The sequence below is a fragment of the Methylorubrum salsuginis genome (assembly GCF_900114375.1).
Classification (GTDB): domain Bacteria; phylum Pseudomonadota; class Alphaproteobacteria; order Rhizobiales; family Beijerinckiaceae; genus Methylobacterium; species Methylobacterium salsuginis.
In genome coordinates, this window is record NZ_FOSV01000021.1 from 1 (window position 1) to 57114 (window position 57114).

General features: G+C 70.0%; 49 protein-coding genes and 2 tRNA genes (1 of these 51 only partly in view). 20 read left to right on the plus strand and 31 right to left on the minus strand.

Translation table 11 applies throughout. The features are described from left to right. Positions 1-319 (plus strand): transposase (locus tag BM140_RS19790; RefSeq protein ID WP_165616504.1); only part of this gene is annotated, 319 nt, incomplete at its 5' end. Here BM140_RS19790 and BM140_RS19795 read toward each other — a convergent pair. Both BM140_RS19795 and BM140_RS19800 read right to left on the minus strand, forming a co-directional pair. Next, complete coding sequence (locus BM140_RS19795; protein WP_091950309.1) at positions 316-1203, minus strand: hypothetical protein; 888 nt, start codon at positions 1201-1203, stop codon at positions 316-318. The two genes, BM140_RS19790 and BM140_RS19795, sit on opposite strands and share 4 nt — an antisense overlap. A gap of 180 nt (positions 1204-1383) precedes the next feature. Then, positions 1384-1461, minus strand: a tRNA-Pro gene (locus tag BM140_RS19800). Positions 1462-1876: 415 nt separating this feature from the next. On the opposite strand from BM140_RS19800, the gene BM140_RS19805 reads away from it, so the two are divergent. The 3 genes from BM140_RS19805 (at position 1877) to BM140_RS19815 (ending at position 4892) form a co-directional block, all read left to right on the plus strand. Further along, positions 1877-2191 carry a hypothetical protein gene (locus tag BM140_RS19805; protein WP_091950311.1) on the plus strand — a complete coding sequence of 105 codons (315 nt, stop codon included), beginning with the start codon at positions 1877-1879 and terminating at the stop codon, positions 2189-2191. Between the two features lie 408 nt (positions 2192-2599). Then, a complete protein-coding gene (locus tag BM140_RS19810) occupies positions 2600-3319 on the plus strand; it encodes a carbonic anhydrase (protein WP_091950313.1) in 720 nt (239 codons plus the stop codon). 10 nt (positions 3320-3329) lie between these two features. Continuing rightward, positions 3330-4892, plus strand: coding sequence for a SulP family inorganic anion transporter (locus BM140_RS19815; RefSeq protein ID WP_091950315.1), 1563 nt, complete (start codon positions 3330-3332; stop codon positions 4890-4892). 206 nt (positions 4893-5098) lie between these two features. Here the strand turns inward: BM140_RS19815 and hflX are convergent, their stop codons facing one another. From hflX to BM140_RS25970, 10 genes are all read right to left on the minus strand, one after another. Beyond that, a complete protein-coding gene (gene hflX, locus BM140_RS19820; protein WP_091950317.1) occupies positions 5099-6496 on the minus strand; it encodes a GTPase HflX in 1398 nt (465 codons plus the stop codon). Between the two features lie 252 nt (positions 6497-6748). Continuing rightward, on the minus strand, positions 6749-7003 hold the full coding sequence (gene hfq, locus BM140_RS19825) for an RNA chaperone Hfq (protein ID WP_003600267.1): 255 nt from the start codon (positions 7001-7003) through the stop codon (positions 6749-6751). A gap of 197 nt (positions 7004-7200) precedes the next feature. Then, positions 7201-8571 carry a nitrogen assimilation response regulator NtrX gene (ntrX, locus tag BM140_RS19830; RefSeq protein ID WP_056238111.1) on the minus strand — a complete coding sequence of 457 codons (1371 nt, stop codon included), beginning with the start codon at positions 8569-8571 and terminating at the stop codon, positions 7201-7203. Continuing rightward, positions 8568-10937, minus strand: coding sequence for a sensor histidine kinase NtrY-like (locus tag BM140_RS19835; RefSeq protein WP_091950319.1), 2370 nt, complete (start codon positions 10935-10937; stop codon positions 8568-8570). The genes ntrX and BM140_RS19835 overlap by 4 nt, the downstream gene beginning before the upstream one ends. Before the next feature lie 175 nt (positions 10938-11112). Further along, positions 11113-12612, minus strand: coding sequence for a glucose-6-phosphate dehydrogenase (zwf, locus tag BM140_RS19840; RefSeq protein ID WP_091950321.1), 1500 nt, complete (start codon positions 12610-12612; stop codon positions 11113-11115). 78 nt (positions 12613-12690) lie between these two features. Beyond that, positions 12691-14181 (minus strand): efflux transporter outer membrane subunit, encoded by a 1491-nt coding sequence (locus tag BM140_RS19845; protein WP_091950423.1) that lies wholly within the window; start codon positions 14179-14181, stop codon positions 12691-12693. A gap of 200 nt (positions 14182-14381) precedes the next feature. Continuing rightward, the gene (locus BM140_RS19850) at positions 14382-17702 is read right to left on the minus strand and encodes an efflux RND transporter permease subunit (protein ID WP_091950323.1); all 3321 of its coding nucleotides are present in this window, start codon (positions 17700-17702) and stop codon (positions 14382-14384) included. A gap of 265 nt (positions 17703-17967) precedes the next feature. After that, on the minus strand, positions 17968-21108 hold the full coding sequence (locus tag BM140_RS19860) for an MdtB/MuxB family multidrug efflux RND transporter permease subunit (protein ID WP_091950326.1): 3141 nt from the start codon (positions 21106-21108) through the stop codon (positions 17968-17970). 277 nt (positions 21109-21385) lie between these two features. Continuing rightward, positions 21386-22801 carry an MdtA/MuxA family multidrug efflux RND transporter periplasmic adaptor subunit gene (locus BM140_RS19865; RefSeq protein WP_091950328.1) on the minus strand — a complete coding sequence of 472 codons (1416 nt, stop codon included), beginning with the start codon at positions 22799-22801 and terminating at the stop codon, positions 21386-21388. Between the two features lie 164 nt (positions 22802-22965). Then, positions 22966-23139 (minus strand): hypothetical protein, encoded by a 174-nt coding sequence (locus tag BM140_RS25970; RefSeq protein WP_165616505.1) that lies wholly within the window; start codon positions 23137-23139, stop codon positions 22966-22968. Positions 23140-23718: 579 nt separating this feature from the next. Between BM140_RS25970 and BM140_RS19870 the strand changes: the two genes are divergently transcribed. The 3 genes from BM140_RS19870 (at position 23719) to BM140_RS19880 (ending at position 26782) form a co-directional block, all read left to right on the plus strand. Beyond that, entirely contained in the window at positions 23719-24879 is a 1161-nt protein-coding gene (locus BM140_RS19870; protein ID WP_091950330.1) for an aminotransferase, read from the plus strand. Between the two features lie 159 nt (positions 24880-25038). Further along, positions 25039-25443: a DUF4112 domain-containing protein gene (locus BM140_RS19875; RefSeq protein WP_244535524.1), complete on the plus strand. Its 405-nt coding sequence runs from the start codon at positions 25039-25041 to the stop codon at positions 25441-25443. 136 nt (positions 25444-25579) lie between these two features. Next, positions 25580-26782 (plus strand): ABC transporter permease, encoded by a 1203-nt coding sequence (locus BM140_RS19880; RefSeq protein WP_091950332.1) that lies wholly within the window; start codon positions 25580-25582, stop codon positions 26780-26782. 4 nt (positions 26783-26786) lie between these two features. Here BM140_RS19880 and BM140_RS19885 read toward each other — a convergent pair whose 3' ends face one another. From BM140_RS19885 to gloB, 5 genes are all read right to left on the minus strand, one after another. Then, positions 26787-29024, minus strand: coding sequence for a glycoside hydrolase family 3 N-terminal domain-containing protein (locus BM140_RS19885; RefSeq protein WP_091950334.1), 2238 nt, complete (start codon positions 29022-29024; stop codon positions 26787-26789). Positions 29025-29143: 119 nt separating this feature from the next. Continuing rightward, the gene (locus BM140_RS19890) at positions 29144-30310 is read right to left on the minus strand and encodes a GGDEF domain-containing protein (protein WP_091950336.1); all 1167 of its coding nucleotides are present in this window, start codon (positions 30308-30310) and stop codon (positions 29144-29146) included. Positions 30311-30413: 103 nt separating this feature from the next. After that, positions 30414-31391, minus strand: coding sequence for a site-specific tyrosine recombinase XerD (locus tag BM140_RS19895; RefSeq protein WP_091950338.1), 978 nt, complete (start codon positions 31389-31391; stop codon positions 30414-30416). Further along, positions 31388-31540, minus strand: a complete 153-nt coding sequence (locus tag BM140_RS19900; RefSeq protein WP_091950340.1) for a histidine kinase — start codon at positions 31538-31540, stop codon at positions 31388-31390. The genes BM140_RS19895 and BM140_RS19900 overlap by 4 nt, the downstream gene beginning before the upstream one ends. Before the next feature lie 236 nt (positions 31541-31776). Next, complete coding sequence (gloB, locus tag BM140_RS19905) at positions 31777-32556, minus strand: hydroxyacylglutathione hydrolase (protein ID WP_091950343.1); 780 nt, start codon at positions 32554-32556, stop codon at positions 31777-31779. Between the two features lie 247 nt (positions 32557-32803). On the opposite strand from gloB, the gene BM140_RS19910 reads away from it, so the two are divergent. The 4 genes from BM140_RS19910 to BM140_RS19925 all read left to right on the plus strand — a co-directional run bounded on the left by BM140_RS19910 (position 32804) and on the right by BM140_RS19925 (position 35968). Continuing rightward, positions 32804-33538 (plus strand): class I SAM-dependent methyltransferase, encoded by a 735-nt coding sequence (locus BM140_RS19910; protein WP_091950346.1) that lies wholly within the window; start codon positions 32804-32806, stop codon positions 33536-33538. Positions 33539-33548: 10 nt separating this feature from the next. After that, entirely contained in the window at positions 33549-34256 is a 708-nt protein-coding gene (locus tag BM140_RS19915; protein ID WP_091950348.1) for a MarC family protein, read from the plus strand. Between the two features lie 61 nt (positions 34257-34317). Then, positions 34318-35115, plus strand: a complete 798-nt coding sequence (gene dapB, locus BM140_RS19920) for a 4-hydroxy-tetrahydrodipicolinate reductase (RefSeq protein WP_091950350.1) — start codon at positions 34318-34320, stop codon at positions 35113-35115. A gap of 214 nt (positions 35116-35329) precedes the next feature. Beyond that, positions 35330-35968 (plus strand): 2,3-bisphosphoglycerate-dependent phosphoglycerate mutase, encoded by a 639-nt coding sequence (locus BM140_RS19925; protein ID WP_091950352.1) that lies wholly within the window; start codon positions 35330-35332, stop codon positions 35966-35968. Positions 35969-36089: 121 nt separating this feature from the next. Here BM140_RS19925 and bchI read toward each other — a convergent pair whose 3' ends face one another. The 10 genes from bchI to BM140_RS19975 form a co-directional block, all read right to left on the minus strand. Beyond that, on the minus strand, positions 36090-37100 hold the full coding sequence (gene bchI / locus BM140_RS19930) for a magnesium chelatase ATPase subunit I (RefSeq protein WP_091950354.1): 1011 nt from the start codon (positions 37098-37100) through the stop codon (positions 36090-36092). Between the two features lie 147 nt (positions 37101-37247). Then, positions 37248-37574, minus strand: coding sequence for a hypothetical protein (locus BM140_RS19935; protein ID WP_091950356.1), 327 nt, complete (start codon positions 37572-37574; stop codon positions 37248-37250). Between the two features lie 15 nt (positions 37575-37589). Then, positions 37590-38057 (minus strand): PTS IIA-like nitrogen regulatory protein PtsN, encoded by a 468-nt coding sequence (gene ptsN / locus BM140_RS19940; RefSeq protein ID WP_091950358.1) that lies wholly within the window; start codon positions 38055-38057, stop codon positions 37590-37592. A gap of 117 nt (positions 38058-38174) precedes the next feature. Further along, complete coding sequence (hpf, locus tag BM140_RS19945) at positions 38175-38783, minus strand: ribosome hibernation-promoting factor, HPF/YfiA family (RefSeq protein WP_091950361.1); 609 nt, start codon at positions 38781-38783, stop codon at positions 38175-38177. A gap of 301 nt (positions 38784-39084) precedes the next feature. Then, a complete protein-coding gene (rpoN, locus tag BM140_RS19950) occupies positions 39085-40626 on the minus strand; it encodes an RNA polymerase factor sigma-54 (RefSeq protein ID WP_091950363.1) in 1542 nt (513 codons plus the stop codon). A gap of 375 nt (positions 40627-41001) precedes the next feature. Further along, on the minus strand, positions 41002-41868 hold the full coding sequence (lptB, locus tag BM140_RS19955; protein ID WP_091950425.1) for an LPS export ABC transporter ATP-binding protein: 867 nt from the start codon (positions 41866-41868) through the stop codon (positions 41002-41004). Between the two features lie 16 nt (positions 41869-41884). Beyond that, positions 41885-42622: an LptA/OstA family protein gene (locus BM140_RS19960; RefSeq protein WP_091950365.1), complete on the minus strand. Its 738-nt coding sequence runs from the start codon at positions 42620-42622 to the stop codon at positions 41885-41887. Continuing rightward, the gene (locus tag BM140_RS19965) at positions 42619-43356 is read right to left on the minus strand and encodes an LPS export ABC transporter periplasmic protein LptC (RefSeq protein WP_244535520.1); all 738 of its coding nucleotides are present in this window, start codon (positions 43354-43356) and stop codon (positions 42619-42621) included. The genes BM140_RS19960 and BM140_RS19965 overlap by 4 nt, the downstream gene beginning before the upstream one ends. Positions 43357-43574: 218 nt before the next feature. Further along, on the minus strand, positions 43575-44201 hold the full coding sequence (locus tag BM140_RS19970) for a ribonuclease D (RefSeq protein ID WP_091950367.1): 627 nt from the start codon (positions 44199-44201) through the stop codon (positions 43575-43577). Positions 44202-44287: 86 nt separating this feature from the next. After that, positions 44288-44662 carry a ComEA family DNA-binding protein gene (locus BM140_RS19975; protein WP_091950369.1) on the minus strand — a complete coding sequence of 125 codons (375 nt, stop codon included), beginning with the start codon at positions 44660-44662 and terminating at the stop codon, positions 44288-44290. 246 nt (positions 44663-44908) lie between these two features. Between BM140_RS19975 and BM140_RS19980 the strand changes: the two genes are divergently transcribed. Beyond that, entirely contained in the window at positions 44909-45265 is a 357-nt protein-coding gene (locus BM140_RS19980) for a CsbD family protein (RefSeq protein WP_091950371.1), read from the plus strand. Positions 45266-45280: 15 nt separating this feature from the next. Here BM140_RS19980 and BM140_RS19985 read toward each other — a convergent pair whose 3' ends face one another. Further along, positions 45281-46795 carry a GGDEF domain-containing protein gene (locus BM140_RS19985; protein ID WP_091950373.1) on the minus strand — a complete coding sequence of 505 codons (1515 nt, stop codon included), beginning with the start codon at positions 46793-46795 and terminating at the stop codon, positions 45281-45283. Positions 46796-47043: 248 nt separating this feature from the next. Between BM140_RS19985 and BM140_RS19990 the strand changes: the two genes are divergently transcribed. Further along, positions 47044-48360, plus strand: a complete 1317-nt coding sequence (locus BM140_RS19990) for an MFS transporter (protein WP_091950375.1) — start codon at positions 47044-47046, stop codon at positions 48358-48360. A gap of 1 nt (position 48361) precedes the next feature. Here BM140_RS19990 and BM140_RS19995 read toward each other — a convergent pair whose 3' ends face one another. Continuing rightward, positions 48362-48793, minus strand: a complete 432-nt coding sequence (locus BM140_RS19995) for a PaaI family thioesterase (protein WP_091950377.1) — start codon at positions 48791-48793, stop codon at positions 48362-48364. Between the two features lie 44 nt (positions 48794-48837). On the opposite strand from BM140_RS19995, the gene BM140_RS20000 reads away from it, so the two are divergent. Beyond that, positions 48838-49401 (plus strand): CoA-binding protein, encoded by a 564-nt coding sequence (locus BM140_RS20000; protein WP_091950379.1) that lies wholly within the window; start codon positions 48838-48840, stop codon positions 49399-49401. Positions 49402-49458: 57 nt separating this feature from the next. Here the strand turns inward: BM140_RS20000 and BM140_RS20005 are convergent, their stop codons facing one another. Further along, positions 49459-49884 (minus strand): organic hydroperoxide resistance protein, encoded by a 426-nt coding sequence (locus tag BM140_RS20005; protein WP_091950381.1) that lies wholly within the window; start codon positions 49882-49884, stop codon positions 49459-49461. Between the two features lie 127 nt (positions 49885-50011). Then, positions 50012-51310 carry an MFS transporter gene (locus BM140_RS20010; protein WP_091950384.1) on the minus strand — a complete coding sequence of 433 codons (1299 nt, stop codon included), beginning with the start codon at positions 51308-51310 and terminating at the stop codon, positions 50012-50014. 126 nt (positions 51311-51436) lie between these two features. Here BM140_RS20010 and BM140_RS20015 point away from each other — a divergent pair. From BM140_RS20015 to BM140_RS20040, 6 genes are all read left to right on the plus strand, one after another. Then, positions 51437-51513 (plus strand) — tRNA-Arg (locus tag BM140_RS20015). A gap of 88 nt (positions 51514-51601) precedes the next feature. After that, a complete protein-coding gene (locus BM140_RS20020) occupies positions 51602-51850 on the plus strand; it encodes a hypothetical protein (RefSeq protein ID WP_091950386.1) in 249 nt (82 codons plus the stop codon). An 87-nt stretch (positions 51851-51937) separates the two neighbouring features. After that, a complete protein-coding gene (locus BM140_RS20025) occupies positions 51938-52345 on the plus strand; it encodes a helix-turn-helix domain-containing protein (RefSeq protein ID WP_091950429.1) in 408 nt (135 codons plus the stop codon). 165 nt (positions 52346-52510) lie between these two features. After that, the gene (gene metK / locus BM140_RS20030) at positions 52511-53686 is read left to right on the plus strand and encodes a methionine adenosyltransferase (RefSeq protein ID WP_091950388.1); all 1176 of its coding nucleotides are present in this window, start codon (positions 52511-52513) and stop codon (positions 53684-53686) included. A gap of 129 nt (positions 53687-53815) precedes the next feature. Continuing rightward, complete coding sequence (gene trmB / locus BM140_RS20035) at positions 53816-54526, plus strand: tRNA (guanine(46)-N(7))-methyltransferase TrmB (RefSeq protein WP_165616506.1); 711 nt, start codon at positions 53816-53818, stop codon at positions 54524-54526. 174 nt (positions 54527-54700) lie between these two features. Further along, positions 54701-57114, plus strand: partial view of a bifunctional transaldolase/phosoglucose isomerase gene (locus tag BM140_RS20040; RefSeq protein WP_091950390.1) — the 5' portion only. 412 nt of this gene lie beyond the right edge of the window; the window shows 2414 of its 2826 coding nt (coding positions 1-2414); its start codon is at positions 54701-54703; its stop codon lies off the right edge, out of view.

Genomic DNA, 57114 nt, shown 5'->3' on the forward strand with positions numbered 1-57114 from the left:
CATCCCGCCGCTGAGCACGGGCCGGCGCGGTCGACCGCGCCGACGCCCCGACAAGCTGCACGCCGACAAGGCCTACGAGGCCAAGGCGCGCCGCCAGGAGTGTCGGGCGCGTGGGATCGTCCCACGCATCGCCCGCAAAGGCATCGAGAGCAGCCAAAAGCTCGGCCGCCACCGCTGGGTCGTGGAGCGCACTCACGCTTGGTTCAACCGCTTCCGCCGCCTGCCCGTCCGCTACGAGCGCCGCGCCGACATCTACGACGCCTTCACCACCCTCGCAGCCAGCCTCATCACCCTCAACCAGATCAGACGGTTCTGTTAGGCGCTCTTAGTGTCTCTCACAAAACTCCCCCTGCGCCGTCGCGCCCGGAGAGGACACCGGCTGTGAACGGGAGTTTTGTGAGGCACTCTTAATTCCTGCCTTCCTTCGGCAAGATCGGGCATACGCCGCTTATCGCCGATACGATTCGATTTACCCTTGGAGGCAGGGTGCCGATGCAAAATCGGATCACCGACCCGGCCGCCGCGCGAGGCATCGAAGACCAATCGGCAGGGACAGGCCAAGTCGCGCAGCTCATCAGCGCCGTTCATGGAGAGGAGTGGGTGGCGATGCCCGCCGTGGAGAAGCTGACGCTCCACAAAGATTTGGGCGCCGAAAATGCTGCCCATCAGTCCGCTCGCTTGAGGAGCGCCCATTTCTTTGCCGAGTTGCCGGTAGCGCTTCCACGCGCGATCGCCTCCCTCGAAAGCCGCGGTACGCCCCTGCTGCACGACTAGGTCGATATCGCCGACCGCCTCCACGGCTGGGTCGAGCATGCTCCCGAAAAGCCAGACCTCCCGGATTTCGAAAGGCAGATCGCTCCGTGCGTTCACGGCGGTGCAGGCGTCGAGGAAACGATCCAGAATGCGTTGAGCCGCCGCCTTCGGCGTTCGCTTCCTGGCCCCTGCCCCGGCGAGGGCGAGGCCGGCTTCGATCAGGCCGTCTTCGGGCGGGCGATCTTCCATCTCCTCAGGCCCGAGAAGCCCACGGTCTCGCAACTCCTCAAGCAGCACCATCGCTGTGCGCGGGTCGAGATCGACGGCCTTGAGCTCCGCGATCCGCCAGATGTCCGAGCGATTGCCGCGGTGCCACGCCTTCAGCAGATTGCGCACCTTGATGAGCGGCACGTCGAGGAAGGTCGCTCCCTTGCCGATTGTGGCGCCCATGGGCCAGCCTCACACAGCCTGTGAAGCGCATCACATCGCGCGCCGCAGCCGAGGATAGCGGCACGGCGAATTCCGTTTGGATGGATTTCGCATGCCCCTGGTGAACCCCCGGCCAAAAATGGCAGCAGGAAAAGCATTCTCAGAGTTGCCTGAAAACCGTTCCGGTCCAACGGTTTGAAATGGTCGGAGTGGCGGGATTCGAACCCACGACCCCTAGTCCCCCAGACTAGTGCGCTAACCGGGCTGCGCTACACTCCGACGCCCCAGAGGGCTTGGCGCTCTTAGCTTTCCGGCCACGCCCGCGCAACCCCTTTTCCGGGATCTTCGACCGCGCGCGGTCGGAACGGCGTCCGTCCCTCCGACGATACGCCCTTCGCGATCCACCGGGGCGGCCCGCCGCACCCGGATGACCGCCTCGTCCGGCGAGGGCATGGCCCTCCCCTCGCCCGAGGTTTGCCCAGCCCTCCTCTGAATGCATCCCGCGACACGGGCGCCGTGCGGCCCGCTTGGTGACGGCGCGCACCCGACGGGTTCGTGCGAGCGGATTATTTTTTAAATATAAATGCGTGACAATTCGCACTTTCAAAATAGTTCTCGAAGAAATACGCTCTGTTTGTCAGAGAAAAACGAAAAATAAGTTCAGGTTTCAGGGATTAACGAGGAAGGAAGCGTCATGAAGGGTATCGTTGCTTTCAGTGTTCTCGCGATGGTCGGCCTGCCGTGGGCGGCTCAGGCGGAGTCCGGCAGCGGCAGCCGTCAGGCGGCCGGTGGCGGCTTCATGAGCAGCTACCAGGACGACCCCTACCACGACCCCCGCTCGCTCCACTCGCAGCGGGCGGGCACCGGTCAGATCCTCGGCGCGCCCATGCTGAGCGAGAATGCCGGCGTCAAGGGTGGCCCCGTCCGCTCGGCGATCCGCCGCGGCGATGTCGATCCGAACTGGGCGACCACCGGCAGCGTGCCGAAGAAGCGCCGCGCCACTCGCTGAAACGTCGTCCCGGCTCGATGATCCGGGCGGCGCGGCTCGAGAGGCCACGCCGCCCTCCCCGCCTCGCTCCGCTCGGAGCCGCGTCCGACCACGTCGGGGCGGGGCGCATCTTCAAGTCCCTGTCGTGACGGGCTTTCTGTCGACGAGGCGATCTTCACCTCGTCGGAAGGCGCTCCCGCGCCTGACCGTCCCGGACCGATCCGGAGACGCGATGCCCCATGCCCGGGATTCCTGCCGCGCCGAAGACTCTGCCTGTCCCGTCGGCTCGTGATCGAGCGGGCCCGGCCTTCCCGCGTCCCGAACATCGAAACCGCCTGCGGCGGGACTGACCATCGGCCTGCCGCACTGGAAAAACCTCGGTCGTGGCAGCGCCCTGTGCGCGGACGACCTCGCAGAACGAGGATCGGCGTGGACGACATCATTCAAGGCATCTCGAACTTCCGCGGAAGCGTGTTTCCGGGGCAGCAGCAGATGTATCGGCAACTCGTCCGCGACGGGCAGCAGCCGCAGGCGCTCATCATCGCCTGCGCGGATTCCCGCGTGTCCCCTGAGCACATCACCCAGTCCGGCCCCGGCGACCTCTTCGTCTGCCGCAACGCCGGCAACATCGTCCCGCCCTTTAGCCAGCAGAACGGCGGCGTCTCCTCGGCGATCGAATACGCCGTGGTGGCGCTCGGCGTGCGCGACATCGTCATCTGCGGCCATTCCGATTGCGGCGCCATGAAGGGGCTGATGAAGCCCGAGGCGCTCGCCGCCATGCCGAACGTCGCGGCCTGGCTGCGCCACAGCCATGCGGCGAGCCAGATCGTCTGCGAGGCCTATCCCGCCGGGATGGACCCGAAGGACCATCACCGGGCGCTGGCGCTGGAGAACGTCGTCGTCCAGCTCAGCAACCTGCGCACCCATCCGAGCGTCGCCGCCGGCCTCGCCAAGGGCCAGCTGCGCCTGCACGGCTGGTTCTTCGAGATCGAGAGCGGGCAGGTGCTGGCCTATTGCGGCGAGGAAGGCCGCTTCGTGCCGATCGATCAGGCCGGCGACATGCCGGTCGCCCAAATCCCGGTCGCTCACAAGCCGGCCCAGCGCATCGCCGCGCCCGAGATGGCGCATGCCGCCGTCGCGGCAGAGTGAGGCACGGGCCATGCGCGCCTCCCTCTCGCGGCTGATCCCGCCGACCCTCGCGCGGGACCTGCCCGCCTCCTTCGTGGTCTTCCTCGTGGCGATGCCGCTCTGCATGGGCATCGCCATCGCCTCCGGTGTCCCGGCCGAGCGCGGCCTCATCACCGGCGTGATCGGCGGCGTCGTCGTCGGCTTCCTCGCCGGCGCCCCGCTTCAGGTCAGCGGCCCCGCCGCGGGGCTCGCCGTCATCGTGTTCGAGTTCGTCCGGACCCACGGCATCGACGCCCTGGGGCCGGTGCTCGTGGCGGCGGGCGCGATCCAGTTGCTGGCGGGTTTCCTGCGCGTCGGCGGATGGTTCCGGGCGATCTCGCCCGCGGTCGTCCACGGCATGCTCGCCGGCATCGGCGTGCTGATCGTGCTGGCGCAGATCCACGTGCTGACCGATGCGCTGCCCAAAGCCAGCGGCCTCGACAACCTCGTCGCCATCCCGGCGGCCTTCTTCAACTTCGTCTCCGGCGAGGGCAACCGCTTCGGCGCCATCGTCGTCGGCCTCGCCACCATCGTGACGATGATCGGCTGGGAGAAGATCCGTCCGGCCCGGCTCAAGCTCCTGCCCGGCGCCCTCGTCGGCGTGGTCTCGGGCACGCTGGTGGCGGTCGTCGGCGACCTCGCCGTCAAGCGCGTCGAGGTGCCCGAAAACATCCTCTCGGCCGTGGCCCTGCCGGGCGCGGGCGACTGGAGCCGCCTCACCGAACCGGCCATGATCGTCATGGCGATCACGCTCGCCGTCGTCGCCAGCGCCGAGAGCCTGCTCTCCGCCGCCGCCGTCGACCGCATGCATGACGGCCCGCGCACCCAGTACAACCGCGAACTCGGCGCGCAGGGCGTCGGCAACGTGCTCTGCGGTCTCGCCGGCGGCCTGCCGATGACCGGCGTCATCGTCCGCTCCTCGGCCAACGTCCAGGCGGGCGCGGCCACCCGCGCCTCGACCATCCTGCACGGAAGCTGGATCCTCGCCTTCCTGCTCGTCCTGCCGATGGTGCTCAAGCTGGTGCCCACCGCCGCACTCGCCGGCATCCTCGTGGTCACCGGCTGGCGCCTCGTCAGCCCGGCCCATGCCCGGCACCTGCTCCAGCGTTACGGGATCGCGACCGCCGCGATCTGGCTCGTCACCCTGGTGATGGTGGTCGCCACCGACCTGCTCACAGGCGTGCTGATCGGGCTGGCCCTCAGCCTCGTCCAGGTGGTGCCGCATCTCCTCAAGGGGCGGCTCAAGATCGAGGGCGGCGCCGCGCAGACGGTGCAGGGCGGGACGTTGCAGGCGGTGCCGGAGCTGCGCCTCTCGGGCTCGGCCACCTTCCTCCAACTGCCCCACCTCAACGAGGCCCTGGAGCGTACCCCCGAAGGCAGCCCCGTGCGGCTCGCCGCGCAGGACCTCCATCACGTCGATCACACCTGCCTGGAGATGATCCAGGAATGGGCGGCCCGCCGCGCCAAGGCCGGCGCCCGCGTCGAGGTGGTCGGCGGCGGCGGCGGATTGAGGAACAGCCTCGCCATGGCGGCGCATGCCGCGCCGAAGGACTGAGCCGGAGATGAAGAAGGCCGGTGTCGCTGGGCGACACCGGCCTTCTTCGTGTCAGGGCTCTGCCCTGACCACCCGCCGAAGGGCTTGCCCTTCGGGAACCCATGACCTGAATTCGATCGGCTTGCCGATCGCCCCCGCGACTGCGGGGCGGCGGTCGTCTGCCGAACGCCCCGAACCCGACCATCGGTCGGGTTCGGGGCAACCCATCAAGGGCTGCTGACGCGCCGCGCGGCTTCGAAGCGGTGGAGGAAGCGGGGTTCCTTTTCCGGGGCGATGCGGATCGTCAGCGCGATCTCGCCGCTGTCCTCCGCCTGCCGGTCCAGCACCTCGGCATTCTCGTAGAGCCAGTTCAGCGCCGCGCCGTCCTCCGGCGGCAGCGTCAGCGCGAAGGTCGAGCGCGCACGCGCCACCTGCCCCTCGATCCGCTCGGACAGGGCCGGCAGCCCCTCGCCCGTCAGCGCCGAGACCAGGATCGGCGCCGGTCCCGCGCCGCGATGGGCCGAAGCGAGGTTGAGCAGCCGGGTGCGCTCGCCCTCGTCCAGGAGGTCGGCCTTGTTCCACACCTCGACGATCCGCTCGGCATCCGGTTCGATCCCGAGTTCGCGCAGGACCTGCTCCACGTCCTCGGCCTGGGCCTGGGTGTCGCCGTGCGAGACATCGCGCACGTGCAGCAGGATGTCGGCCTCGATCACGTCCTCCAGCGTCGCCCGGAACGCCGCGATCAGCGAGGTCGGCAGGTCCGAGATGAAGCCCACCGTGTCCGACAGGATCACCGTCTCGCCATGCGGCAGCTTGGTGGCGCGCGCCGTCGGGTCCAGCGTCGCGAACAGCATGTCCTGCGCCTTGACCTCGGCTTTCGTCAACGCGTTGAACAGCGTCGACTTGCCCGCGTTCGTGTAGCCGACGAGCGCCACGATCGGGTACGGCACCCGCGCCCGGCTCTTGCGGTGCAGGCCGCGGGTGCGCGCCACCGCGTCGAGGTCGCGCTCGATCTTGGTCATCCGCTCCTGGATCATCCGGCGGTCGGCCTCGATCTGCGTCTCGCCGGGGCCGCCGAGGAAGCCGAAGCCGCCGCGCTGCCGCTCCAAGTGGGTCCACGACCGCACCAGCCGCGACTTCTGATACGCCAAGTGGGCATGCTCGACCTGCAACGTGCCCTCTCGGGTCGAGGCGCGGCGCCCGAAGATCTCGAGGATCAGGCCGGTGCGGTCGATGACCTTGGTGCCCCAGGCCTTTTCGAGGTTGCGCTGCTGCACCGGCGACAGGGCGCAATCCATCACCACGAGGCCGATCTCGTCGGCCTTGACGAGGCCGGCCATCTCCTCGACCCGGCCCTTGCCGAGGTAGGTCGAGGGCCGGGGCCGCTGCACGTGCACGCCGATCGCCTGCGCCACGTCGAGATCGATCGCGGCGGCCAGACCCACCGCCTCGTCGAGCCGCGCGTCGTCGGAGCGGGTGTTCTCCGGCTGGCCGGGGGCGAGGCGCTGGGCCACGCGGGTGAGATAGGGGCCGACCACCAGCGTGCGGGTCGAGGCGGCGATCTCGCCTTCGGGGGCGGCCTGCCGCTGGAGTCGCGCTTCGCCGGGCGTCTGAAGTTCTGTCATTCGGGCCTCTCGCCGGTCAACTCGCCACAGCGAAGCCGGCTCCGTATTCGATCGATGCCAAGAGAGATCGCGCCGGAATGCGTCTCGACAGACGCCGTCCCGGTCCGGAGCGCAGGACCACGGGGCATCCGCACCTCATCGCCCACGCGGCGGATGAAAGGCGCGAACCCGTGGTCGTCTCCAACGCAAGCGATCAAATCATCGTCGTCAGGCCCGAACGCTCAATCTCGAATCATTCGCGGAAGGCGGATCTTACGCCTTTTCGGGCGCGGTCTCGTCCGGCTCGAACAGCTGCACGGGATGGCCCGGCATGATCGTCGAGATCGCGTGCTTATAGACGAGCTGCGAATGGCCGTCGCGGCGCAGCAGCACACAGAAGTTGTCGAACCACGTGACCACGCCCTGCAGCTTGACGCCGTTGACGAGGAAGATCGTCAGCGGAATCTTGTTCTTGCGGACATGGTTGAGGAACGTGTCCTGGAGGTTCTGAGCGCGCTCGCCCGCCATTTTCTTATCCTTGTTTCGCCACCGGCGCCGCGGGAGCACCATTCGGGCGTCACGGCGCGTAACCGCCCGCATCGCCCAAGACCGCTTCCCCAAGCCGTCCTATTACAGGGCGAAGCTTCTCCGGACGCAAGTCTTTCCTCGCGCCGGAGCGCCGCCATACCCCTACGGCGTGCGGGTCGGCGTCCGGTCGAATCGTCTCAGGGGCCGATGCCCAGGGACTTCAGCTTCCGGTGGAGCGCCGAGCGCTCCATGCCGATGAACTCGGCGGTGCGCGAGATGTTGCCCGAGAACCGGGCGATCTGCGCCACGAGATATTCCCGCTCGAAGATCTCGCGGGCCTCGCGCAACGCGAGACTCATCAGCTTCTCGCCGCCCGCCCCCGTCGGCGTCGTCGGCACCAGGGCGCCGATCTCGGTCGGCAGCATCTCGGAGGTGACCTCCTGCTCCGGGTCCGACTGGGTCAGGATCATCAGCCGCTCGACGTTGTTGCGCAGCTGGCGGATGTTGCCGGGCCAGTCGTGCGACTGGAGCACCGCCATCGCGTCCTCGGCGATGCGCCGCCGCGGCAGGCCGGTGGCGGCCGAGATCTGCTCCATGAAGAAGGTGATGAGTTCCGGCACGTCCTCGCGCCGCTCGGCGAGCGAGGGGATGCGGATCGGCACCACCGAGAGCCGGTGGAACAGGTCCTCGCGGAAGCGGCCCCCCGCGATCTCCTCCGGCAGATCGCGCGAGGACGAGGAGATGATGCGCACATCCACGTGGACCCGCGCCGTGCCGCCGACCCGCTGGAAATTCTGATCGACGAGGACGCGCAGGATACGGCTCTGCGTCTCCTTCGGCATGTCGGCGACTTCGTCGATGTAGAGGGAGCCGCCATGGGCCTCCTCCAGAGCGCCGACCCGCCGGACCCGGCCCTCGCCCGCCTCGACGCCGAACAGCTCGGCCTCCATCGTCTCCGGCGTGATCGTGGCCGCGTTGATGACGACGAAGGGGCCGCTGGCCCGCGCCGACGCCGCGTGCAGCGTGCGGGCCGACAGTTCCTTGCCGGCGCCGGGCGCGCCCGAGATCATCACGCGGGCATTGGTCGGCGCCACGCGCTCGATGGTTTGGCGCAGCTGGTTGACGGCGACCGATCCGCCGACGATGCGGCTCGCCTGGCCCGAGCGGACCTTGAGGTCGCGCACCTCGCGCTTGAGGCGCGAGGCCTCCAGCGCGCGCTCGGCCACGAGGATCAGCCGGTCGGCCTTGAACGGCTTCTCGATGAAGTCGTAGGCGCCGGATTTGATGGCGGCGACCGCGGTCTCGATGTTGCCGTGGCCCGAGATCATCACCACCGGCAGGTCGGGATGCCCGGTCTTGATCAGGTCGAGCACCTGCAGCCCGTCGAGGCGCGAGCCCTGGAGCCAGATGTCGAGGAAGACGAGGTGGGGCCGGCGCGATTCGATCGCGGCGAGCGCCTCATCGGAACCCGCGGCGGTGCGGGTGCGGTGGCCCTCGTCGTCGAGGATGCCGGCCACGAGGTCGCGGATGTCCGCCTCGTCGTCGACAATCAGGATATCGGCGCTCATGGCTGCATCTCCGCGACGCGTCGCGCTTCCATGGCGCCCTCCCTGTTCTTGTCCATCGTCGTCCCGTCTCGCGGCGCGCCCGCCGGGCGGTCCCGTTCCGTTCCGGCGCCCTCGCCGACATCCCGCGGCAGCCGCATGCGGACCTGTCCGCCGCGCCCCTCGGGGTTGTCGTTGAGCTCGATCCCGCCGCCATGCTCTTCGAGCACCTTCGACACGATCGCCAGCCCGAGGCCGGTCCCGCCCTCGCGGGTCGTCATATAGGGTTCGAGGAGGCGCTGGCGCCCCTCCGCCGGAAAGCCTTTTCCATTGTCGGTGACGTCGATCACCACGAAGGCGCCCTCGACGGTGAGCTTGAGGCTCACGCGGCCCTTGCCCCCGTCGGCGGTCAGCACCTCTTCGGGGACGGCCTGCACCGCCTCGACGGCGTTCTTGAGGATATTGGTCAACGCCTGGGAGAACAGCCGCACGTCGAAGGCCGCGACCACGCGGCCGCGCTCGTCCTCGCCCACCGTCTCGAACGGGAAGTCGATCTCGGGATGCGCCATGCGCAGCATGAACAGGTTCTGGCGGCCGATCTCGGCGAGATCCTGCTGGGTGATGGCCGGCTTGGGCATCCGGGCGAAGGAGGAGAACTCGTCCACCATGCGCTTGATCTCGTCGACCTGGCGCACGATCGTGGCGGTGCACTGCTCGAACACCTCCTTGTCGGCGACGATGACCTTGCCGTACTTGCGCCGGATGCGCTCGGCCGAGAGCTGGATCGGGGTCAGCGGATTCTTGATCTCGTGGGCGATGCGGCGCGCCACGTCGGCCCAGGCCGAGGTGCGCTGGGCGGTGACGAGATCGGTGATGTCGTCGAGCGTCACCACGTAGCCCCGCGCCTCGCCCTGCGCCTGCTCGCTCGTGACCCGCACCGCGATGGTGCGCTCGCGCCCTCCCCGCACCAGCTGGATCTGCTGCTGCAGCGCGCGGTGGCGCCCCTCGGCTTCCGGGAACAGGGCGGCGATCTCCGGCACCGCCTCGGTCAGCGGGCGGCCGATCAGCTCGGCGGCTGTCAGGCCTAGCGTCTTCTCCGCGCTCGGGTTGGCGATGGTGATGAGCCCGCCCGCATCGACGCCGAGCACGCCGGGCGACACGCCCGACAGCACGGCTTCCGTGAACCGGCGGCGGCGGTCGATCAGGTCGCTGGCCGCCTTCAGCCCGTCGTGCTGGCGGCGCAGCTCCTGCGTCATGGTGTTGAAGCTCTCGCCGAGATGGGCGAGGTCGCCGTCCGACTTTCTCGCAGGAACGCGGGCGTAAAAATTGCCGGCGGCGACCTCGTCGGCGGCGTTGATGAGGCGGCGGATCGGCGCCACGAACCGGTTGGCGAAGTTGAGCCCGAACCACACCGCCGAGAGCAGGGTGATCAGCGCGATCAGCACGAAGACCGAAGCGAAGGTGACCTGGATCGAGTAGCGCAGGTCATCGAAGGCGAGGTACTCGGCCGCCGCTGCGCGGGACACGCCGGGGAAGTCGATGGCGAGCTGGCTCACTTCCCGCTGCACCAGCAGCACGGCGTTGTCGTAGGCCGGCATCCGCAGCAGCGCGGCGAAGACCCGCCCCTCGTTCGGCAGCAGGCAGATCGGGTCGCTGGATTTCGCCGCATCCTCGAAGGCGGCCGCCGAGGGCAGCCGGGTCTGCTTCAGGACGTCGATATTGGCCCGCGCCACGACATCGTTGGGCCCGCGCATGATCTTGGCGATGGGCAGGCCGAGGGCCTGGGCCCGCGTCGTCATGAACGACTCGAACCATTCGCGGTTCACGTCGAATTGCGGGCGCGCCCGGGTCAGGTCGTCGGTGAGGATGCGGATCTCGCGGGCCAGCGACTGGCACTGGTTCTCCAGATGCGCGTCGGCGATCTGAACCGACTTGAGCACCACGTCGCGGACGCGATCGGTGAAGCCGAGCGAGAGGCCACGGTCGAGGGTAACAGTGGCCACGATGGCGAGCAGGATGGTCGGCAGGATCGCGATCAGGCTGAACAGGCCGACGATGCGGGTGTGCAGCCGCGCCACCGTCGCATGCGCCCGCCGCGCGTGCAGGAAGACGCGCGATTCCCAGGCGATGACGAAGACGAGGCACAGCACCAGGGCGACGTTGATCGCGAGCAGCGTGATGCCGGTGTTCTGCGACGGCGTGACCTTGATCAGCCCCGCCAGGATCAGGAAGGTGACGCTCGCCGAGATCAGCGCGACGACCACGACCGCGGCGCCGATCCAGCCGGGCCCCCGCGGCGGCGCGGTGAAGGGCTGCGGCGCGACCGCGCCACCCTCCGCGGACGGGGCGTCGGACGGCGTCTCTCGGTTGCGTCGCGACAGGAACGGCATCGCTGATGCAGGGCCACGACAGTGTGGCGAAATTAATACAAGTCGGGGCCAGGAAGGGGCTTTCAGCCGCCTCGACGCCCCACCTGTTTCCCACCCAACCCCCTCATCCTGAGGCGCCCGCCTCGGCGGGCCTCGAAGGAGGGAGTTGGGTGGGGTGAGTCGGTCGAAAAGACTTCTACAGCGGCAGCCACGTGTGTCCGTCGCGGGCGAGCAGATCGTCGGCCTCCTTCGGCCCTGCGCTGCCGGCCTCGTAGGGCACGACCGGCGCGTCCTTCCAGGCTTGCAGCAGCGGCTCGACCGCGGCCCAGCCCGCTTCGATCTGGTCGGCCCGCTGGAACAGCGTCGTGTCGCCCATCATGCAGTCGTAGATCAGCGTCTCGTAGCCGACCGTCGGCGACGACGCGAAGAAGTCGCCGTAGCGAAAACCGTTCTCGACCGGGGCGATGTGCATCTGCGGCCCCGGCCGCTTCACGTTGAGCGTCGTGGTCGCGCCGGGATCGGGGCTGATGCGCAGGCGCAGCACGTTGGGCGTCAACTCGGTGACGGGGGTGTCGGAGAACAGCCGGAAGGGCGGGGGCCGGAAATGCACCGCGATCTCGGTGTGGTGCTTGGCCATCCGCTTGCCGGTGCGCAGGTAGAACGGCACGCCCGCCCAGCGCCAGTTCTCGATCTGGAGCTTGAGGGCCACGAAGGTTTCGGTGCGGGAATTTTGGGCCACGTCCGGCTCGTCGCGATAGGCCTGCACGTCGCGGCCATCGACCCGGCCCGCCCGATACTGCCCGCGCACCGCGTCCTCGGGCCGGATCGGGCGCACCGCCTCGACGAGCTTGGCCTTCTCGCCGCGCACGGCTTCCGCGTCGAAGGAGTTCGGCGGCTCCATCGCCACCATGGCGAGCAGCTGGAACAGGTGGTTCGGCACCATGTCGCGCAACGCCCCGGTCGGCTCGTAGAAGCCGCCTCTCGCCTCGACGCCGATGGTCTCGGATGCCGTGATCTCGACGTGGCTGACATGCTCACGCCGCCAGACCGGCTCCAGCATGCCGTTGGCGAAGCGGATCGCCATGATGCTCTGGACGGTCTCCTTCCCCAGGAAGTGGTCGATCCGGTAGAACTGGCTCTCCTCGCCCTGCGCCAGGATTTTTGCGTTCAGGGCTTTTGCCGAGGCGAGATCGGAGCCGAACGGCTTTTCGATCACGACCCGGCGGAAGGCGCCGTCCGCTTGCTTCAGCAGGCCGGCCTTGCCGAGGCCCTCGACCACGGGGGCGAAGAAGCGGGCGGCGACCGCGAGGTAGAACACCGCGTTGCCCTGCACCCGCTCGGCCAGAGCCCGGTAGGTCGCATCGTCCGAAAAGTCGCCCTGCATGACGTGCAGGCGCTCGCGCACGAAGCCCCAGGCGTTTTCATCGATCTTGTCGGGGTGAAACTCGGCGGACGGGTCGTGAGTGAACGACGCCATCGTGTCGGTGAGGTCCTGGCGCCAGCCCTCGTCGGTGAGCGGGTTGTGATCGACGCCGAGGACCGAGAAGTTCGGGTCCAGCAGTCCGCCGCCCGCGAGGTTGTAGAGGGCGGGCATCAGCAGGCGCTTGGTCAGGTCGCCGCCCGCACCGAAGATCACCAGGGTGCAGGGCGGTGCCGGGGGGCTGACGGGCTTCTTCTTGTCGGTTGCGTCGGCCATGGGGCGGCTCCGTCGGGAAATGCCTCGACAACAGCCCCCGCGGAGGCGTGTTCCGGCATTGCTGCCCCGCTTCCCCCGCTACTCCTCGGTTCGAACCGCCTGTCCGCGATCGATCGGCAGGCGCGGGCCCTTCAGCTCCTCGCCGGTCGGCAGGGAGCGGGCGTCCCAGCCACCGCCGAGCGCGCGGATCAGCGCGACCGCCGTGGTGAAGCGGTTGAGCCGGATCTGGAGCGCGGTGACCTCGTTGTTGATCTGGAGCGATTGGGCGGTCACCACCGTGGTGTAGTTCTGCGTGCCGGCCCGGTATTCGTTGAGGGCGATCTCGACGGCGCGGCGGGCGGAGGCGACCGCTTCGTCCTGCTTGGCCTGCTGCTGGGCGAGGATGCGCACGCCGGCCAAACCGTTCTCGACCTCGCCGAAGGCGGTCAGCACCGTCTGGCGGTAGCTCGCCACCGCGGCCTCGTAGGCCGCGCGGGCCGATTGCAGCACGGCGGCCCGGGCGCCGCCGTCGAAGAACACCTGCTCGCCGGCGGCCGAGATCGCCCAGACGCGGTTGGCCGCCGAGAAGATGCCGTTGCTGGCAAGCCCCGAGAATCCACCCGACGCCGAGAGCGTGACGGTGGGGTAGAAGGCCGAGACCGCGACGCCGATCTGCTCGCTCTGCGACTGCACCAGCCGCTCGGCTTGGGCGATGTCGGGCCGCCGCTCCAGCAGGTCGGAGGGGATGCCGACCGGCACGCCGGGCGGGCGCACCGGCAGCGGCGCGAAGGGCAGGTTCAGCTCGGAGGGCGGGCGCCCGGTCAGGATCGCCACCGCGTGCTCGAAGGTGGCGCGCTGGAGATCGACGGCGATCAGGCTCGCCTGGGTCGTCTGCAACTGCGTCTGCGCCGTGATGACGTCGGAGCGCGCGGCCACGCCCGCATTGTACTGGTTCTCGGCGATCGCGAGGCTCTTCTTGAAGCCCTCGACGTTTTCCTGGAGGACGCGTTTCAGCGCATCGTAATAGCGCATCTGCAGGTAGGACGTGGCGAGTTCGGCCTGCAGGCTGAGGCGCACCAGGGCGAGGTCGGCGGCCGAGGCTTGGGCCGCGGCGACATCGCTCTCGATCTGGCGGCGGATGCCGCCGAACAGGTCGAGCTCCCAGCTCGCCTGCGCCTGGAGCGAGACGGTGGTGCGCTCGGTGCCGAGCGTGCGCGAGCGGGTGATGCTCGGCGCGCCGATCACCGTGGGGAACAGGGCGGCGCGCGCCTGGGCCACCAGGGCGCGGGACTGGTCGTAGAGGGCGACCTGGGCGCGCAGGTTCTGGTTGTCGACATCGATGGCGCGGATGAGGCGGTCGAGGGTCGGGTCGTTGAACACCCGCCACCAGTCGCCGCGTTCGGAGGCGTCGCTCGGGCGGGCGACGCGCCAGCCCTTCTTGGATTGCACGTAGGCGAGGCTGTCCTCGCGCAAACCGCCCTGCTTGAAGCCGAGCGGGGTCTCGACCGAGGGGCGGGTGTAGTCGGGGCCGACGAGGCAGCCGGACGCGGGCAAGGCCACGGCAGCCGCGAGGCTCAGCCGTATAAAGATCGAGCGCGCATCCCTCCCCCCTCCGCGGGGGAGGGTGGCCCCCGAAGGGGGGCGGGAGAGGGGAGCCCGGCTTCCGGAGAAATCTCTGTCGGCCGCGGCCAAGCGGAATCGTCGCTCCCCTCTCCCGCCTGCTCCGCAGGCACCCTCCCCCGCAGAGGGGGGAGGGTTATAGTCTGCCGCGTAAGTCACAAAAACATCCATCACTCGGCCGGCATCGCCGCCGTCCCGCCCCGGCGGCGGCGCTTCGCCCAGAGCCTCATCCGGTCGAGATACAGGTAGACGACCGGGGTCGTGTAGAGGGTCAGGATCTGGCTGACGATCAGCCCGCCGACGATGGCCGTGCCGAGCGGGCGGCGCAGCTCCGAGCCCTCCCCGCCCGCGATGATCAGCGGCGCGGCGCCGAGCAACGCGGCCATCGTCGTCATCATGATCGGGCGGAAGCGTAGGATACAGGCCTCGAAGATCGCCTCCGCCGGCGGCAGGCCGCGGCTGCGCTCGGCGTCGAGGGCGAAGTCGATCATCAGGATCGCGTTCTTCTTGACGATGCCGATGAGCAGGAAGACCGCGATCAGGGCGATGATGGTGAACTCGGTCCCCGTCGTCAGCAACGCCACGAGGGCGCCGATGCCCGCCGAGGGGAGCGTCGAGAGGATCGTCAGCGGGTGGACGTAGCTCTCGTAGAGGATGCCGAGCACCGCGTAGACGGCGAGCAAAGCGGCCAGGATCAGGAGCGGCTGGCGCGAGGACGATTCCTGGAAGGTCTTGGCCGTGCCGGCGAACTCGCCGTGGATCGTCTGGGGCAGTTGCAGCTCGGCCATCGTCTTCTCGATGACGGCGGTGGCATCGCCCAGGCTCTTGCCCGGTACGAGGTTGAACGAGATCGTGGTCGCGACGAACAGGCCCTGGTGGGCGACCTGTACGGGAGCGCTGCCGGTCTCGAACCGGGCGAAGGCCGAGAGCGGCACCATCGTCTCCTTGGCGCTCGACACCGGCGCGCTCGACGAGGCGCCGCCCTTGCTCGCCGCGATGGCATTGCCGGCGGCATTGCGGGCGGAATCGGCGGCGATGCTGGACGCGTCTGGCGTTGAGCCGGACGCCGTGGAGGCCTGGACGTTGGCGGCGTCCTGCGTGGTCGGGCCGGCGACGGTGCCGGCGACCGCGTTGGTCGTGGCCGAGCCCCGCGCCTTCCCCCCGGTGGTCGAGACGTAGATCGTCTTCAACACTTCCGGGTTCTGCAGGTATCGCGGCGCGATCTCCATCACCACGTGGTACTGGTTGAGGGGGTTGTAGATCGTCGAGACCTGACGCTGGCCGAAGGCGTCGTAGAGGGTGTTGTCGATCTGGTCGGGGGTGATGCCGTAGCGGAAGGCGGTGGGCCTGTCGATGACGAGGCGGCTTTCCAGCCCACCCTCCTGTTGATCGGAGGTGACATCGGCAAAGATGTCGGTGCGCTTCTGCAGCGCCTGCAGGAGTTGCGGCGCGGCGGCGTAGAGTTCGGCCGCGGTGTCGCCCTGGAGCGTGTACTGGAACTGGGCGAAGCTCTGGCGCCCGCCCATCTTCAGGTCCTGGCGCGGAAACAGATAGAGCCGGGCGCCGGGCACCTGGGCGAGTTTGGGGCGCAGCCGCGCCATCACCTTCTCGATCGGCTCGCGCTGGCCCAGCGGCTTCAGGCCGACGAAGACGTTGGCCGAGTTGGTGCCGCGCCCGCCGGTGAAGCCGACGATGCTCTCCACCGCCGGATCGGCCTGGACGATGGCGCTCGCCTGTTCGAGCTTCTGCTTCATCGCCTGGAACGAGATGCGCTGGTCGGCCTGGATGCCGCCCATGAGCTGGCCGGTGTCCTGATCGGGGAAGAAGCCCTTCGGCACGATGGTGTAGCCGTAGACGGTGAGCCCGATCGCCGCGAACACGCTGAGCGCGGTGATGCGGCGGTGATGCAGCGCGATCCGTAGCGTCCGCTCGTAGCCCCGCAGCAGCGCGTCGAAGCCGCCCTCCAGAATGCGGATGAGAAGGTTGGGGCGCTTGCCCCGGTGCGCCTCGGCCTCCGGCCGCAGCAGCAGCGCGCACATCATCGGCGTGGTGGTGAGCGACAAGACCAGCGAGACGAGGATCGCCAGCGACAGGGTGACGGCGAATTCCTGGAACAGCCGCCCGACGATGCCGCCCATCAGCAGGATCGGCAGGAACACGGCGATGAGCGACAGGCTCATGGAGACGACGGTGAAGCCGACCTCGCGGGCGCCGACGAGCGCCGCCTCGACCCGCGGCTTGCCCATCTCGATATGGCGCTGGATGTTCTCCAGGACGACGATGGCGTCGTCCACGACGAAGCCGGTGGCGATGATGAGCGCCATCAGGGAGAGGATGTCGAGGGAGTAGTCGAGCATCCACATCGCCGCGAAGGTGCCGACGATGGAGATCGGCACGGCCACCGCTGGGATCAGCGTTGCCCGCCAGGAGCGCAGGAAGACGTAGGTCACGAACACCACGAGGAGGATCGCGATGATCAGCGTCTCCTCCGTGGTGGCGAGCGACGAGCGGATCGTCGCCGAGCGGTCGCCGGAGATGTTCAGGTCGATGTCGCCCGGCAGCGCCGCCCTCACCTGCGGGATCGCCGCGCGCACCCGCTCCACCGTCTCGACCACGTTCGAGCCCGGCTGCTTGTAGATGAACAGGATCACGCCCGGCTTGCCGTCGACGAGGCCGAGATTGCGCTTGTCCTCGACCGAATCGACCACCTCGCCGACATCCGAGAGCCGCACCGCCGCGCCGTTGCGGTAGGCCACGACGATGTCGCGGTAGTCGCTAGCCTGCCGGCCCTGGTCGTTGGCGTAGAGCTGGTAGCGGCGATCCCCCGCGACGATGTCGCCCTTGGGCGAGTTGGCGTTGGCCGAGGCGAGCCCCGCCCGGATGCCCTCCAGGCCGATGCCGTAGTGGAACAGGGCGGTCGGATCGAGTTCGACCCGGACGGCCGGCAGCGACGAGCCGCCGATATCGACGTTGCCGACGCCTTCGATCTGGCTCATGCGCTGCTGCACGACGGTCGCGGCCGAATCGTAGAGCTGGCCCGGCGTCAGCGTGTCGGAGGTCAGCCCCAGGATCAGGATCGGGGCGTCGGCGGGGTTGAACTTGCGGTAGGTCGGGTTGGTGCGCAGCGAGGTTGGCAGGTCGGCGCGGGCCGCGTTGATCGCCGCCTGCACGTCGCGGGCGGCGCCGTCGATGTCGCGGTTGAGGCCGAACAGCAGGATGATGCGGACGGTCCCTTGCGAACTCGTCGAGGTCATCTCGTTCACGTCGGCGATGACCCCGAGGCGTCGCTCCAGCGGCGCGGCCACGGTCGTCGCCATGGTCTCCGGCGAGGCCCCGGCCATCTGCGCCTGGACCAGGATGACGGGAAAATCGACCTGCGGCAGCGGCGCCACGGGCAGCCGGACATAGGCGAACAGGCCCGCGAGCAGCAGGCCGACGGTGAGCAGCGTCGTCGCGACCGGGCGGCGGATGAAGGGTTCGGAGAGGTTCATGGCACCCCTCCAAGCCCTCCCCCCTCCGGATATCGGGCTTGCCCGATATCCGCATCCAAGGCGCCCAAGTCGGGCAAGCCCGACTTGGGTTGGGGGGAGAGTGGCCCCTGCGTCAGCAGGGGTCGGGAGAGGGGAGCGACGGTGCCGGAGAATTCACGGCCGGCGGCAGCAAAGCGGAAGCGTGGTTCCCCTCTCCCGCCCGCTCCGCGGGCACCCTCCCCCGCAGAGGGGGGAGGGTTTTTTGGCGCGCGTCCTACCGACAACGTCACGACGCCGCCTCGCCCGGCGCCAGCCGGACCCCGCCCTCGCGCCGCCCCGTAATCCGCCGCTCCAACCGGTCGAACGCCAGATAAATCACCGGGGTCGTGAACAGCGTCAGGACCTGGCTGACGATCAGCCCACCGGCGATGACGATGCCGAGCGGCTGGCGCAGCTCCGAGCCGACGCCGCTTCCGAGAATCATCGGCACCGCCGCGAACAGGGCGGCGAGCGTCGTCATCAGGATTGGGCGGAAGCGCAGGAGGCAGGCTTCGTAGATCGCCTCGCGCGGCGCCTTGCCCTCCTCGCGCTCGGCCTGGAGCGCGAAGTCGATCATCATGATCGCGTTCTTCTTCACGATGCCGATGAGGAGCACGATGCCGATGATCGCGATGATGTCGAGCGACAACCCGAACCACATCAGCCCGAGCAGCGCGCCGATGGCCGCAGACGGCAGGGTCGAGAGGATGGTGATGGGGTGGATGAAGCTCTCGTAGAGCACGCCGAGCACGATGTAGACGGTGACGATGGCGGCGCAGACGAGAAACAGCTCGTTCGAAAGCGCGGTCTCGAAGGCGAAGACCGAGCCCTGCGGCACCACGTTGAAGCTCGCCGGGAGTTTGATCTCCTGTTTGGCCGTTTCCAGCGCCCCCACCGCCTGTCCGAGCGCGACCCCGGGGGCGAGGTTGAACGAGACCGTGGTGGCGGGGAACTGGCCGAGATGGCCGATCAGCAGCGGCGCGCGCCGCTCCTCCACCTTCGCGACCGCCGAGAGGGGCACCTGACCCGAGGGCGCGGTCGAGGACGGCAGGTAGAGATTGTTGAGCGATTCGAGCGAGGTGTGCAGCGCCGGGTCGGCCTCGAGGATGACGCGGTACTGGTTCGACTGGGTGAAGATGGTCGAGACGATGCGCTGGCCGAAGGCGTCGTAGAGTACGTTGTCTATTGTTGCCGGCGTGATGCCGTAGCGGCCCGCCGTCGGCCGGTCGATGGTGACGTAGGCCGCCAGCCCGTTGCCCTGGTAGTCGCTGGTCACGTCGGCGAGCAGGGGGGAGCGGCGCAGGGCCTCGACGTAGCGTGGCACCCAGGTCTCGAAATCGGTGAGGTTCGGGTTTTCGAGGATGACTTGGTACTGCGTCGCGGACACGGCGGTGTCGATCGTCAGGTCCTGCACCGGCTGCATGTAGAGCCGCACGCCCGGCACGTTCGCCGTCGCCGTGGTGAGGCGGCGGATGATGGCGCTGGCATCGTCCTTCCGCTGCTCCTTCGGCTTCAGGTTGATGAGGAAGCGGCCGGAATTGAGCGTGACGTTCTGGCCGTCGACGCCGATGAACGAGGACAGGCTGGCGACATCCGGGTCCTTGAGCACCATTTCGGCGAGCGCCTGCTGGCGTTCGGCCATGGCCTCGTAGGACACGCTCTGGTCGGCCTGTGAGATGCCCTGGATCACGCCCGTGTCCTGCACGGGGAAGAAGCCTTTGGGGATCACGACGAACAGGTAGGCGGTGAGCGCCACGGTGCCGAGGGTGACCAGCAGCGTCAGGCCCTGATGCGCCAGCACCACGCGCAGCGCCCGGCCGTAGGCGGCGATGACGCCGTCGTTCAGCCGCCGGCCGAAGCGCGCCAGAAACCCCTCGCGGCGGGCGACCGGGCTGTCGGCGCCATGGGCGACAGGCTTGAGCAGGCGCGCGCATAGCATCGGGACGAGCGTGAGCGAGACCACCGCCGAGATCACGATGGTGGCGGACAAGGTGATGGCGAACTCGCGGAAGAGTCGCCCGACCACGTCGGCCATGAACAGGAGCGGGATCAGCACCGCGATCAGCGAGACGGTGAGCGAGATGATGGTGAAGCCGATCTCGCGCGAACCCTTGAGTGCCGCCTCGAACGGATCGTCGCCCTCCTCGACGTGGCGGGCGATGTTCTCGATGACCACGATGGCGTCGTCCACGACGAAGCCGGTGGCGATGGTCAGCGCCATCAGCGAGAGATTGTCGAGCGAGAAGCCCCAGGCGTCCATCGCGGCGAGCGCCCCGATCAGCGACAGAGGCACCGACAGGCTCGGGATCAAGGTCGCGGAAAAACTGCGCAGGAACAGGAAGATGACCATCACGACGAGCGCGATGGCGAGCATCAGCTCGAACTGCACGTCGTGGACGGAAGCCCGGATCGTCACCGTGCGGTCGGTGAGCGTCGCGACGGCGACGGCGGCCGGCATCGTCGCCTGGAGCTGCGGCAACAGCTTCTTGATGCGGTCGACGGTGTCGATGACGTTGGCGCCGGGCTGGCGCTGGATATTGAGGATGACCGCGGGCGTGCGGTCGGCCCAGGCGCCGAGCCGGGTGTTCTCCGGAGCATCGACCACGTCGGCGACATCGGTGAGATGGACAGGCGCCCCGTTGCGGTAGGCGATGATCGAGTTGGCGTAGACCGAGGGGTCGCGCACCTGATCGTTGGCGTTGATGGCGTAGGACTGGGTCGGCCCGTCGATGTTGCCTTTCGGCGTGTTGACGTTGAGGTTGGCGATCGTCGTGCGCAGGTCGTCGATGTTGAGGCCGTAGGCGGCGAGCGCCCGCGAGTTGAACCGCACCCGCACGGCAGGACGCTGCCCGCCGCCCATGCTGACGAGGCCGACGCCCGCCACCTGACTGATCTTCTGGGCGAGCCGCGTCTCGGCCAGATCCCGCACCTGCGTCAGCGGGATGGTCGCGGAGGTCAGCGCCAGCGTCAGCACCGGCGCGTCGGCGGGGTTGACCTTGGCGTAGATCGGCGGCGCCGGCAGGTCCGAGGGCAGCAGGTTGCCCGCCGCGTTGATCGCCGCCTGGACCGACTGCTCGGCGATGTCGAGGGGGATGTCGAGGTTGAACTGGAGCGTGATGACCGACGCCCCCGCCGAACTCTGCGAGGACATCTGGTTGAGGTTGGCCATCTGGCCGAACTGCCGTTCCAGCGGCGCGGTGACCGCCGAGGTCATCACCTCGGGGCTGGCGCCGGGGTAGAACGTCTGCACCTGGATCGTCGGGTAATCGACGGCGGGCAGCGCCGAGACCGGCAGGTTCAGGTACGACACCGCGCCGACGATCAGGATCGCCAGCATCATCAGGGTCGTGGCGACCGGGCGCAGGATGAAGAGGCGGGACGGGTTCATGCGAACACGCCTTCGCCAGCCGCGCGCTCAACCCTCCCCCCTCTGCGGGGGAGGGTGGCCCCCGAAGGGGGGCGGGAGAGGGGAGCGACGGTGCCGGCGATCACGCCGTCGGCCGCGGCCAAGCGGAACCGTGGTTCCCCTCTCCCGCCCGCTCCGCGGGCACCCTCCCCCACCTCAAGTCGGGCTTGCCCGACTTGAGCAAGCAGGATGCGGATATCGGGCAAGCCCGATATCCGTTGGGGGGGAGGGTCTTTCTGCGCGCGCGACACCGTACTCATCACGGCTGCGGCCGCCTGCGGCCCCGGTGCTCGCCGGCGCCGTCCTTCGCGCCGGTCGCGTTTGGGGTGGAATCCGCCGCGGGCGTCGCGGGAGCCCCCGGCGCCGCCGAGCCCGCGGTGCCGCCCGGCGCCCCCGAGGCCGGCGCCCCGCCCTGCCCCGCAGAGTGCCCGACGACGCGCACTGCCGCGCCCTCGCGCAGGCGGTCGGTGCCGTCGGTGACGACGCGGTCGCCGGGTTGGAGGCCGGAGGTCACCACGGTGCGGGTGCCGTCGGTCTCGCCGGTCTGGATCGGGCGGACCGTGACCTTGTCGTCGCCGTTCATCAGATAGACGTAGGTGCCCGGCGTGCCGCGCAGGATCGCGGCGTTGGGCACCAGCGGGGCCTTCTCGATCGTCTCGACGGTGAGGCGCGCGTTGACGAACTGGTTGGGAAACAGCTCGTCCTCGGCATTGTCGAACAGGGCGCGCAGCTTCACCGTGCCGGTGGTCACGTCGATCTGGTTGTCGATGGTCTCGAGCTGGCCGGTGGCGATCTCGTGCTGGTCGCCGCGGTCGTAGGCGCGCACCGTCAGCTTGGCGCCCTGGCGCAGGCGGCGCATCACGCGGGTGACGTCGTCCTCCGGCAGGGTGAACACCACCGAGATCGGGTGGAGCTGAGTGACGACGACGATGTTGGTCGAGCCGGCGGTGACGTAATTGCCGAGATCGACCTGACGCAGGCCGACGCGGCCCTCCACCGGCGAGACGATACGGGCGTAGGTGAGGTTGAGGCGCTGCTGATCGACCAGCGCCTGATCGGCGGCGACCGTACCCTCGTTCTGCTTCACCAGGGCGGCTTGGGTGTCGACGTTCTGCTTCGAGATCGAATCCTGCCGGTTCAGCGTCTGGTAGCGCTGGAGGTCGAGCTTCGAGTTCTGCAGCAGCGCCTGATCGCGGGCGAGCTGGCCCTGGTACTGAGCGAGCAGGGCCTCGTAGGGGCGCGGGTCGATCTGGGCGAGGAAGTCGCCTTCCTTCACGGTCTGGCCTTCGCGAAAACCGATCTTGGTGAGGTAGCCGCTGATCTGCGAGCGAATCGAGACGGTGGCCAGCGGCGTCACCGTGCCGAGGCCCTGGAGCACCACCGGCATGTCGCCGGTGACGATGGGGGCGACGCCGACCGCCTGCTTCATGTCGGCCGGGCGCCCTCCTCGGCCGGGGCCGCCATGGCCGGGGGCCGCCTGCTGCTCGGCGGGCTGCTTGCGCGCCTCGTAGCTGCGGTGGGCGACGGCGCCCGCGCCGCCGAGCGCCAGGAGCACGAGCATCCAGCGGCCGAAGCGGCGGCGCTTGCGTACCGGGGCAGACGCGGGCGCCTCCCGGTCCGGGGTTTCCCGGTACTGGCGGGCCGTGTCCGTGCGGATCGGCGAACTCTCGTTCATCCCTCAAAACTCGTCGGCGAGCGGGGTGTCGTCATCGCGCGGCCAGGGCTGCGCGATCGAACATAGCGGCGATCCGGCCGCAGACCGCAGCAGCGGGTTGCCGCATCCCCCGGAGATTTCGCGGCAGCGAAGCCGCTCACCTTGTCACGGGCAATGCGGTCTCTCTAGGGCGCCGACGTTTCCGGCATGTTGCTGCCCGGCCCCGCGTCCTTCGGGAGATAGAGTCGCACCACCTCCCGGAACGTCTCGTCGACCGGCGTCACCGGCACGAAGAGCCGCAGCGACAGGCCGGCGAGGCCGGCGCCGAGGGCGAGCAGGAGGCAGGTGACAAGGCGCATGGAGGATCCGCCCGGAGGATGGGTGCCGTCGATCGCAAATAGCCGATGCGGCGGAAGAAGCTCCAGACCCCAGAATGGCCAAGCGGATCGTTCGGGGGGCGGACACGAAAAAGGCCGCCGTATGGAACGGCGGCCTCTTCGAACGACCGGACCGGCCGGCCGCACCGGAGAAACGAGGGGGCGAAGTTCCTCAAGTGCGGCGGCCGGTCCGACCGTGGGGTGAACATGACTTCACGGCTGACGATCGTCAACATTCGTCAGCCCTCGAATCGGCACCGCTGGCCGGTTTTCGTGCGGGATGAACTGAGTCGTGTGCGTGATCGCACGCGGCCAACTGCCTGTCGCGCCCTTCCGTCAAGTTTTTACCGGTGCGCCCTTGTTTTCGGAACAACACGGTCCAGCGCGTGCAAGTCCTCGGACTGCAACTGTGCTCGCGAAGCCGGGGGCGCAACGGTGGCCTCGCGCCGCGCCGAGAGCCGGCCGGACGGGGCATCGGCGGCCGGGGTTCGCCGGACAGGGGGGCGAGTCCTTGGAGGCGACCGCTTGGAGGCACCGCCCGGTTCTGCCAAGAGGCGGAGCATGATTCCGCGCTTCAACCCCGTCTTCGCCGACCTGCCCGAAACCGTCTTCGAGACGATGTCGGGGCTCGCCCGAAAGCTCGGGGCGATCAATCTCGGCCAGGGCTTTCCCGACGGCCAGGGGCCGGACGACGTGCGCGCGGCGGCCGCCCGCGCCCTCGACACCGTCAGCAACCAGTATCCGTCGATGATGGGCCTGCCCTCGCTGCGCACGGCCATCGCGGCGCATTACCGGCATCATCAGGGGCTCGACCTCGATCCCGAGCGCGAGGTGATGGTGACCTCCGGCGCCACCGAGGCGCTGGCCGGGGCCTTGCTCGCCCTGGTGCGGCCGGGCGACGAGGTCGTTCTGTTCGAGCCGATGTACGACGCCTACCTGCCGCTGGTGCGCCAGGCCGGCGGCGTGCCGCGCTTCGTCACCCTCAAGCCCCCGCATTTCGGCCTGGACGAGGCGGCGCTGGCGGAGGCGTTCACCGAGCGCACCCGCGTCGTCGTCCTCAACAACCCGCTCAACCCGAGCGCGACGGTCTTTTCCGAGGCCGACCTCGCGCTGCTCGCCGAGTTCTGCTGCCGCTTCGACGCGGTCGCGGTCTGCGACGAGGTGTGGGAGCATCTGGTGTTCGACGGGCGCCGCCACGTCCCGCTGATGCGGCTGCCGGGGATGCGCGAGCGCACGGTGAAGATCGGCTCGGCGGGAAAAATCTTCTCGCTCACCGGCTGGAAGATCGGCTTCGTGATGGCCGCCGAACCGCTGATGCGCGGCCTGTCGCGGGCGCACCAGTTCCTCACCTTCACGACGCCGCCCAACCTTCAGGAGGGCGTGGCCTACGGTTTGGGCAAGGACGACGCCTATTTCGAGGAGATGCGCGCCGGCTTTGCCCGCTCCCGCGACCGGCTGTCCGCGGGGCTGACGCGGCTCGGCTTCACCGTGCTGCCGAGCGCGGGCACCTACTTCCTCTCGATCGACATCGGCGACGGCCCGGAGGGCGACCGGGCCTTCTGCGAGCGGATGGTGCGCCAGCACGGCGTCGCCGCGATCCCGATCAGCGCCTTCTACGCCGAGGGCGCCGTGCGCAACCTCGTGCGTCTGTGCTTCGCCAAGACCGATGCGACGCTGGATGCGGCGCTGGAGCGGCTCTCCGGGATGCCCCATTCGGTCTGATCGATCCCGCCAAATCGGTTCTTGTCGAAGGCATGGGGCGGGGCCACATCCCGCGTCATGACCACGCGAGTCGACACCCCTCACATGGCCTTCCGCGAGCCCAACGGCGTTTTCGGCAAGCCCGACGGCGTCTTCCGCGAGCCAGCCGGCACGGCGCAGATGCGCCGTCTCACCGATACGAGCCCGGAGGCCAGCCTCCTGCGCTTGGAGCAGCTCGCCCACCTGATGGACTCGGCCTTCGTCGTGCCGGGCCTCAACCGCCGCGTCGGCCTCGACGCGGTGATCGGCCTCGTGCCGATCGTCGGCGACATCGCCGGCATGGCGATCGCGTCCTACATCGTCTACGAGGCGAGACGGCTCGGCGCGCCGCGCTGGCTCGTCTGGCGCATGATGGCGAACGTCGCCCTGGACGGCGCCGTCGGTGCGGTGCCGCTGGCCGGCGACCTGCTCGACGCCGCCTTCAAGGCGAACCGCCGCAACGTCACCCTCCTGCGCCGCCATCTGGAGCGCAAGGGCGGCTTGCGCCCGAGCGAGATCGAGGGCACCGCGACCCGGCTCGACTGAGCCGGGCATCGGCTGCCCTCTAGCATCGTCCCGAAAGGTGGTTGCCGGCTTTCGGACAAAGACGATGCGGGGCAGGAACCTAGAGGATCGTCCTAGATCCGATATCTAGGACGATCCTCTAGGGAAGGGTGAGCCGATGAACGAAGTCCTGCGACCCGAGCCCGACGCGGTGCCCGTCACCGCGCCGGGCAACGCGCCGCAGATGCAGCCGCTTCCGACCGCGTCGCGCCGCGGCCTGTCGCCGCTGAACCGGCGGCGGCTCGCCAACTTCCGCGCCAACCGCCGCGGCTTCTGGTCGGCACTGCTGTTCGCGCTGCTGTTCGTGGTGAGCCTGTTCGCCGAGTTCATCGCCAACGACCGCCCGCTCGTGGTGCAGTACAAGGGCGAGTGGCTGTTTCCCGTCCTCGTCGATTATCCGGACGAGAAGTTCGGCGGCTTCCTGGCCCAGACCGATTACCGCGCGCCCGAGACGCGCCAGGAGATCGAGTCGAACGGCTGGGTGCTGTGGCCGCCGATTCCGTATTCCTACAACACCTTCATGAGCGACCTGCCGACGCCGTCGCCCTCCCCGCCGACTTGGATGCTGTCGGACGAACAGTGTCGCCCCGTCGCCGAGCGGGCCGGCGTGAAGCCCGAGGGGCGGGCGCTGGGCTGCCGCGACATCGAGCAGCACTGGCTCGGCACCGACAACGCCTCGCGCGACGTGCTCGCCCGCGTCATCTACGGCTTCCGCATCTCGGTGCTGTTCGGCCTCGTGCTCGCCGGCCTGTCCTCGGTGATCGGCGTGATCGCGGGGGCGGTGCAGGGTTATTTCGGTGGCTGGACCGACCTGATCTTCCAGCGCGTCATCGAGATCTGGAGCGCGATCCCGACGCTCTACCTCATCATCATCATGTCGGCCTTCCTCGTGCCGAGCTTTTTCACCTTGCTCGCGATCCTGACGCTGTTCGCCTGGACCGCGCTGGTCGGCGTCGTGCGGGCAGAGTTCCTGCGCGCGAGAAACTTCGAATACGTCCGCGCGGCGCGCGCGCTGGGTCTCTCCAACATCCGCATCATGACGCGCCACCTGCTGCCCAACGCCATGGTGGCGACGCTGACCTTCCTGCCGTTCATCCTCAACGGCTCGATCACCACCCTGACCTCGCTCGATTTCCTGGGCTTCGGCCTGCCCCCCGGCTCCCCCTCCCTCGGCGAGCTGCTGGCGCAGGGCAAGGACAACATCAACGCGCCCTGGCTCGGGCTGACCGGCTTCTTCGTGGTGGCGGCGATGCTGAGCCTGCTGGTGTTCGCCGGTGAAGCGGTGCGCGACGCGTTCGATCCGAGGAAGACGTTCGGGTGAGCGCTCAGCGCTGCGCCTGATCTCCGCCCGGCGGCCCCCGCCAGCCGGTCTCGACGGTGAAGCTCACCATCCGCGGCCCGGCGGAATCGCCGCCGATCCCGACGCGGTATTCGCCCGGCTCGACCACCAGCGTCCCGTCCGGCTCGTGATAGCCGAGATCGCGCGCCGGGATGCGGAAATGGGCCGTGCCGGTCTCGCCCGAGGCGAGGTCGAGCAGCACGGCGCCCTTCAGCAGGCGCTTGGGGCGGCTGCGCGACGCCACCGGCTGGCCGAGATAGAGTTGCGCCACCGCCCGCCCCGGCCGTGGGCCGATATTCGTCACGGGCGCGCGCACCTCCAGCACCGCCTCGTAGCGGTCGCCGACACCGACCTTCGGTGTCAGCACCTCTGGCTCGCCATAGGCGAAGCGGGTGTAGGACAGCCCGTGGCCGAACGGGAACAGCGGCAGCGGCGATTCGTCGGCGTAGCCCATGGTCCAGCGGCTGCCCGGCAGGTGCGGGCGCCCGCCCGGCAGCGCGTCGTAGGTCAGCGGCATCTGACCCACCGTGCGCGGCCACGACACCGGCAGTTTTCCGGATGGGCTCACGTCGCCGAACAGCGTCTCGGCGATGGCCGGACCGCCCTCGGTGCCGGGAATCCAGGCCATCAGCATGGCGTGAGCCCGCTCGGGAGCGTCGCCGAGTTCGGTCGGACGACCGCCGAACACGACGAGCGCCACCGGCTTGCCGGTCTCCGCGACTGCGGCAAGCAGGTCGTGCTGCAGGCCCGGCCAGTTCAGATAGGCGGTGGAAGACCCCTCCCCCGAGCGGTCGCGCGGCTCGCCCATCACGGCCACCACGAGGTCGGCCCCGCGCGCCGCCTCGACCGCCGCGGCGAAGCCCGTCCGCTCCGTGCAGACCCGCGGGCAGCCCTCGGCAAAGACGACCTCGACGCCCGAGGCCGCGGCCCGCTCCCGCAGGCCCGTCAGAATCGTGACCGTGTCCTGCGGCTGGCCGTTGCCCTCGTGCGGGCCGACCTGATCCCAAGCAGCGTCGGCGAAGGGGCCGACCAGCGCGATGCGGCGCACGCGTTCAGGATCGATCGGCAGCACGGCCTCGCGGTTCTGGAGCAGGACGAGGCTGGCACGCGCCGCCTCGCGGGCGATCCGCCGCGTCTCGGGCAGGAGCAGGCGGCTCTCCGCGCCGGCCGGATCGATCGGCGGGCGCTCGAACAGGCCGAGCCCAAATTTGAGCCGCAGCACCCGCCGCACCGCCGCATCGACCGCGGCCTCGGGGATGCGCCCGGCCCGTACCTCGTCGGGCAGGTGGCGGAGGTAGAGCCCGCTCGTCATGTCCATGTCGACCCCCGCGGCCAAAGCCTTGCGGGTGGCCTCGGCCCCGTCGCGGGCGACGCCGTGCTTCACGAGGCTCGCAACCGCCTGCCAGTCGGCGACGACGAGGCCGGAAAACCCCCATTGGCGGCGCAGGATGCCGGTCATCAGCCCGGCATCCGCCGTGGTCGGCACGCCGTTGAGGGCCGTGAGCGCGGTCATCACCGCGTCGGCTCCGGCCCGGATGCCGGCGCGGAACGGCGGCAGGTGGAGATCGTGGAGTTCGCTCGGCGCCACGAAGGTCGCGTCGTAGTCGCGCCCGCCCAGCACCGCGCCGTAGCCCGCGAAGTGCTTCAGCGTGCTGGCGAGGCCGCCGTCGCGAAACCCCTCGACCTGGGCCGCGGTGAGCCGCCCGGTCAGCCACGAGTCCTCACCAAGTCCTTCGACCACCCGGCCCCAGCGCAGGTCGCGGGCCACGTCCGCCATCGGGGCGAAGGTCCAGGTGATGCCGGCGGACGCGGATTCCCGCGCCATGGCGGCGGCGGCCCGGCGCACGAGGCCCGGATCGAAGCTCGCCGCCAGGGCCAGCGGCAGCGGGAAGATCGTGCGGTAGCCGTGGACGATGTCGAGGCCGACGAGCAAGGGGATGCCGAGCCGCGAGGCGCGGGCGGCGCCATCGGCTTCCGCCGCGAGCCAAGCGTTGCTGAAGTTGATCACCGCGCCGACCTCGCCGCGGCGGATCGCGCCAGGATCGTTCAGCGGCTCGTTCGAGATCAGGTTGAGCTGGCCGGCCTTCTCCTCCAGCGTCATCCGCGCGAGCAGGGCCTCGATGCGGGCCTCGACCGACGGCGCCAGGACGGGGACGGATTGGGCGTGCGCCGCGCCGAGACAGAGCCAGGCCGCCGCCGCGGGGCCGGCCCACCTCGCCCTCATCCCCCCCATCCCCGCCCCCCGAACCGTCCCGTTCGGGGGATCATAAGCGCGGCCGTGAGGCTCGGCCATGCGGCGGACCCGCGCCGCCATCAGGATCGCGTGAAGGCCCGCCGCGCGCGTCAGGCCGCCAGCACGACCGCCGCCTCGGGTATGGGCGTCTCGTCCACCATCACCTGATCGCGGCCGGAATGCTTCGCGCCGTAGAGGGCGCCGTCGGCGCGGCGCAGCAGGTCGTCGAGGGCCCCGCCGGCGCCCGCGGCGGCGATGCCGATGCTGACGCCGACGCGCAGGTCCGGATAGTCCGGATGGGCGATGCGGCCGACGGAATCGCGCACGCTCTCGGCGAAGCGGGCGGCCAGCACCGGGCCGGTTTCCGGCAGAAGGCAGGCGAATTCCTCGCCGCCCAGGCGCCCGAACACGGCGCTGCGCGGCAGCATCGGCGATGCGGCGTGGCAGAACGCGGTGAGCACCGCATCGCCGACGCTGTGGCCGTAGCGGTCGTTGATCGCCTTGAAGTGGTCGAGGTCGAGCAGGAGCAGGGCGGCGGGACGGATGGCGAGGCAGGCCTCGGCCCGGGCCACGAAGGCGCGGCGGCTGGCGATGCCGGTGAGCGCGTCGGTCTCGGCGGCGAGCCGCTGTTCGCGCTCGGCCCGCTCCTTGGTGAGGGCCATCAGCACGAAGGCGATGGCGATCGAATAGAGGGTGCCGACGAAGCACAGGATCGCGAACCAGGGCGAATCGGAGCCAGGCGCGAAGGCCGGGGGCGGGATGAACGCGGCCAGTGGGATGCGGACCCAGTAGATGACGGCATAGGTCCCGAGCAGGATGAGGGCCGGATAGCGCGACACCAGCGGCTCGCCGCGGCCCCGCCAGACCGTCCAGGCACCGAGCGCGCAGTAGCTGCCCGCGATGATGGAGGCCACGATAATGCGGGCCGGCAGCGAGGCGTAGAAGGCCGGCGCGAGGCAGGCCCCGAGCCAGACGACGGACCCGGCCAGCGCCCAGCCGAGGAGCGGGCGGCGCCCCTCGAAGGCGCGCACGCCGCTCCAGATCAGGCCGTAGGCGCCGATCATCACGGCGTTGCCGAGCCCGATCGAGACCGGATCTGGGATCGCGCCGCGCAGGCCCAGCATGCAGGAGGCGACGCTGCCGGCGAGATGAGCGATGCCCCAGATCGCCAGCGCCCGCTCGCGCCGGGTCTGGCTCCAGGACAACAGAAACAGCGCACCCACCATGAAGGTGACGGCGACCGTCATCAGGAACAGGGTCGGCACATCGAGGCGCATCGTTGCCCTTGATCGGTGCGGCGGAGGCGGCGTGGGCCGCTTCGACCCCTGGTTAGCCTAGCAGGCCGAAAGGTTTCTTATCCAGCCCACATGCTCGCGATATTTAACACGTTTTGCCCGGCTGGATTGTGGATTCGTCCTCCGGCGCGTCGTTGAGCGGGTGCAAATCGCGCACCATGCCTTTCAGCCGCTCGTCGAGGACGTGGGTGTAGATCTGGGTCGTGGCGATGTCGGCGTGCCCGAGCAGTTCCTGCACGATGCGCAGGTCGGCACCGTTCTGGAGCAGGTGGCTGGCGAAGGCGTGTCGCAGCACGTGCGGGCTGACCCGGTCGGATCGCAGGCCCGCCGCCGCCGCAACCGTCTTCAGGTCGCGGGCGAAGGCTTGGCGCGTGAGATGGCCGCTCTCGCTGTCGGCGGGAAACAGCCAGGGGCCGTCCGCGGGCAGATGCGCGGCGTGGGCCGCCATCGCGGCGCGGGCAAGGTCGGTCAGCGGCACCAGCCGCTCGCGTCCGCCCTTGCCCTTGACCACGAGGTAGCGCTCCCGGCTCGCGGCGGCCGTCCGCGGCAGGGCGATCAGTTCTGAGACCCGCAGACCCGTGGCGTAGAGCAGTTCGAGCAGGCACAGCATCCGGGTCGCCGCCCGCGCCTCGGCCCGGTTCTCGGGATTCGCCTCGGCCCGCTCGCGGGCCAAAGTGAGCAGGCGATCGACTTCGGCCACCGAGAGCACCTTGGGCAGGCCCTTGGCCCGGCGCGGCGAGGCGACCGGCGCGGTCGGGTCGCCCTCGGCGAAGCCCTCGGCGTAGAGGAAGCGGTGGAAGCCGCGGATGCAGGACAGGCGGCGGGCCGCCGAGGAGGCCTTCAGCCCCCGCGGTTCCAGCTCGGCGATGTAGGCGCGGACGATCTCGGCCTCGATCTCGACCGGATCGAGCCCTTGGCCGGTCAGGTAGCCGAGATAATCGTCGAGGTCGCGCCGGTAGGCCGCCAGCGTGTTGGCGGCGGCCCCCCGCTCGGCGGCGAGCATCTCCAGGTAATCCCGCGAAAAGTCCTCCCGCGCCACGTCCGGCGGCGGGGGCGCGCTCATCGGTTGCCCGGCTGCAGCTTCGTGTTCGGGATGGTCACGCTCATTTCCCGCTGGGTCGGCTGGACGAAGGTCGCGAGCGCGAACATCCCGGCGAAGACCAGCCCCGCGAGGATCGCGATCGTGGCGAGGAAGCGGAACAGGGTGGGCAAGGGAACCGGCCTTTCGGCAAGGCTACGCGGACGAGCGGCCGTGTTGCCGACGTGTTGCAATGCGGGACCGCCCGCCCCGATTCCCACGGGGCGGCGGCGAAGGCAAGGACCGGCAGAGCACAGATCGGGTCAAATCCGCGCGCGACGGGGCCGTTCAGAGTGCCTCACAAAACTCCCGTTCACGGCCGGTTCCTCTTTCGGCCGCGACAGGGCAGCGGGCGTTTTGTGCGAGACGCTCAGAACCGGTTCTTCCAGGCTCTCAGCGCGGTGAACACCATGGCCGGGTCGGTGCCCTCGGGCAGATCGACGGCCCGCGCCAGCGCCGGCTCGGCCGCGCGCAGGAACGGGTTCGTCGCCTTCTCGTCGCCGAGGGTGGAGGGGATCAGAAAGCGGCCCTCCTTCGCCAAGGCTTCGGCTTCGGCGACGCGGGCCCGGAGGGCGGCGTTGTCGGGGTCGGCGGCGAGCGCGAAGCGGGCGTTCGAGAGCACGTAATCGTGCCCGCTATAGACCGCCGTCTCGTCGGGCAGCGGCAGGAAGCGTTCGAGCGAGCGCCACAGGATGACGGGATCGGCCTCCATCACCCGGCCGCAGCCCAGCGTGAACAGGGTGTCGCCGGAGAAGACCACGCCGGCCTTGGCGAAGTGGTAGGTGACGTGGTCGGCGCAGTGGCCCGGCGTCTCCCACACCTCGGCCTCCAGGCCGCCCACGGTCACGCGGTCGCCCTCGCTGACGTAGCGGGCGGCGCCCGGCACCGCCGCGCCCGCCTTCACCGGTGCGGTGACGCGGGCGCCGGTGCGCTCCACCACCTCCGCGATGCCCTCGATATGGTCGGCGTGGCGGTGGGTGACGAGGATGTCGGTGAGGCGCCAGCCCTCGGCGTCGAGCGCGGCCAGGACGGGGGCGGCCTCCGGCACGTCGATGGCGGCGCAGGCGCCGCTCTCGGGGTCGCGGATCAGCACGCCGATATTGTCGCTCCGGCACAGGAAGGCCCGGATCTCGGGGGCGGCGTTCGGCATCGGAGAACTCCCGTCGCGTCGTGTGGTCCGGAACAAGCTCGGCCGGACGTCGCCGGGGAACCGGCTCGGCCCCCCACCGGTTCCCTACGCCCTGCTGCGCGGGCGCCGGCTCGCGCCGTCCACATCCTTGGCCGCGCCCCGCTTGCCGGACGCGGTCGCGATCCCCATTGATGCCGGACGAGGGGCGCGTCCGCGGGCCCGCCTCCCCGTGTCCCGCGAAGGATCGGCCGTGCCGGCACCCCACCCGATGCGCCTCGACGTCACGGATCTGCGCGCCTTCTATGCCAGCCCGCTCGGCGCCGTGACGCACCGCGTCGTCGCCCGCTCGATCCACGGCTTCCTCGGCTCGGTCTCCGGCCTGCGGGTGCTCGGGCTCGGCTACGTCACGCCCTATCTCGGGCCGGTCCACGTCATCGCTGAGCGCACGCTGGCCTTCATGCCGGCGACGCAGGGGGTGGTGAACTGGCCCTCCAGCGGGCGCTCGGTGACGGCGCTGGCCGACCCGACCATGCTGCCGCTGCCGGAAGCCGCGGTCGACCGGGTGATCCTCGTCCACGCGCTGGAGGCGGTCGAGAGCCCGAGCGAGTTGCTCGCCGAGGTGTGGCGGGTTCTGACGCCGGGCGGCCGGCTGATCCTCGTCGTCCCCAACCGCACCGGCGTCTGGGCGCGGCGCGACGCGACCCCCTTCGGCCACGGCCAGCCCTACAGCCGCTCGCAGCTCGGCCGGCTGATGCGCCAGACCCTGTTCTCGCCGGAGGGCTGGGCCGAGGCGCTCTACATGCCGCCGATCCGCAGCCGGTTCTGGCTCGGCACCGCGGGCGCCTGGGAGCGCCTCGGCACGGGCCTCGCCCTGCCCTTCGCCGGGCTGCACGTGGTCGATGCGACCAAGCAACTCTACCGGCCCGTCACCGTTCGGCAGGTGCGCCGCCTCGAGACCCGCGTTCCGGCCAGGGTTCTGGTGCCTGCCGGCCAGCCCGGTTAAGGCCCACGGAATGATCCCGTTCACGGGCTTTGAGTCCGCCCTCACCAGCTTCCTGCTCGCGCTGTCGGGCCTGTTCTCGATCGTGAATCCGGTGGGCTCGGCGCTGATCTTCGCGCAGGTCACGGCCGAGCGGTCGCACGCCGACCGCGCGGAGCTGTCGCGCCGGATCGGCTTCTACGCCGCGCTCGTGATGCTCGCCGCCCTCTGGGCCGGGGCGCCGATCCTCAACTTCTTCGGCGTCTCGCTGGCCGCGCTCCGCATCGCCGGCGGCCTCGTCGTCGCGGCCTCCGCCTGGACGCTGCTCTCGGCCCCCGAGGCGCGCGAGGCCCGCAAGCAGGCCGAGGCCGGGCCGGAACCCGGCGAGGGCGTGCGCGGCGAGGGGCTGGCCGAGGTCGCGTTCTTCCCCCTGACGCTGCCCTTCACCACCGGGCCCGGCACCATCGCGGTGGCGATCGCCCTCGGTGCCAACCGCCCGGCGGAGGGGCCGGACCGGATCGGCTTCTATATCGGCGCCTCGCTCGCGGCGCTCGCCATCGCCGGCATGGTCCGCCTCGCCTACGGCTCGGCCGACCGGGTCGTGACCCTGATCGGGCCGGTGCGGGCCCGCGTCCTCGGGCGCCTCTCGGCCTTCCTGCTGCTCTGCGTCGGCACGCAGATCACCGTGAACGGCATCTCGGACGTGCTCGGGCCGCTGATCGCCGCCGCCCACAAGGCTTGAACTCCGCGCGATTGCGGTAGAAGCACCCGCACGAAGCGGCGGTTCGGAAGATGGGGCAGGCATGAAGCTCGTGGTCGTGGGCGCTGAAGGGCGCATGGGGCGGATGCTGATCCGCGCGGTGGCCGAGGCCGAGGGCTGCTCCCTGCACGGCGCCATCGAGCGCGCAGGCTCCCCGGCGATCGGGCGCGATGCCGGGCTGCTCGCGGGAATCGGCGAACTCGGCGTACCCGTCACCGACGATCCGCTCCCGCTGTTCGTGGCCGCCGACGGGGTGCTCGACTTCACCGCCCCGGCCGCGACCGTGGCCTTCGCCGAACTCGCCGCGCAGGCCCGCATCGTCCACGTCATCGGCACCACCGGCTTCTCCGAGGACGACCTGGAGCGCCTGCGGGCGGCGAGCTTCCATGCCCGCCTCGTACGCTCGGGCAATATGTCGCTGGGCGTCAACCTGCTGGCCGGCCTCGTGCGCAAGGTCGCGGCGACGCTGGGTGAAGAGTTCGACATCGAGGTGCTGGAGATGCACCACCGCATGAAGGTCGATGCTCCCTCGGGCACCGCCCTGCTGCTCGGCGAGGCGGCGGCGCAAGGGCGCAACGTGTCGCTCGCCGAGACCAGTGTGGCGACGCGCGAAGGCCATACCGGCGCGCGCCGGCCCGGCGATATCGGCTTCGCGACTTTGCGGGGCGGCTCGGTGGTCGGCGACCACAGCGTGATCTTCGCCGGCCCCTCCGAGCGGATCACCCTCTCCCACCACGCCGAGGACCGGGCGATCTTCGCCCGCGGCGCGCTCAAGGCCGCGCAATGGGCCTTCGACAAGCCGCCGGGCCTCTACGGCATGGACGACGTGCTGGGGCTGTGAGGCCCACGACCGATCGACGATGATGCGCTCATCGTCGATCGTCCCTGCGACGGCAGGATCATCTGTCTTGCCCCGCGCCACGCGGTATGACAGCTCGGCTTATCCGTAGCGACTCGTCTTTTCGACGAGACCGCCCGAGCTTGGGCGTCGGCATGGGCTCTGCTAAGCAGCGCCGCAACGGGCCTGCCCGATCTTCCAAGATGATGGATCTCCCATGGAGCGCATGCTCGTCCTCGCTCGCCACGGCCAGAGCGAATGGAACCTCAAGAAGCTGTTCACCGGCTGGCGCGACCCGGACCTGACGCCGCTGGGCGTGGAGGAGGCCCGCACTGCCGGTCGCTGGCTCAAGGCTCAAGGCTCGCAGTTCGACGTGGCCTTCACCTCGAACCTCAAGCGCGCCCAGAACACCTGCGCGCTGATCCTCGAATCGATGGGCCAGTCCGGCCTGGAGACGATCCGCTCCGAGGCGTTGAACGAGCGCGATTACGGCGATCTCGCCGGCCTCAACAAGGACGATGCCCGCGAGCGCTGGGGCGATGCCCAGGTCCATGAGTGGCGCCGCTCCTACGACGTGCCGCCCCCCGGCGGTGAGAGCCTGAAGGACACCGCGGCCCGCGTGCTGCCCTACTACATCCAGCACATCCTGCCCCGCGTCATGGGCGGCGAGCGGGTGCTGGTGGCCGCCCACGGCAACTCGCTGCGCGCCCTGGTGATGGTGCTCGACGGCATGACCACCAAGACGATCGCCAGCCTCGAGATCGCCACCGGCATCCCGCTGGTCTACCACCTCAAGGCCGATACCACGGTCGAGTCCAAGCTGATCCTCGACAAGGACATCGACGCCGCGGACTGAGAAAGTCCCGGTTTCGAAAGGACACGTCCTTTCGTGGGTCCAGGTCAAAGCCCTGGCCGGCGGAGCCATCCATGGGGCTCCGCCCCATCCCCCGCCAAAGGGCTCGCCCTTTGGGAACCCCTTATTGAGGGAGAACTTCGGTGATCGCGCGGGCGACGCGCGCGGTCGAGCCGGATTCGTCCAGCGGGTTGCGGCGCAGGCGGTGGCGCAGGGCGCTCGGCGCCACCTGCCGCAGATGCTCGATCCCCACCGTCTCCGCGCCGTCGAGCGCCGCCAGCGCGCGGGCGGTGCGCATCAACGTGAGTTCGCCGCGCAGGCCGTCGGTGCCGAGTGCCAAGCACAGCTTGGCCGCCGCCTCCAGCACCGCATCCGGCACGGTGACGCTGCCCAGCCGCTCGCGGGCGGCGACGATGCGCTTCTGCAGCGCCTTCTCGGTCTTGGCGTGCGCGGCGCAGAACCCTTCCGGGTCGCGCTCGTAGGCGTCGCGGCGGCGCACCACCTCGATCCGGGTGGCGATCTCCGTCGGCGTGCCGACCTCGCAGGCGAGGCCGAACCGGTCGAGGAGCTGCGGGCGCAACTCGCCCTCCTCCGGGTTGCCGCTGCCGACGAGGACGAACCGGGCCGGATGGCGCAGCGACAGGCCCTCCCGCTCCACCGTGTTGACCCCGGAGGCCGCCACGTCGAGCAGAAGGTCCACGAGGTGGTCCTCCAGCAGATTCACCTCGTCGATGTAGAGGAAGCCGCGGTTGGCCCGCGCCAGCAGGCCGGGCTCGAACGCCTTCTCGCCCCGCGTCAGCGCCCGCTCCAGATCGAGCGCGCCGACCACCCGGTCCTCGGTGGCGCCGAGCGGCAGATCGACCACCGGCACCGGGATCGTGTGCGTCTTGCCCCTTCCCTGAGAGCAGTGTGGGCAGTCGGCGGCCGGGGCGTCGGGCGAGCAGGAATAGGGGCAGCCGGCGACCGCGCGGATCTTCGGCAGCAGGGCGGCGAGCGCCCGGATCGCCGTCGACTTGCCGGTGCCGCGATCACCGAAGACGAGCACGCCGCCGACCGTCGGATCGACCGCGGCGATCAGCAGGGCCCGCTTCATCTCCTCCTGGGCGACGATGGCGGTGAAGGGGAAGGCAGGCACCGGGCGGGGGTTTCCGTGTCTGGCGCCGATGGGGGATCCGGTGTCACGGACGGTCGGCGGGGCCAAGCGATCATGCACGATTCCGCAGGCGGGGCCAGCCGAGCTTGAGCGCCGTTGGGCGATCCGCTCAACCACGCACAGCGCGACTCACAAGCCCTTGCAGCGGCTGCGCAGAAGCCCGCCGAACTCCTTTTCCGAGCCCTGGACCTGACCGAGCCGCTCGGCCCGCTCCGGCCCGGACAGGCAGCGGCCGTAGACGCCCGCGATGCGGCGCATGGTGTCGACGTGGCGGCGCCAGACGCGGCAGCGGCTCGCGTCGTCGTCGCCCCCGCTCTCCAACTGGTCGATCGCTTGGCGCTGCATGGAATTGGCCACGAGCACGTCGCGGGCACAGGTCGTGTCGCTCTGGGCGAGGGCGAGGCAGGGCCAGAGGCTCGCGGCGGCGAGGAGGCCGAAACGGGTCGTCGCAGTCATTTCAGGAGCGTCATCTCAGGCGGCCTGGGGCGTGGAACCGTGGGCAAGCAGGGCGTAGAGCGCGGTGGCGTCGCGGGCGGTGCGGATGCGCTCCAGCATGCCGGGCTCGCGCAGCACGCGGGCGACCTGGGCCAAAGCCTTGAGATGATCGGCGCCCGCGCCCTCGGGGGCGAGCAGCAGGAAGGCGACGTCGATCGGCTGGCCGTCCAGCGCGTCGAAATCCACCGGCTTCTCCAGCCGGGCGACGAGGCCGAACAGCTTGCCGAGCCGGGCCAGCTTGCCGTGCGGGATCGCCACGCCGTCGCCGATGCCGGTGGAGCCGAGACGCTCGCGCTGAAGCAGCGTCTCGAAGATGTCGCGCTCGGACAGGTCCGGCAGGTGCCGGGCCGAATGGGCCGCGAGTTCCTGGAGCGCGTGCTTCTTGTCCCGCGCGCGCAGGGACGGGACGACGGCGTCCTGACTCAGGAAATCCAGGATCGGCATGAAAACAAAACGCCCTGTGGGCGGAATCCATCCATCGATCCCGCGCTCGTGTGCGAGGCGTCCGGGCCGGTTGACGGCCCGGCCCTCGGGAAAGGACGCCCCGGAGGGGGACGTGCCTCAGGCGCGCTCGTCCGGAGGATCGACCCACCCGATCGCGCCATCGCTGCGCCGGTATACGACGTTGATGCGCCCCGTGCCAGCGTGAACGAAGACGACGACGGGGGCGCCGGTGAGGTCGAGCGCGGTGACGGCCTCGCTGACCGACTGGCGGCGCAGCGTCCGGGTGCTCTCGGCGACGACCGGCGGGTGCTCGCCTTCTTCCGCCTCGTCGTCCACCGGCTCGTCGTCCACGGCCTCGTCCGGGGCGGCGAAGACGGCATAGGCCGCCTCGATCGCGGCGCCGTTCTGGGCGCCCGCGCCGTGGTCCTTCAGCTTGTGCTTGTAGCGGCGTAGGCGCTTCTCCAGCCGGTCCGCGGTCTGCTCGAAGCTCGCATGGGCGTCATGGGCGTTGCCCGAGGCTTCCAGCGTGAGTCCGGTGGCGAGGTGGACGACGCAATCGGTGCGGTAGGCCGTGCCGTCGCGCCGGAGCGTGACGTGGCCGGTGCAGGTGCTGCTCATGTGCGGATCGAGATATTTCGCCAGCGTCGCCGCCATCCGGTCCTCGACCCGGCCCCGCAGAGCCGTCCCGAGGTCGAGGCCATGCCCCGTGACCCGCAAACCTGCCATCGATGTCTCCGATCTCCTCCCGAGGCATCGAGAGTTAGAAAGCGGGACTCGGCAAGTCAACGAAAAGGCAAGCCGACGAACGGCGCGGGGGGCGGGGCGAGGCCCCTTTCAGACCCACCACCACCCGTCATTCCGGGGCCGCGCAGCGGAACCCGGAATCCACCCGTGATGTGGGATGCCCGGTTGGAACTGCACCGCCGTGCCCAGTCGTGGATTCCGGGTTCTTGCCTTCGGCGAGCCCCGGAATGACGACGGAGGGCTTTTGAAAGCGGGCCCGAACCGCGTCGGCGCCACGCGCTCCTTATCGCCCCGCGTGCGCCATCCTGGCCCGCCGCCGCTCGATCGAGGAGGGAATCCGCAGCGACTCCCGGTACTTCGCCACGGTGCGCCGGGCGATGTCCACGCCCTCGTCGCGCAGGCGCTGCACCAGGGCGTCGTCGGAGAGCACGTCGGAGGCCTCGGCATCGACGAGCTGCTTGATGCGGTGGCGCACGGCTTCGGACGAATGGGCGGCGGCGCCCGCGGCGCCGGGAATCGCGGCGGTGAAGAAGTACTTCATCTCCAGCGTGCCGCGGCTGGTGCCGATCGACTTGTTGGAGGTGACCCGCGAGACGGTCGATTCGTGCATACCGATCGCCTCGGCGACCGTCTTGAGGTTCAAGGGGCGCAGATGCGCGACGCCGTGCAGGAAGAACGCGTCCTGCTGGCGCACGATCTCGGTGGCGACCTTGAGGATGGTGCGCGCCCGCTGCTCCAGGCTGCGGGTGAGCCAGTTTGCCGTCTGCAGGCACTCGGACAGGAACGCCTTGTCCCCTTCCGCCACCGCGCCCTTCGAGACGCGGGCGTAATAGCTCTGGTTGACCAGAACCCGCGGCAGCGCCTCGCCGTTCAGCTCCACCAGCCACGAGCCGTCGGGGGCGGCGCGCACGAACACGTCGGGGATCAGCACCTCGACGGCCTGGGCGCCGAAGGCGCGGCCGGGCTTGGGGTCGAGCCGGCGGATCTCGGCGAGCATCTCGACCAGATCCTCGTCGTCGACGCCGCAGAGCTTGCGCAGGGCGGGAAAATCGCGCTTGGCCACGAGGTCGAGGCGCGAGACCAGGGCCTCCATCGCCGGATCGAACCGGTTCTGCTCGCGCAGCTGGATCGCGAGGCATTCGGCGAGGTCGCGGGCGGCGATCCCCGGCGGGTCGAAGGTCTGGACGAGCCTCAGGACGCGAGCCACGTCGTCGAGCCGGGCGCCGAGACGCTCGGACACGGCGTCGATCGACTCGCGAAGATACCCGGCCTCGTCCACGGCATCGATCAGGAAGCTGCCGATCAGCCGATCCGAGGGAGACGACGTCGCGAGGTCGAGCTGCGCGGCGAGGTGTTCGCGCAGGGACGTCTCGGCGGTCAGGCTCGCCTCGAAATCGGGCAGCTCGCCGTCGAAGCTGCCGCCGGTGTTGCCGTAGGGCGCGGGCGTCAGCGAGAGCATGTCGCCGCCGGCCTGCTCGCGCGGGGCCGGGTTCTCGTCGGCGAAGACGTTGTCGAGGCGGGTGTCGAGCGCGTTCTCCATCTCGCTGCGGCTCGACGTCATGTCCTGGCTGAGCCAGGATTCCGGCTCGGGCGCCTCGCCGCCGTCGTAGTCGCCGCCGGATTCAGGCGCGGGCTCCGGCGCCTCGCGCTCGGGTCCGGCCTCGCCTTCGACGCGCTCCAGGAGCGGATTGCGCTCCAGCTCGGCATCGACATAGGCTGCGAGATCGAGCTGCGAGAGCTGCAGCAGCTTGATCGCCTGCAGGAGCTGCGGGGTCATCACCAGGGCCTGACCCTGGCGCATCTCCAACCGTTGCAGCAGACTCATGGCGAAGCCTAACCCCCGAGAAGCATTGATTAATCACGATCCCTGCGGGGACCGTGCCCGTTCCGGCACAATTCTTGCTCCTTCATTTGACAGGTCTAGCCCCTCCCCGTCCGCCCGTCAAAGCGTGATTGGCCGACTCCCTCGGGAAAACCCGTCGCAGCGGCAGCGGCGCCACACGAACCGCCCCCCGCGGACACGCCAACGCATTCAGGCCCGGCCGGCGCCAATAAAGTGTTGCACGCCGGCGGGTGATGTCGGGACTGGTTGAGGGAGGGTTAGCGGGACCGCGGAGACTGCAACGGCCCCCGCAGGCGAGGGGCGGCTAGAGCATCGTCCCGAAAGGTGGGAACCGGCTTTCGGAAAAAAGCCGATGCTCTACAGGCGGAAATCCTCGCCCAGATACAGCCGCCTTGCATCCTCGTTCGCCACGATCTGCTCGGGCGTGCCTTCGGTGAGGATGCGGCCGGAATGGGCGATGTAGGCGCGGTCGATCAGGCCCAGCGTCTCGCGGACGTTGTGATCCGTGATGAGCACGCCGATGCCGCGCTGCTTGAGGTGCTTCACCAAGTCCTGGATGTCGCCGACCGCGATCGGGTCGATGCCGGCGAAGGGCTCGTCGAGCAGCATGAAGGTCGGCGAGGAGGCGAGCGCCCGGGCGATCTCGCAGCGGCGGCGCTCGCCGCCCGACAGCGCGATCGAGGGCGACTTGCGTAAGCGAGCGATGTCGAACTCGTCCAGCAGCGATTCGAGCTTGCGCTCGCGGGCCTTGCGGTCGGGCTCGGCGACTTCGAGCACGGCGCGGATGTTGTCCTCGACCGTGAGGCCCCGGAAGATCGAGGCTTCCTGCGGCAGGTAGCCGATGCCCAGCCGTGCGCGCTGGTACATCGGCAGATGGGTGATCTCCATCCCGTCGAGGCTGATGAAGCCGCGATCGGCCGGGACGAGGCCGGTGATCATGTAGAAGATCGTGGTCTTGCCCGCGCCGTTGGGGCCGAGCAGTCCCACCGCCTCGCCGTTGTGGACGGTGAGCCCGGCCTCGTGAACCACGGTGCGGGCGCCGTAGCTCTTGCGCAGGCCCCGTACGTAGAGGACGCCCTGGCCGCCCTCGCCCGCCGGCTGGCCGGCCTCGGAACGGGGCGCGGACCGGCCGCGCCCGAACAGACGGCCGAACAGGCCGCCGGTGCGGGGCCGCCCGGTCGGCTTCGCGTCGGCGCCCGCGCGCAGCGGAGCCGCCACCGGCATCGCGGCGCCCGTCACGTCAGTTCGCCTGCGCCCGCGTCTTCGGGGCGGGTTTCTCGGCGGCGGCCTTGGCGGGCTTGCCCGCCACCGCCGGCTGGGCGCAGCCCTTCGGGCCCGCCGTGCCCGATTTCCCTTGCGCGTCGCCCCCCTGCCCCGGCACGAACATCGCCGAGACGCGCCCGCCCGCCACCGGGTCCATGTTCGCCCGGCCGGTGGCCATGTCGTAGACGAGGCGCGAGCCGCGGGTGACGTTCTGGCACTGGCTGAGTACGACGTTGCCCGTCAGGATGATGCGCTTGGCCTCTTGGTCGAACACCGCGTTGTCGCCGGTGGCGACCTGATCCTTCTGCGAGACCGTCACGGGGCCGGCGCACTCGACCTTGCGGATGCCGTTGCCGGCGAGCGCGTTGGCGTCCTTGGGCTTCTCGGCTTCCACCGCGGCGGTCTTGCTTGCTTCCTTGCCGGGGTCCTTGTCGCGGTCGCGCTTGTAGTGGACGGTCAGCGTCGAGCAGCGGATCGTGCTGTCGCTCTGCACGGCGACGACGTTGCCGGCGAAGACCGCCTTGCTCTCCTTGTCGAACACGTCGAGCCGGTCGGCGTCGATCTTGATCGGCCCCTTGCCGCCGCCGACGGTGCCGAGCGGGGCGGGCTTTGCATCCTTGGCGGCCGCGGGCGCTTGTGCCACGGCGCCCGCCCCCGGTGCGGTAAGGGCGAGTGCCAGGGCGGCGAGCAGCGCCCGCGTGACGGGGCGGCTCATCGGCCGGCCTCCGGCGCCTCGGCCGCCGAGGTGCGGATGCGCTCGGGCGCCTTGCCCCCGTCCTCGCCGTGGAACACCGCCTGAACCCGGCCGACGAAGGAGATGACCCGGCCGTTCTCGATCACGTCGAGGCTGTCGGCGTTGATCGAGCCCGAGGGCACCGTGACGGTGACGGGCTTCGTCGAGTGGACGCTGCCAGCCTTGAAGTCGATGGTGGCCACCGAGAGGCGGATCTCCTCGCCCTTGTCGGTCCAGAGGCGGATGTCGTTCTCGAGGTTGAGCGAATCCTTGCTCGAATCGAACACGCCACCCTGCGCCTGGAGATAGGCGCGCCCGCCCTTGTCGTCGGTGGCGACGTGGCCCTTCATCGCCTGCAGCTCGATGATGCTGGGCTTGCGCACGTCCTGCTGCGCGGCGGTGGCCGTGACCTCGTAGCCGCGCTCGCCCTTGCGGAAGCCGGAAAGCCGCGGGCTCTCCATCGTGACCTTGGTGCCGGAGACCGAGATCGGTCCGAACTCGACCGCGGGCAGCCCGCTGGAGAGCGGCCCCCACAGCACGAAGCCGGCCAGCCCCAGCACGGCGAGGCCCGCCGCCGCCGGGATGACGCGGCGCAACGTGCGCACCTGGGCGCTGTGGCGGCGCGCCCGGCCGTGCGCCTTGCGGCGGCGCGCGGTCTCGTTCGCGGCCAGCACGTCGGCGCCTCTGTCCGTCCGGAGGGGGTCGGCCACCTGCATCGCGTTCCCGAAAGGGTCGGCGCGTGCGGTCGCGCCAGGGCCGGCCGGATGGCCTGCCGCAATGGCGAAGTTATGGCCTCGATTGGGAGAAATGATCAACGCCGCCCGCGTGCGCCCCCGCACCGACGGCCCTGCGAAACCACCCGGAATCCCGCGCTCTGCGCAGTCCGACCGCACCCGTTGCGCGGCCGCATCAGGTCCGCGGGTCCGGCGGAGGGTCAGGAATGCGCAAAAATGTCGGTCTCGGGCCAGCCGGCGAGGTCGAGTCGGGCCCGCGTCGGCAGGAAGTCGAAGCAGGATCGGGCGAGGTCGGTGCGGCCCTCGCGCGCCAGCATCGCGTCGAGCCGCTCGCGGGCCGCGTGGAGATGCAGCACGTCCGAGGCCGCGTAATCGATCTGCGCCTGGCTCAAGGTTTCGGCGCCCCAGTCGGACGATTGCTGCTGCTTCGAGAGATCGACGCCGACGCATTCGCGCACGACGTCCTTCAGCCCGTGGCGGTCGGTGTAGGTGCGGGCGAGCTTGGAGGCGATCTTGGTGCAGTAGACCGGCCCCGGCATCACCCCGAAGGCCTGGAACAGGACCGCGAGATCGAACCGGGCGAAGTGGAAGATTTTGAGGACGTTCGCGTCGGCGAGCACCTGCTTCAGCCGCTCGGCCCGATCGCCCGGGCGCACCTGCACCACGTCCGCCGTGCCGTCGCCGCGGGAGATCTGCACCACGCAGAGCCGGTCGCGGTGCGGATTGAGCCCGAGCGTCTCGGTGTCGATGGCGATGGCGGGACCCGGCTCGAAATCGGCCGGCAGGTCGCCGCGGTGCAGTCGGATTCTTTGGTTGTGGGCGGACATGGCCTGCGGCTTGGCATGATCAGGAGGCTGCGAGGGCGCCTAGCACCCTCGCAGCCGCCTCGAAAGCTCAAGCGCGCCGGGCCGGCTCACTTTTGCTTGGCGATGATCTTGTCCTTGATGTCGGCGTAGACCGCCTCGGGGATGATCTTCTTGTGCACGAGGTCATCCTTGCCGCGATAGGGGCGGCCCTTGACGATGGCGGCCGAGCGCGCCTCGCCGATGCCCTTGAGCTGGCTCAGTTCCTGCGCCGAGGCGGAGTTGATGTCGATCAGAGCGGTCTTGTCGGCGGGCGCCTCCGGCTTGGCGGCCTCGGGCTTCGTCGGCGCCGTCGGCGGGCTCGCGGGCGCCGCGGTCGGGGCCTTGGGCGCCGTCGGCGCGGCGGGACTGGGCGTCTGCGCGAGCGCCGGGGCGGCGAGCAGGGCAAGGGTGGCGGCGAGGGTGGTGATACGGGACGCGCGCATGTCGATCTCCCGACATCCGGCCCCGGCGGGGCCGGCGGATGGCTGCCGGTGTCGCGGCGGAGACTTCTTCGGCGCCGCGCCGGCAAAGTGACGGGTAGGCCCGGCCGGTTGAACCGTCCTTGAACGGGCACAGCGCGGGCTTTGTCACGCGCCGACCGGAACCGGGCCGGATGCGGGCCGTTCAGGCACCGCCGCCGGGTGCGCGGGTCAACACGGCTCCGCCCGGCCCCACGACAGGAGAACCCCATGGTCGACACCGACAGGATCACCGGCGCCGCGCGCGACCTCGGCGGCCGGATTCAGGGCGCGGTCGGCGACCTGACCGGCTCGCGCCGCGACTCGGCCGAAGGCCGGCTCCGCGAGGCGCAAGGGACGGCGGAAAACCTCTACGGGCAGGCCAAGGACGCCGTACGCCACGCCGCCGACCGGGCGCATGATTACGCCGAGGAGGCCTACGACTACGCGGAGGACGCCTATGAGCGCGGGCGCCACGCCGTGCGCGAGGGGCACGACCGTTCCGCCGAGTGGCCGCACGTCTCGCTGGTGGTGGCCGGCCTCGTCGGCTTCGGCCTCGGTCTTCTGGTCAGCGCCCGCCGCGACTGAGGGGATCCGCCGTCGTCAGGCTTCGACCGGCCGTAGCGCCTCGGGCTTGCGCCGGGGGGCGCTGCGGGTCTGGTTGCGGCCGCCGGACTTGGCCGCGTAGAGCGCCGCGTCGGCCCGGCGGTAGAGGTCCTCGGCGGTGTCGGCCTCGTCCTCGGGCCCGAGGGCGAGGCCGATGCTGACCGTGACCGGCTCGGTGGCCACGGAGGCGACCGACAGCGTCGCGACCGCCGCGTGCAGCCCGGCGGCGACGCGCTGTGCTCCGTCCCGGTCGGTCCCGGGCAGGAGAATCGCGAATTCCTCGCCGCCGATCCGGCAGACGAGGTCGCCCGGCCGCCGGGCCGCGTCCGTGAACCGCGCGCCGAGTTCCCGCAGCAGGGTGTCGCCGACGCCGTGGCCGTGCCGGTCGTTCCAGCGCTTGAAGTGATCGACATCGACGACGAGCAGCGCCAACGGCGCCCCCGAGCGCCGGGCCTCGCTCCAGCGCAGGGCCAGGGTCTCGTCGTAGCGGCGACGGTTGGCCAGCCCCGTCAGGCCGTCGATGTGGGAGAGCCGCCCGAGTTCGACCCGCATCCGCTCGCTTCGGGCGAGTTCGCGCCCGAACAGGAGCGAGAGGGCGATGGCGAGCCCGCACAGGGCCAGCACCGCGGCGCCGATGACGAGCGCCTTGCCCCGCCACTCGGCCTCGATCTCGTTCACCGACAGCGCGACGTTGAGGATCAGCGGCAGGTCGCCGACCCGGGTGAAGGTGTAGGAGCGCTCGACGCCGTCGCTCTTCGAGCGCGCGACGAAGCTTCCGCTGCGGGCGGCTTTGTAGTGTTCGAAATTCGGAAGTCCGACGATGCTGGCGCCGATATCGCCCTCCCGCACCGGATGGCGCATCAGCCGTGTGCCGTCGTCGAGATAGAGGTTGATCGCACCGTCGCGTCCCAGGCCGAGCCGGGCGAAGATGCCGCTGAAAAAGGACAGCCTGAGGCTCGCCGTCACCACGCCGCCGAACGAACCGTCGGGCTTGTCGATCCGGCGGCTCAGCACGATCACGGGGACGCCCGACAGCCGCGAGATCACGGGGCGGCCGATGTGGAGGCCGAGATCGGCCCGCACCTTGTGCGCCTTGAAGTAGTCCCGGTCGGCGTTGTTGACCCGGCGCGGGGGCAGCGCGCCCGCGTCGATCATGCTGTCGCCGTGCTCGTCGAGGACGAGGATCACGCCCATGTCGCGCGCCGTCGCCGCGCGATCGAACAGGACGAGCTGGCGCAACTCCGGGCTCAAGCCCTTCCCTTCGATCGCCTTCAGGTTGTCGATCACGGCGCGCAGCGAGAGGTCGATGATCTCGAAATTGCGGGCGATGTCGCCCTCGATCACCTGCAGCAGGTTGCCCGAGATCTGCTGCGCCCGCTCCCAGGCCTCGCGCCGCATGTCGAGCAGCATCAGCCCGGACAGGGCCAGCATGCCGAGCGGCGCCAGCACGCCCAGGGCGAGCCGGGTCCGGGCGGAGCGAAGCCACCGCACGAGGCGGAGCGGCGGGATCATCGGGATGCGTCACGTTCGAGGAGCGGCCGGGCATTTGACCGGTCCCGGCTTAAGAACCTGTTTCCGCGATCAACCGTAGCCTGTACGCATCTCCCCGCCCCGGGGGGGGCGGATTACACGAAAACGTGAAGCTTCCCGCGGGATGACGACGCCGTGTACCGCGGAACCGTCCGGGCGGCGGCGGTTTAGCGCGGCGCAGCCGGATCGGGCCCCGCCCGCACCGTTTTCCTCCAGCCCCGAGGCCGCCGATGGTGCCCGACCCGCGTCCCGCTTCCGCCCCGGAGCGCCAACCCTCGCGCGCGGCCCTGCGCGGGCTCGACATGCTCAACCTGACCCTCGCCGACGTGCGCGACGGGCTCGGGCCCTATCTCGCGATCTACCTGCTGGCGGTGCGCGGGCCCGAGCAGGGCTGGAACGAGGCGACCATCGGCCTCGTGATGACCATCGCCGGCATCGCCGGCCTCATCGCCCAGACCCCGGCGGGCGCCCTGATCGACCGCAGCCGTAACAAGCGCGCCATCGTCATCGCCGCCGCGGTGGCCGTGACGCTGAGCTGCCTCGTCCTGCCCTGGATCTCGAACTTCGCGCTGGTCGCCGCCACGCAGTCCATCTCGGCCATCGCCGGGGCAATCTTTCCACCCGCGCTCGCCGGCATCACGCTCGGCATCGTCGGGCCGAAGTACTTCGCCAAGCAGATCGGCCGCAACGAGGGCTTCAACCACGCCGGCAACGCCGTCTCGGCGATGCTGGCGGGGGGGCTGGCCTACCTGTTCGGGCCGATCGTCGTGTTCTGGCTGATGGGCATCCTGGCGGCGCTCTCCATCGGCGCGATGCTGCTGGTCCCGGCCAAGGACATCGACGACGATCTGGCCCGCGGCCTCGACCGGGCCGAGGATCAGGGCGGCGAGCAGCCGTCGGGCCTCAGCCTGCTCCTGCGCAACAGGCATCTGATGCTGTTCGCCGGCCTCTGTGCAGCCTTCCACCTCGCCAACGCGGCGATGCTGCCCTCCGTCGGCCAACTCCTGACCAAGGTGGTCGGCAAGGACTACGCCACCTCGCTCATCGCGATCTGCATCGTCGCGGCCCAGCTCGTCATGGTGCCGATCGCCGTGATGGTCGGGCGCAAGGCCGACCAATTCGGCCGCAAACCGATCTTCCTCGCCGCCTTCGGCTTCCTGGCCCTGCGCGGCGTGCTCTACACGGTCTCGGACAACCCGTTCTGGCTGGTCGGCGTGCAGTGCCTCGACGGCATCGGCGCCGGCATCTTCGGGGCGCTGTTCCCGATCGTGGTGGCCGACCTGACCCGCGGCACCGGGCGCTTCAACGTCGCGCAGGGCGCGGTGGCGACGGCGCAGGGCCTCGGCGCCTCCTTCAGCGCGACGCTGGCCGGGGTCATCATCGTCGGCGCCGGGTATTCGGCGGCCTTCCTCGTGCTGGCGGCGATCGCGGCGGCCGGCTTCGTGGTCTACCTGCTGTTCATGCCCGAAACCTACGGTTACGAGCCGAAATCCGGTGCGGCGAACGGCCCGGCCGTTCCACCCGCCGCGGTGGTGCCGGCGGAGTAGGTCAGCGCTCGGGCGGGATCGAGTACGTGCCGGTGGCGTGGCAGACGATGTCGTCCGAGCCCGCGCTCCGCAGCGCCACCTCACCGACCGCGAGACGGCGCCCGAGCTTAAGCAGGCGGCACTCGGCGAACAGCGCGCCGGGGCCGGGCTTGCGCAGGAAGTTGAACGACAGGTTCGTCGTCACCGCGAGCCCGACGGGGCCGATATTGGCCAGGATCGCGGCATAGAGCGCGTAATCGGCCAAAGCCATCATGGCCGGGCCGGAGACGGTGCCGCCGGGGCGCAGGTGGCGCTCGTCGCCGTCGAGCCGCATCCGCGCCGAGAGCGGGCCGACCGCCTCCAGATGGTAGACGCGCCCGCCCGCGTTCATCTGCGGGAAGTCCCGGTCGAGGAAGGCGATCGTGTCCTCGAGCGTCATCGCGGTCGTGCTCATGCCCCGCCTTGCAGCACGGCCCGGCTTGGCCGACAAGAGCGGTCATGATCCCGACCCTCGACGGCGCTCCCGAAGGCCTCTCGACGCGGCACGACCGCTACGCGGACGGGCATATCCGTGAGATTCTCAAGGAAACCCACTCGATTGCACTCGTCGGCGCCTCGGCCAATCCCGCGCGCCCGAGCTACATCGTGTTCAAATACCTGTCCGAGCGCGGCTACGCGGTGACCCCGGTCAATCCCGGGCTCGCCGGCCAGACCCTGCTCGGCCGCCCGGTGGTGGGCCGCCTCGCCGACCTACCGGGCCCGGTCGACATGGTCGAGATCTTTCGGAATTCCGCCGCCGCCGGACCCCTGGTCGACGAGGCGCTCGCGCTGCCGACCCCGCCGAAGGTGATCTGGATGCAACTCGGCGTGCGCGACGACGCGGCGGCCGCGCGGGCGGAAGCCGCGGGCGTCGCCGTCATCATGAACCGCTGCCCGAAGATCGAGTACGGACGGCTGTCCGGCGAGATCGGCTGGACCGGGGTGAACTCCCGGATCATCTCGGCCAAGAAGCCGGTGATGGCCAAGGGCGGGGTGCAGAAGCGGACGATCGACGCGCCGTAAACGAAAGGCGCCCCCGACGGAGCCGGGAGCGCCCTCGAAACGACCTATCGAGGACGATTACGCCAGCGTCAGGCCGACATCCACATTGCCGCGCGTCGCGTTGGAATACGGGCAGATCTGGTGGGCGGCGTCGATGAGGCGCTGGGCGTCGGCGCGGTCGAGGCCGGGGAGATCGACCGTGAGGTCGGCAGTGATGCCGAAGCCGCCTTCCGAGCGCGGGCCGATGCCGACGGTGGCGGTGACCTTGGTCTCGGCCGGGACCTTCAGCTTGAGCTGGCCGCCGGCGACCTTGAGGGCGCCGATGAAGCAGGCGGAATAGCCCGCGGCGAAGAGCTGCTCGGGGTTGGCGCCGGAGCCGCCCGCGCCGCCGAGTTCCTTCGGGGTCGAGAGCGTGACCGCGAAGCTGCCGTCCTCGGTGCGGGCGGAGCCGTCGCGGCCGCCGGTGGCGGAAGCGGTAGTGCGGTACTTCACGTCGACGGTCATGGTCGTGTCCTCGTGGCAGGGGGGCGGAGGGCCGATCCGTTCGGCTTGACCACGGAGGTAGGCGACATCCGGATTGTGCGCAATCTAGATTTTTCCACTCATGCAAAAAGTGCATGGCACGTGATCGTCAGCGCCCTCCCCCGGTCTCCGGCATGGCGAGAACGGCCAGCAGGCTGATCCCGGCGGCGGCCGCGAGGTAGAGTCCGACGAGGCCGATGCCGCCCTGCCCCACCAGCCACTGCGCCGCGAAGGGCGCGCCCGCGGCACCGACGATGCCGGCGAGATTGTAGGTGACGGAGGCGCCGGTGTAGCGCACGCGGGTCGGAAACAGTTCGGGCAGGAGCGCGCCCATGGGTCCGAAGATCCAGCCCATGGCGAAGAGCGCGAGGCAGAGGAAGCCGAGCACCGGGGCCGGCTCGCCGCTGCCGAGCATCGGCCCGATCAGCCCGCCGAGCGCGGCGGTGACGGCAAGTCCCGACAGCATCACGGGTTTGCGCCCGAACCGGTCGGCGGCGAGCCCGGAGAGCGGGATCGCCAGCGCCATGAACAGGATCGCCACGCATTCGAACAGCAGGAAGGTTTTTCGCGAGTAGCCGAGTGCGGACGTGCCGTAGCTCAGCGCGAACACGGTCGAGAGGTAGAACACGGCATAGGCCGCCACCATCGCCAGCGTCCCGAGAAGCGTCGCCCGCCGATGCGCGGTGAAGATCGTGGCCAGCGGCACCCGCTCCGGCGGCGCCTCTTTCAGCGCGGCGCGGAAGGCCGGCGTCTCGGTCAGCTTCAGGCGCACGTAGAGACCGACGCCGACGAGCGCCGCCGAGGCCAGGAACGGCAGCCGCCAGCCCCAGGCTTCGAACGCCTCCTGGCTCAAGCCCACGCTGAGCCCCAGGAACAGAAGGTTGGCCGCGACGAAGCCCACCGGCGCGCCGAGCTGCGGAAAGATGCCGTACAGCGCCCGCCGGCCTGGCGGCGCGTTCTCGACGGCGAGCAGCGCCGCCCCGCCCCATTCCCCGCCGAAGCCGAGGCCCTGACCGAAGCGCAGCAGGCAGAGCAGGGCCGGCGCCCACCAGCCGATCGCCCCGTAGCCCGGCAGGCAGCCGATCAGCACGGTCGAGAGGCCCATGATCATCAGCGAGGCCACCAGCGTCGCCTTGCGCCCGACCCGGTCGCCGAAATGCCCGAATGCCGCCGCGCCCACGGGGCGCGCCACGAAGGCGATGGCGAAGGTGGCGAACGCCTGGAGCGTCTGCACCCCCGGCTGCCCAGCGGGGAAGAAGATCGGCCCGATCACCAGCGCGGCGGCGGTGGCGTAGATGTAGAAGTCGTAGAACTCGATCGCGGTGCCGACGAAGCTCGCGATCAGGATGCGGCGGGCGGAGGGGGCAGTCGAGGGGGCAGTCGAGGGGGCGGTCGAAACGGCGGTCATCGAGAGGGCCTGCAGGAGAATCGCCGCCGGCTTTGCGGGAGGGCCGCCCCCAAGGCAATGCTGACGGCAAGGCTCACGGTCGATCGGGTTGGCGCTGCCCCGCAACGATGGTAGGTGTCGGGATACGTCTCCGTAGCTCAGCCGGACAGAGCACAGGTTTCCTAAACCTGGGGTCGGAGGTTCGATTCCTCCCGGGGACGCCATCCCCGCCCTCCTCCGCTGCAACCGGAGCAAGGCTCGGCCGTTGGTCTGCCGATCCGGCGCCGTCTCGCTTCGCCGGCAGGCAGCGGAATGGACGACGACACCGCCACCCTCACGACCTCATCGCATCCCGTCACCTTCCGCGGGCGGGGGCTCGGCCTGCGCTCGTCCGAGCGGCTCACGCTTCTGGTCTGTCCGCTCTGCTCGCAACGCAACGGCGAGCGGATGGCCGCGTTCGGCACCTGCGTCTGGTGCGGCTACGAGCCCTCGCGGCGCGACGAGGAGCCGGTTGCCGGAGAGCCGTCCTCGTCTCGAAAAGCGAGCAATTTTAACAAATGAGATTTTCTGTGGGTCGCGGCGGGTAAGGCTTGCGTGCTCGGCCGATTCGGCCGAACAGACGACGCAAGCGGAGCCGTGCAGGACGAGATGGCGGGGCAGAAGACCGACGAGCGCGACGTCATCCTGGGTCAACGCATCGCCGAGCAGCGCAAGCGCTCGCGGCTGACTCAGCGCGCCGTCGCCGACAGCTTCGGCATGTCCGCGGCCCAGCTGCAGAAATACGAGAAGGGCGTCAACCGGATCAGCGCGATCCACCTCGCCATCCTCAGCCGCATGACCGGTACGCCGCTCTCCGAATTCCTCGACGGCATCCCGCACCCCGACGCGGAGACGGAGCGCGGCTTTGCCGACGCCCCGCAGCAGCCGCTCGCCGCCGAGCCGTGGTCGGACCTCGCCCGCGCCTTCGCCCGGCAGATCAGCGAGAGCTTCAGCGACGAACAGCGCCGCGATCTCTCCGCGGCGATCGAAGCGTTCGGCCGCGAATTGAAAAACTGACCCTACGACGGACGGGGATCGTTCGTTCGGCTATCGTTCGTTATAACGGACGAATTCGCCATTCCGCCTTGACCGTCCCTTTCGGCGGTGCGACAAGCCGAGTTCCTTATGGCCGGGTCAAGCGACGCCGCGAAGGCGCGTGCCCGACGCTTCCGGGGTCCTCCGATGCCGCGCTCAGACTTCCTGTTCACCAGCGAATCCGTCTCTGAGGGCCACCCCGACAAGGTGAGCGACCGTATCTCGGACACCGTGGTCGATGCCTACCTCGCCGCGATGCCGGAGGCCCGCCTCGGCGTCGAGACGCTGACCACCACGAACTACATCGTGATCGGCGGCGAGGTGCGCGGGCCCGATTCCGTGACCTTCAAGGATCTGGAGGAACTGACCCGCGAGGCCGTGAAGGACATCGGCTACGAGCAGTCGGGCTTCCACTGGAAGAACAACCAGATCGACATCCGCCTGCACGCGCAGTCCGCCGACATCGCCCAGGGCGTGGACGCCGCGGGCAACAAGGACGAGGGCGCGGGCGACCAGGGCATCATGTTCGGCTACGCGTCGGACGAGACCCCGGCCCTGATGCCGGCCCCGATCTACTACGCCCACAAGATCCTCAAGGACCTCGCCGACGCCCGCAAGAGCCGGCAGGGCGACGCCGCCAAGCTCGGCCCCGACGCCAAGAGCCAGGTCACCGTGCGCTACGCCGACGGCCGCCCGGTCGAGGCGACCCAGATCGTGCTCTCGACCCAGCACCTCGACGAGAGCCTGGATTCGGCCGACGTGCGCGCCATCGTCGAGCCCTATATCCGCGCGGCCCTGCCGCAGGACTGGGTCACCGAGAAGACGGTGTGGCACGTCAACCCGACCGGCAAGTTCGTGATCGGCGGTCCCGACGGCGATGCCGGCCTCACCGGCCGCAAGATCATCGTCGACACCTATGGCGGCGCGGCGCCCCACGGCGGCGGCGCCTTCTCGGGCAAGGATCCGACCAAGGTCGATCGCTCGGCGGCCTACGCGGCCCGCTACCTCGCCAAGAACGTGGTCGCCGCCGGCCTCGCTCGCCGTGCCACGATCCAGCTCTCCTACGCCATCGGCGTGGCCAAGCCCCTGTCAATCTACGTCGATCTGCACGGCACCGGCACCGTCGACGAGGCCAAGCTCGAGAGCGTGCTGATGGATGCCCTCGACCTGTCGCCCCGCGGCATCCGCACGGCGCTCCAGCTCAACAAGCCGATCTACGCACGCACCTCGGCCTACGGCCATTTCGGCCGCGAGCCCGACGCCGATGGCGGCTTCTCCTGGGAGAAGACCGACCTCGCCGACCGGCTCAAGTCGGCCTTCTGAGCATCGACCCGAAAAGTGGCCGCCGGTTTTCGGGAAAAGTCGATGCAAGAGGAAACGACGGCGTCCCGCTGCGGACCTCAGGTCCGGAGCGGGACGCCGGAGGCCCGAACCATCATGGTGAGGGATGAGATGATCCCTCCCGAGGCGGGGGGGACCGACGAGCGCGCCTTCTACGGGCGCCGCAAGGGCAAGCGGCTGCGGCCGGGCCAGGAGCAGCGGCTCGAATCGCTGCTCCCCGAACTCCGCGTCGCGCTGCCCGAGCGCGGCGACGCTCTCGATCCCCCTGCCCTCTTTCCCGTTCCGGTGGACGAGGTGTGGCTGGAGATCGGTTTCGGCGGCGGCGAGCACCTCGCCGCCCAGGCCGCGGCGCACCCGCGCGCGGGCATCATCGGCTGCGAGCCCTTCGTCAACGGCGTGGTCAAGCTGCTGCGCGCGGTCGACGACGGCAATCTGCGCAACGTCCGCGTCTGGGACGAGGACGCGACCGCGCTGCTGGCCGCGCTCCCCGACGCGTCGCTGGCGCGGGTCTACCTGCTCTATCCCGATCCCTGGCCGAAGCGCCGCCAGCGCAAGCGCCGCTTCGTCTCGGACGCTTCGCTCGCCGAGATTGCCCGCGTGCTGCGGCCGGGCGGGCATTTCCGCTTCGCCTCCGATATCGACGACTATGCCGGCTGGACCCTGGTGCGGGCGGCCCGCTGTTCGGGACTGCGCTGGGCCGCGCAGACCGCCGACGACTGGCGCAAACCGTTCCCCGGCTGGCCCGGCACCCGCTACGAGGCCAAGGCGCTGGCGGCCGGTCGGCTGCCGAGCTACCTGACGTTCGAGCGCGTCGAGCCGTAGTCCGTCCGAGAAAGCCCGGCCTGCATCTTGCCGCCGCGCCCTCCGGGCACCATCACCGTCACGCTTCGGCTTGCGCTGCATCGGACGCTCCTGCGCGTCCGGTGGGGGCGTTGCGCGGGCGGGCGCGCCCTATCTTATCGGGCGCGGGACGACAAAAACGCGAGGACGACCGAGATGAACGCGCTGAACGCCCTCTTCGCCGAGCACGAGCAGGCGGTCTGGCTCGATTTCGTGGCCCGCGGCTTCGTCGCCAAGGGTGAGCTTCAGGCCCTGGTCGAGCGCGACGACCTGCGCGGCGTCACCTCCAACCCGTCGATCTTCGAGAAGGCGATCGGCCACTCGAACGAGTACGACGACAGCCTCAAGGCGGCGCTGGACCATTCCGACGCCCGCGTGATCGATCTCTACGAGGGACTGGCCATCGCCGACATCCAGGCGGCGGCCGATGTGCTGCGGAAGGTCTACGACACCAGCGACGGCGCGGACGGCTACGTGAGCCTCGAAGTCTCCCCGTATCTGGCGCTCGACACCGAGGAGACGCTGGCCGAGGCCCGCCGCCTGCACAAGGCGGTGGCCCGCGACAACCTGATGGTGAAGGTGCCGGCGACCCCGGCGGGCATCCCGGCGATCCGCCAGCTCACGGCGGAAGGCATCTCGGTCAACGTCACCCTGCTGTTCTCGCAGGAGGTCTACGAGGCGGTCGCCCACGCCTTCATCGACGGCCTGACCGAATTCGGTGCCAAGGGCGGCGACGTCTCGAAGGTCGCCTCGGTGGCGAGCTTTTTCATCAGCCGCATCGACGTGCTCGTGGACAAGAAGCTCGACGAGGCGGGCGGCTACGAGGAGCTGAAGGGCAAGGTCGCGATCGCCAACGCCAAGCTCGCCTACCAGCGCTACAAGCGCGTCTTCTCCGGCCCGAAATGGGAGGCGCTGGAAGCCAAGGGCGCCAAGGCGCAGCGCCTGCTCTGGGCCTCCACGGGGACGAAGAACAAGGCCTATTCCGACGTGCTCTATGTCGAGGAGCTGATCGGCAAGAACACCGTCAACACCATGCCGCCGGCGACGATGGACGCGTTCCGCGACCACGGGACGGTGCGGGCCTCGCTGGAGGAGGACGTGGAGGGGGCGAAGGCCGTGATGGAGAAGCTGGCCGGCGCCGGCATCGACATCGAGGCGGTGGCGCGCCAACTCGTGGACGAGGGCGTCGGGCTGTTCGTCGATGCCGCCGACGCCCTGCTCGGCGCCGTGGCGGGCAAGCGTGCGGCCTTCCTCGGCCATCGCCTCGACGGCCAGACCTGCAAGCTCGGCGACGCGTTGCAGGCGGCCACCGACAAGGCGATCGAGTCCTGGCGCGCGAGCGGGGCGATCCGTCGGCTCTGGGCGCACGACAACACCGTCTGGACCGGCCGCGACGAGGAGAAGTGGCTCGGCTGGCTGCGCATCGTCGAGGACGAGCTGGAGCGCGTCGATCTCTACGAGGATTTCGCGCAAGAGATCCGCGCCGAAGGTTTCACCGACGCGGTGGTCCTCGGCATGGGCGGCTCCAGCCTCGGGCCGGAAGTGATCGCGGCGACCTACGGCCATCGCGAGGGCTTTCCGAAGCTGCGTATTCTCGACTCGACCGATCCGGACGAGGTGCGCGCCGTCGAGGCGGCGGTGAACCTCGAAACCACGCTCTTCATCGTCGCCTCGAAGTCGGGCTCGACGCTGGAGCCCAACGTGTTCCGCGACTACTTCCTCGGCCGGATGAAGGCGGTGGTCGGGCCCGAGAAGGCCGGTCGCCACTTCGTCGCCGTCACCGATCCGGGCTCGGCCATGGAGAAGGCGGCCAAGGAGGACGGCTTCAGAACGATCTTCCTCGGGGTGCCGCAGATCGGCGGGCGCTACTCGGTGCTCTCCGCCTTCGGGCTCGTGCCGGCGGCGGTCGCGGGCGTCGAGATCCGCGAATTCCTCGATTCGGCGCGGATGATGGTCCGTTCCTGCGGGCCGGCGGTGCCGCCGGCCGCCAATCCCGGCGTGCGGCTGGGTGCGGCCATGGGCGTCGCGGCCAAGGAGTTCGGGCGCGACAAGATCACCTTCATCGCCTCGCCCGGCCTCGACACCTTCGGCACCTGGGCCGAGCAGCTCATCGCCGAATCGACCGGCAAGGAGGGCCACGGCATCATCCCGGTCGAGGGTGAGCCGGTGGGCGTGCCGGCGGTCTACGGCGAGGACCGCCTGTTCGTTTACTTGCGCCTGACGAGCCGGGCCGACCCGCGCCAGGACGAGGCGGTGAAGATCCTGGAGAGCGAGGCGCAGCCGGTGGTGCGCATCGACCTCGAGAAGGTCGAGCAGCTGCCCCAGGAGTTCTTCCGGTTCGAGATCGCCACGGCGGTGGCGGGCGCGGTGCTCGGCATCAACCCGTTCGACCAGCCGGACGTGGAGGCGAGCAAGGTCGAGACCAAGAAGCTGTTCGCGAGCGCCGAGGAAACCGGCGCCCTGCCGGCCGAGACGCCGATCTTCGAGGACGACACGGTCGCGCTCTACGCGGATGCTGCCAACGCCGAGGCGCTGCGCCAGGGCGAGGGCTTCGAGGGGATCGTCGCGGC

Excerpts from the sequence above, each read along its gene's own strand:
- BM140_RS19795 (WP_091950309.1), bottom strand. The coding sequence starts at position 1,203 with ATGGGCGCCACAATCGGCAAGGGAGCGACCTTCCTCGACGTGCCGCTC.
- BM140_RS19805 (WP_091950311.1), top strand. The coding sequence starts at position 1,877 with ATGAAGGGTATCGTTGCTTTCAGTGTTCTCGCGATGGTCGGCCTGCCG.
- BM140_RS19815 (WP_091950315.1), top strand. The coding sequence starts at position 3,330 with ATGCGCGCCTCCCTCTCGCGGCTGATCCCGCCGACCCTCGCGCGGGAC.
- hflX (WP_091950317.1), bottom strand. The coding sequence starts at position 6,496 with ATGACAGAACTTCAGACGCCCGGCGAAGCGCGACTCCAGCGGCAGGCC.
- hfq (WP_003600267.1), bottom strand. The coding sequence starts at position 7,003 with ATGGCGGGCGAGCGCGCTCAGAACCTCCAGGACACGTTCCTCAACCAT.
- ntrX (WP_056238111.1), bottom strand. The coding sequence starts at position 8,571 with ATGAGCGCCGATATCCTGATTGTCGACGACGAGGCGGACATCCGCGAC.
- BM140_RS19835 (WP_091950319.1), bottom strand. The coding sequence starts at position 10,937 with ATGCCGTTCCTGTCGCGACGCAACCGAGAGACGCCGTCCGACGCCCCG.
- zwf (WP_091950321.1), bottom strand. The coding sequence starts at position 12,612 with ATGGCCGACGCAACCGACAAGAAGAAGCCCGTCAGCCCCCCGGCACCG.
- BM140_RS19850 (WP_091950323.1), bottom strand. The coding sequence starts at position 17,702 with ATGAACCTCTCCGAACCCTTCATCCGCCGCCCGGTCGCGACGACGCTG.
- BM140_RS19860 (WP_091950326.1), bottom strand. The coding sequence starts at position 21,108 with ATGAACCCGTCCCGCCTCTTCATCCTGCGCCCGGTCGCCACGACCCTG.
- BM140_RS19865 (WP_091950328.1), bottom strand. The coding sequence starts at position 22,801 with ATGAACGAGAGTTCGCCGATCCGCACGGACACGGCCCGCCAGTACCGG.
- BM140_RS25970 (WP_165616505.1), bottom strand. The coding sequence starts at position 23,139 with ATGCGCCTTGTCACCTGCCTCCTGCTCGCCCTCGGCGCCGGCCTCGCC.
- BM140_RS19870 (WP_091950330.1), top strand. The coding sequence starts at position 23,719 with ATGATTCCGCGCTTCAACCCCGTCTTCGCCGACCTGCCCGAAACCGTC.
- BM140_RS19875 (WP_244535524.1), top strand. The coding sequence starts at position 25,039 with ATGCGCCGTCTCACCGATACGAGCCCGGAGGCCAGCCTCCTGCGCTTG.
- BM140_RS19880 (WP_091950332.1), top strand. The coding sequence starts at position 25,580 with ATGAACGAAGTCCTGCGACCCGAGCCCGACGCGGTGCCCGTCACCGCG.
- BM140_RS19885 (WP_091950334.1), bottom strand. The coding sequence starts at position 29,024 with ATGAGGGCGAGGTGGGCCGGCCCCGCGGCGGCGGCCTGGCTCTGTCTC.
- BM140_RS19890 (WP_091950336.1), bottom strand. The coding sequence starts at position 30,310 with ATGCGCCTCGATGTGCCGACCCTGTTCCTGATGACGGTCGCCGTCACC.
- BM140_RS19895 (WP_091950338.1), bottom strand. The coding sequence starts at position 31,391 with ATGAGCGCGCCCCCGCCGCCGGACGTGGCGCGGGAGGACTTTTCGCGG.
- gloB (WP_091950343.1), bottom strand. The coding sequence starts at position 32,556 with ATGCCGAACGCCGCCCCCGAGATCCGGGCCTTCCTGTGCCGGAGCGAC.
- BM140_RS19910 (WP_091950346.1), top strand. The coding sequence starts at position 32,804 with ATGCGCCTCGACGTCACGGATCTGCGCGCCTTCTATGCCAGCCCGCTC.
- BM140_RS19915 (WP_091950348.1), top strand. The coding sequence starts at position 33,549 with ATGATCCCGTTCACGGGCTTTGAGTCCGCCCTCACCAGCTTCCTGCTC.
- dapB (WP_091950350.1), top strand. The coding sequence starts at position 34,318 with ATGAAGCTCGTGGTCGTGGGCGCTGAAGGGCGCATGGGGCGGATGCTG.
- BM140_RS19925 (WP_091950352.1), top strand. The coding sequence starts at position 35,330 with ATGGAGCGCATGCTCGTCCTCGCTCGCCACGGCCAGAGCGAATGGAAC.
- BM140_RS19935 (WP_091950356.1), bottom strand. The coding sequence starts at position 37,574 with ATGACTGCGACGACCCGTTTCGGCCTCCTCGCCGCCGCGAGCCTCTGG.
- ptsN (WP_091950358.1), bottom strand. The coding sequence starts at position 38,057 with ATGCCGATCCTGGATTTCCTGAGTCAGGACGCCGTCGTCCCGTCCCTG.
- hpf (WP_091950361.1), bottom strand. The coding sequence starts at position 38,783 with ATGGCAGGTTTGCGGGTCACGGGGCATGGCCTCGACCTCGGGACGGCT.
- rpoN (WP_091950363.1), bottom strand. The coding sequence starts at position 40,626 with ATGAGTCTGCTGCAACGGTTGGAGATGCGCCAGGGTCAGGCCCTGGTG.
- lptB (WP_091950425.1), bottom strand. The coding sequence starts at position 41,868 with ATGCCGGTGGCGGCTCCGCTGCGCGCGGGCGCCGACGCGAAGCCGACC.
- BM140_RS19960 (WP_091950365.1), bottom strand. The coding sequence starts at position 42,622 with ATGAGCCGCCCCGTCACGCGGGCGCTGCTCGCCGCCCTGGCACTCGCC.
- BM140_RS19965 (WP_244535520.1), bottom strand. The coding sequence starts at position 43,356 with ATGCAGGTGGCCGACCCCCTCCGGACGGACAGAGGCGCCGACGTGCTG.
- BM140_RS19970 (WP_091950367.1), bottom strand. The coding sequence starts at position 44,201 with ATGTCCGCCCACAACCAAAGAATCCGACTGCACCGCGGCGACCTGCCG.
- BM140_RS19975 (WP_091950369.1), bottom strand. The coding sequence starts at position 44,662 with ATGCGCGCGTCCCGTATCACCACCCTCGCCGCCACCCTTGCCCTGCTC.
- BM140_RS19980 (WP_091950371.1), top strand. The coding sequence starts at position 44,909 with ATGGTCGACACCGACAGGATCACCGGCGCCGCGCGCGACCTCGGCGGC.
- BM140_RS19985 (WP_091950373.1), bottom strand. The coding sequence starts at position 46,795 with ATGATCCCGCCGCTCCGCCTCGTGCGGTGGCTTCGCTCCGCCCGGACC.
- BM140_RS19990 (WP_091950375.1), top strand. The coding sequence starts at position 47,044 with ATGGTGCCCGACCCGCGTCCCGCTTCCGCCCCGGAGCGCCAACCCTCG.
- BM140_RS19995 (WP_091950377.1), bottom strand. The coding sequence starts at position 48,793 with ATGAGCACGACCGCGATGACGCTCGAGGACACGATCGCCTTCCTCGAC.
- BM140_RS20000 (WP_091950379.1), top strand. The coding sequence starts at position 48,838 with ATGATCCCGACCCTCGACGGCGCTCCCGAAGGCCTCTCGACGCGGCAC.
- BM140_RS20005 (WP_091950381.1), bottom strand. The coding sequence starts at position 49,884 with ATGACCGTCGACGTGAAGTACCGCACTACCGCTTCCGCCACCGGCGGC.
- BM140_RS20010 (WP_091950384.1), bottom strand. The coding sequence starts at position 51,310 with ATGACCGCCGTTTCGACCGCCCCCTCGACTGCCCCCTCGACTGCCCCC.
- BM140_RS20020 (WP_091950386.1), top strand. The coding sequence starts at position 51,602 with ATGGACGACGACACCGCCACCCTCACGACCTCATCGCATCCCGTCACC.
- BM140_RS20025 (WP_091950429.1), top strand. The coding sequence starts at position 51,938 with ATGGCGGGGCAGAAGACCGACGAGCGCGACGTCATCCTGGGTCAACGC.
- metK (WP_091950388.1), top strand. The coding sequence starts at position 52,511 with ATGCCGCGCTCAGACTTCCTGTTCACCAGCGAATCCGTCTCTGAGGGC.
- trmB (WP_165616506.1), top strand. The coding sequence starts at position 53,816 with ATGATCCCTCCCGAGGCGGGGGGGACCGACGAGCGCGCCTTCTACGGG.